Here is a 56,142-nt window from a genome sequence, read left to right on the forward strand (position 1 = left end):
TTGCCATAAATGGCACTGGCTTATCAAGCACCCTGTTGAGTTCTCAAAGAACAACCACACACCATCACACGACCCGCAACCGCGGCCCGCCCTCCGGGGCACTCGCTCTACTTTACCCGCCGAATCCGATTCGTCAAATCCGGCCTCACAACCGAAATTGCCGATCCACAATCGAATGGGCACCCCACGAAACCGCACGATCGACGACCGCGCGATCAACATTAGGATTTCCGTCAGGACGGCCGACCCGAGCCCCTCACGGGTCCCGCTCGCTCGCCCGTCTCCCTGGCGGCTCGGAAAACATTACAGGCTCGTGTCCCGGACGCCAAATCGGCCCGCCGCGACGTGGGTCACAGCGGGCCGATCAGAGTGAAAGTGCAGGTCAGGGCATGATCTCGACGCCGGCGAAGGTCCGCTTCCCACGCCGCAGAACGAGGAACCGGCCGTGCAGCAGCGCCGACTCGGGCACCACGGCCTCGCCGTCGGTGATGCGCTCGTTGTTCAGGTAGGCGCCGCCCTCGGTGATGGTGCGACGGGCCTCGTTGGCGCTCGCCACGAGACCGGAGTCCTTCAGCAGGGCGCCCACGGTGGGCAGTTCACCGCGTACCTCGTGCAGACCGGCCTCGGCCAGCGCGGCGCGCAAGGTGTCCGCGGAGAGCTCGTCCAGCGATCCCCGCCCGAAGAGCGCCTGGCTCGCGGCGATGGCCTGCCTCGCCTCCTCCGGGCCGTGCACCAGCGCGGTGATCTCTTCGGCGAGGGCCCGCTGGGCGAGCCGGGCCTGCGGCCGCTCCGCGGTCGCCTTCTCCAGCTCCTCCAGTTCCTCGCGGGACTTGAAGCTGAAGTACCGCAGGTACTGATTGACGTCGCGGTCGTCGCTGTTGACCCAGAACTGGTAGAAGGAGTACGGCGTGGTCATGGCCGGGTCCAGCCACACCGCCCCGCCGGCGGTCTTGCCGAACTTGGTGCCGTCGGCCTTGAGCACCAGCGGGGTGACGAAGGCGTGCACCGGGCCTGCGCCGCGGCGGCGCACGAAGTCGACGCCGGCAGTGATGTTGCCCCACTGGTCCGAGCCGCCGAACTGGAGCATGCAGCCGTTGCGGACGTGCAACTGGTAGAAGTCGTTGGCCTGCAGCAGCTGGTAACTGAACTCGGTGAAACTGATGCCGCTCTCCAGGCGGTTGCGGACCACGTCGCGGGCCAGCATCTTGTTCACCGGGAAGTGCTTGCCGACATCGCGCAGGAACTCGATGACCGAGGTCGGTCCGGTCCAGTCCAGGTTGTTCACCAGGGTCGCGGCGTTCGCCCCGTCGTAGCTCACGAACGGCGCCAGCTGCGCGCGGATCCGCTGGACGTAACCCTCCACCACCTCGGGCGGGTTGAGGCTGCGCTCGCTGGACTCGCGCGGATCGCCGATCTGGCCGGTGGCGCCGCCGACCAGCAGCAGCGGCCGGTGCCCGGCCTGCTGGAGCCGGCGGGCGGTCAGGACCTGCATGAGGTGACCGACGTGCAGCGAGGCGGCGGTCGGGTCGAAGCCCACATAGAACGGAATCGAGCCGCCGTCGAGTGCCTTGCGCAGCTCGTCGGGATCGGTCGAGTCCTGGATCAGTCCGCGCCACTGCAGGTCGTCTACGAAAGTCACGCCCGGAATTGTCCCGCACTCCCCGCTGCGGATCACAGCGGGTTTCGACATGCTGGACGGATGGGTCACCTGGGTAGCGCGGAACCGCCGCACGAGATCTCGAAGAAGAAGGCCGAGGCCCGGCTGGAGGCCGCGCAGCAGCGACTGCTCCGGCTGCGGCTGATTCTCGGCGGGCAGATCGGCCGCAAGAAGCTCGGGCCGCCGTTGTGCGTGGTCTTCGAGGGCTGGGACGCGTCCGGCAAGGGCGGTGCGATCAAGCGGCTGGTCTCCCCGCTGGACCCGCGGCACGTCCGGGTGTCGCAGTTCGCCGCCCCGACGTACGACGAGAAGCGGCACCACTTCCTGCAGCGGTTCTGGAACGTGTTGCCGGGCTGGGGCGGCATGGCCGTGCTGGACCGGTCCTGGTACGGGCGGGTGCTGGTGGAGCGGGTCGAGGGTTTCGCCACCAAGGACCAGTGGAAGCGGGCGTACGACGAGATCGCCGAGTTCGAACGCACGCTGACCGCCGAGGGCATGCTGCTGATCAAGTTCTGGATGCACGTCTCCGACGCCGAGCAGCTGCGCCGGTTCGAGAGCCGGGCGAACGATCCCCTGCGCACCTGGAAGCTGACCGACGAGGACTGGCGCAACCGGGAGAAGCGCGCCGATTACGAGGCGGCCATCGAGGAGATGATCGAGCGGACCGACCGCCCGAAGGCCCGGTGGCACGTCATCCCCGGCGACGACAAGCCGTGGGCGCGGCTCGCCGTGGTGGAGCGGGTGTGCAACGCGGTGGAGACCCGGCTGACCAAGCTCGGGTTCGACGTGGACGCGGCGGACACGCCTGTCACCTGAACGGGCATGGGCGATTGGCGTGATCAGCGGGTATTGCGGCGCTATGGTGCGCTAAATGACGAAGAACACGCTACTCTCCGCCGCCGCCGCCCTCACCTGCCTGCTCGCGACGGCGGCCCCGGCCCAGGCCGCGCCGGTCGCCCAGTCGGTCTCGGTGCAGCGCACCGGTGGGATCGGCAACTCGCAGGCGTCGTTCCAGATCTCCGGCGGTGGCGGCAAGCACGCCGCCGAGGTGCTGCGGCTGGCGTCCAGCCCGGCGTTCCGGGCGCTCCGCCCGCGGTACGTGCCGCGCGACACCTGCTGCGACCGGTACCTCTACCGCGTCGAGGTGCGCTACCGGAACGGACAGGTCAAGGACGTCACGGCGCTGCAGGGGGCGCCCGCGCCGAAGGTGCTGTGGACAGTGATCGACAAGGTGGAGAACACCCGGGTGGATCTCCCCTTCAAGCTCGACTGGCCGATGTTCCCGTTCTGAGCGCACGGCACGGCCTCCGCCGGATCGGCTGGCGGAGGCCGTGGGCTCAGCCGGCCAGCTTGCGGGCGTGCGCGGAGTCCGGCGCCGCCACGACCTCCGCGGCGAGCCGCCGGCAGTCCGCCTCGGTGTACCCGGCCAGCGAGGCCCGGACCGCCGGGATCGCCCGCGGTGACATGGAGAGGCTGGTGACGCCCAGCCCGACCAGCACCGGCGCGAGCGCCGGGTCGGCCGCCGCCTCCCCGCACACCCCGACCGGTTTGCCGGCCGCCCGGCCCGCGGCCCCGCACACCCCGATGAGCTGCAACAGAGCCGGCTGCCAGGGATCCAGCAGATCAGCGAGATCACCGCACATTCGGTCGGCGGCGAACGTGTACTGACTCAGGTCGTTCGTCCCGATGCTCAGGAAGTCGACCACCTTCAGCAGGTCGGCGGCCCGCAGCGCGGCGGCCGGCACCTCGATCATCACGCCGGCCTTCGGCAGCCCGGCCGCGCGGACGGCCTCGGCGAACCCGGTGGCCTCGGCGAGCGTGGAGACCATCGGCGCCATCACCCAGACGTCCGCGCCGGTGTCGGCCCGGGCCTCGGCGATCGCCGCGAGCTGGGTGCTGAGCACCTCGGGGCGCTGCCGGGCCACCCGCAGGCCGCGGACGCCCAGAGCCGGGTTCGGCTCGCCCTCCTGGTTCAGGAACGGCAGCGGCTTGTCGGCGCCGGCGTCGAGCGTCCGGATCACCACGCGGCGCCCGGCCATCGCGGCGAACACCTCCCGGTACGCCGCCGCCTGCTCGGCCCGGGACGGCTCCTGGGTGCGGTCCAGGAACAGCAGCTCGGTGCGGAACAGGCCGACGCCCTCGGCGTGCACCTCGTCCGCGGCCGGCACGTTCTTCGCGGAGCCGACGTTGGCGAGCAGCTTGACGTCGTACCCGTCCGAAGTCTGTCCCGGACCGGTCAGAGCCGACGCCGCGGCAGTCTGCCGGGCCGCGACGGAGAGAGCGGCCGTCGCCGTGGCCTCGTCGACGCCGACCTCCACCCGCCCGGTGGCGCCGTCCACCAGCACCGGAGTGCCGTCCGCGATCGCCAGCACGCCCGGGCAGGCGACCACCGCCGGCAGACCCAGCGCGCGGGCCAGGATCGCGGTGTGGCTGGTCGGGCCGCCCACCTCGGTGACCAGCGCGACCACCTGCTCCGGGTCGAGGTCCGCGGTGTCCGCCGGCGCCAGGTCACGGGCCGCCAGGACGTAGGGGTGACCGGGCTGCGGCACACCCGGCATGGGCAGGCCGAGCAGCACCGCGACCGCCCGGTCCCGCAGATCGTCGAGGTCCGCGACCCGTTCGGCGAGATAGCCGCCGGCCGCGGCGAACGCCTCCCGGAACGTCGCGAACGCGCCGTCGATCGCGTGCGGCGCGTCGCGGCCGTCCTCGACGAGCTCGCGGACGCCGTCGCGCAGCGTCTCGTCGTCGGCCATCATCGCCTCGGCGCGCAGCACCTCGGCCACCGTGGGGTCGGCGGCCCGGTCGGCCCGCCGCTCCAGGTCGGCGACCACCTCGGCGAGCGCCGCGGACGCCCGGGCCACCTCCGCCTCGACGTCGGCGACCGGACCGGGCGCGGGCAGCGCGGGCACCGCGGCGATCCGCAGCAGCGGACCGGCGGCGACCCCCGCGCTGACCCCGATGCCGGCCTTCGTCTCAGGCATCCGCGTCCAGATCCTTCGCGAGCAGCGCGGCGAGGCTGTCCAGGGCCGCGTCAGCGCCGTCGCCGTCGGCCTCGAGAGTGACCTCGGTGCCCTGCTTGGCGCCGAGCGCGAGCACCGACAGCATGCTCTTCGCCGGCACCGGCTTCTTGTCGCCGACCCGGATGGTCACCTTGACCGGCGCCGCGGCGGCGGCCTCGACGAAGAGCTTGGCCGGCCGGGCGTGCAGGCCGCTGGCGGAGCCGACCGCCACCGTGCGCGTGGGCATGGAGTCTCCTTAAGGCTCGATCGTTACCTTGATGGCCTCACCGCGCGCCACGATGCCGAAGGCGTCGATCGCGCCCTCCAGCGGCAGGCGGTGGGTGATCAGGTCGGCGACCGGCACCGCGCCGGTGGCGACCAGGTTGAGCGCCTCGGCGTTGTGCGCCGGGCTGGAGCCGTTCGCGCCGACGATCAGCAGCTCCCGGTAGTGCACCAGGTTGGAGTCGAGGGTGATGGTCGGCTTGTCCTTGGGCAGGCCACCGAAGAAGCTGATCCGGCCCTGCCGCGCGGCCATCTCGACGGCCTGCTCCTGGGCCTTGCCCGAGGCGGCGGCGGTGATGATCACGTCGGCGCCGCGACCGCCGGTCAGCTCGAGCACCTCCTTGATCGGATCGGTCTCCTCGGCGCAGATCGCGGCGTCCGGCTTCACCAGGGCGGCGGCCATGTCCAGGCGCTGCCGGCTCAGCTCGACCAGGAACACCCGGGCGGCGCCGCGGGCCCGGGCCAGCCGCACGTGCAGGCAGCCGATCGGCCCCGAGCCGATGACCACCACGTCGTCGCCCTCGCCGACCCGGGCCAGGTTCTGCGCATTCAAGGCACACGCCAGCGGCTCCGCCACCGACGCCTCGGCGAACGACACACCCTCCGGGATCCGGTTCAGGCCGTCGACCTTCAGAACCTCCTTGGGTACGACCATGTACTGCGCGAAGCCGCCCTCGAAGTGGTAACCCATCGACACCTGGTTCGGGCAGATGGTCATCCGGCCACGCGTGCACTCGCCGCACACACCGCACGGGATGGCCGCGATGACCTGCACCCGGTCCCCGTCGGCCCAGCCCTCGACGCCCTCGCCCACCTCGACGATCTCGCCGGCGATCTCGTGGCCCATCACCCGCGGCGGGTGGATGTGGTGGTGCCCGAACTTGGAGATCTTGACGTCGGTGCCGCAGGTGGAACAGTTCCGGACGCGGATCTTCACCTCGCCCGGGCCGGCGGCCGGCTCCGGCATGTCCTCGAAACGGACGTCGCCGGGAGCGTGGAAACGTACGACCTTCATGAGTTGCTGTCCTCCTGGATCGCCCCTAGCAGGCGAATCACGGTTTCTGTCTCGGTGGCCTCGCGAAGCTCGCGGGCCTGGTCCTCGTCGAGCAGGATCTCGGCGAGAGCGGCGAGCAGCTCGACGTGCCCGTCACCGGCGGCGGCGATGGCGACGCAGACCGCCACCTGCTCGCCGCCCCAGTCGACGCCGTCCGGGAAGCGCAGCACCGCGAGGGCGTCGCGCTTGACCAGCTCCTTGCCGCCGAGGGTGCCGTGCGGGATGGCGACACCCTCGCCGACGTAGGTGGAGATCGACTGTTCGCGGGCCAGCATCGTGTCGACGTAACCCGCCTCGGCGGCGCCGATGTCCACCAGCGCCGCGCCGCAGAGACGGATCGCCTCGTCGCGGTCGGCGGCCTTCTCGGCCAGCCGGATGGCCCGGCGGTCCAGCAGCTCAGACATTGAGGTCGCTGCCCTGCTGGATCGCCTTGACCACCTTCGTCACCGCCGGGTCGCCCAGGAAGATCTGGAACGGCACGATCGGCTTGCCGGGCGCCACCGAGCGGGCCCGGGCGGCCAGCCCACTGTGGCAGACCACCAGGTCGGCGTCGGCGGGGATCGAGTTCACCGGGGTGTGCTCCACGGTGACGCCGCTCTTGCCGAGCTGCTTGCGCAGGGTGCTGGCGAGCATCACGCTGCTGCCCATCCCGGCGTCGCAGGCGACGACGAGCTTGTGGATGTCCTTGCCGTTGATGGTGGCCATGCCGGGCTCCGTTCCTCTTCGTGGAGATGGGGTTACGCGTTTTCCTTGCGGCTGCCGTCAGCCGTGACGGTGGCGTCGTCCGCGGCGGCACGCTGCTCGTGGATCTCGGCCGCCGGCGGCGTGTCCGACTCGTCCGCCACGCTCTCGTCGACCTCCTGGTCGGACTTGAGCTTGCCGAACCCGAGCAGCAGCGACGCGACACCGAAGGTGACCGCGGCGGCGATGACCACGCCGAGGATCATGCCGAAGTAGCCGTCCTTGGCGGTGACCGCGGCGAAGGCGAAGATGCTGCCCGGCGCCGGGGACGCCACGGTGCCGGTGCCGGTGACCATGAAGGTGGCGACGCCGGCCATGCCACCGGCGATCATCGCGAGGATCAGGCGGGGCTTCATCAGCACGTACGGGAAGTAGATCTCGTGGATGCCGCCGAAGAAGTGGATGATCATCGCGGCCGGGGTGGTCGGGCGCAGCGACTTCGGGCCGAAGAAGAGGAACGCGGCGAGCAGGCCGAGACCCGGGCCGGGGTTCGACTCGATCATGAACAGGATCGACTTGCCGTCCTCCGCCACCTGCTGCACGCCGAGCGGGCTGAACACGCCGTGGTTGATGGCGTTGTTCAGGAAGAGCACCTTGGCCGGTTCGACCAGCACCGAGACCAGCGGCATCAGGCTGTGGTCCAGCAGCCAGTCCACGCCGTTGCCGGCGGCCTTGGTCAGCGCGTTGACGACCGGGCCGATCGCGAGCTTGCCCAGGATGGCGAAGCCGGCGCCGATGATGCCCGCCGAGAAGTTGTCCACCAGCATCTCGAAGCCGGGCTTGATCTTGCCGTCGACCGCGTTGTCGAACAGCTTCAGGATGTACGCGGTGAGCGGTCCGATGATCATCGCGCCGAGGAACATCGGGACGTCCGCGCCGACGACGACACCCATGGTCGCCGTGGCACCGACGACGGCGCCGCGCTGCCCGTGCACCATGCGGCCACCGGTGTAACCGATCAGGACCGGCAGCAGGTACTTGATCATCGGGTCGACGAGCTGGGCGAGGTTCTCGTTCGGCACCCAGCCGACCGGGATGAACATGGCGGTGATCAGACCCCAGGCGATGATCGCGCCGATGTTCGGCATGACCATGCCGGCGAGGTGACCGCCGATTCGCTGGACGCGGGCACGGAACCCGCCCCCGGTGACCTCGGGGGTGTATGAAGAGGCCATGGAGGACTCCATTCGGTGAATGGCTGGATATGTCGGGTATTAGGTGGAGCAGTGGTGTCCGGCGTCTCCGCCCGGCTGGTTCCTCCGGCTTCGGCGCCTGGCTTTGGGTCGTCCGGTCGCGAACCCCGTGTGTGAAGTTGGGGTCCGATCCGTACCCGAACTTCACACGCATGCTGTGCCCGGTCGCGGCGGCTGGTCGCCTGGCCAGAACCGGCGGCCGGCCGCCTCGGTCAGTCGCGGCTCAGTGGTTGATCCGGGTCGGGATGATGGTCGATGCGGATACGGGTACGGTCGAGGTCGTCAGGGCCCGGCATCCGGCTGCCCGGCAGGCTGACCGCCGCCGCGCCCCACGCCAGCCCCTCGACCAGCGCGGCCTCGCCGTGCGCCCCGGCCGCCAGGAAACCGGCCAGCAGCGCGTCGCCCGCGCCCACGGTGCTGCGCGGCACGCTCACCGGGGAGGTCCCGGTCAGCACTCCCGCGTCGTCGACCAGCACCGCGCCGTCCGCCCCCAGGCTGGCCAGCACGGCGCCCGCGCCGGCCTTGCGGAGCCGCTCGCAGGCGTCGGTCACGTCGCCGAGCGTGGTGAGCTCGCCGCCGACCGCCTCGGCCAGCTCCTCCCGGTTCGGCTTGACCAGCGCCGCGCCGGCCGCGACGCCGGCCAGCAGTGCCGGTCCGCTGCTGTCCACCGCGAGCCGGGCGCCGGCCGCGACCAGCCGCCGGCAGAGGCCGGTGAAGGCTGCCACCGAGGGGCCGGGTGGCAGGCTGCCGCAGATGACGACCCAGCTGGCGGGGCCCGCCGCAGCCAGCACCGCGTCGCTGACCTCGGCGAACTCGGCCTCGGAGAGCTGCGGGCCGACCTCGTTGATCTTCGTGACCGTGCCGTCCGGCTCGGCAAGAGTGATGTTGGAACGGGTCCGGCCGGCGATCGGGACGGCCAGCATGTCGACCCCCTCGGCCTTGAGCAGGTCGACGAGCTGCTCACCCTCGGCGCCGCCGGTCGGCACCACCGCGGTGGACCGGACGCCGTTGGCCAGCAGGGCCCGGGTGACGTTGACGCCCTTGCCGCCCGGGTCGATGTGCGAGTCGCCGGCCCGCAGCACCTCCCCACGGACCAGCGCGTCCACCTCGAGGGCCCGGTCGACGCTGGGGTTGAGAGTGACAGTGAGAATCATGCTCGGGATCCGGGCGGCATCGGTGGGGGCCGGGGCCGACATCCGGCCGGCCTCGGTCGGGGTCGGGCCTTCGGGCCGGCCGGCCTCGGTCGGGGTCGGGCCTTCGGGCCGGCCGGCCTCGGTGGGGGTCATGCGCGCACCAGCCGGACGCCGGTGGCCTCGACCTCGCCGGCGAGCTCGCCGTCGAGGCCGTTGTCGGTGATCAGCAGGTCCAGCTCGGCCAGACCGCCGAACCTCGCCAGGTAGTCGTTGCCGATCTTGGTGTGGTCGGCGAGCAGGACCACCCGGCGGGCCGCGGCGATCATCGCCCGTTTGACCGCCGCCTCGGCCGGATCGGGGGTGGTCATCCCGCGCTCGACGCTGCAACCGTTCGTTCCCATGAAGGCGACGTCCACATACATCTCCGCGAGCGGCCGCAGCGCCCAGTCGTCGACGGTGGCCAGGGTCTTGCCGCGGACCCGGCCGCCGAGCAGCAGAACGGTGAGGTTGGGCTTGAGGCCGAGCGTGGCGGCCAGCACCGGCGAATTCACCACCACGGTGAGCTCGCGGTCGGCGGGCAGCAGCTGAGCGAGCCGGGCGGTGGTGGTCCCGGCATCCAGGATGATCGCCCCGTCCTCCGGCACCTCGGCCAGCGCGGCCTTCGCGATCCGCTCCTTCTCGCTGATCAGCACGGCGTCCCGGGTGGCGAGGGCCGGCTCGAACCCGAGCCGCTCCACCGGGATCGCGCCGCCGTGCACCCGTCGCAGCACGCCGGCCCGCTCCAGCACGGTCAGGTCCCGGCGGATCGTCTCGGCGGTCACCCCGAAGGTCTCGGCCAGCGCGACGACGTCCACCCGCCCCTCGGCGCGGGCCCGCCGCACTATCTCTTGCTGGCGTTCCTCCGCGTACATCCGTGCTCACCGCCCGACTTCGTTTTGGCTTTGTCTTTGTTTACGCCCGCTTCTGCCCGAACGCAATATGTCAAAGAGATTTCGATCTCCTTACCCGAGGTTTCTTCGACCAGTCAGAGGCCGCAATGCCGCACGCTCGGCCATATCGCGCCCACAGTGCGTGAGAGCATAGATGATCTCAAATGTGGGAAATTCGGACGCCCATGCCCGGTTGTGTTGGTTTGCCACATCGTCGCCCACGCCCGGCCAGCCGCACGGAGACGGGAGCGCCCGAGATCACCACGCTGCGCGGACCCATGCTGCGCGGGTCGGCACGCTGAGCCGGCCCACGCTGAGCCGGGCCACGCTGAGCGGGTCGGCACGCTGAGCGGGACGGGTGTGGGGACTTCGGGTGTGCAGCGCGCCCTGAATCACCACGCTGGAGTGGGCAGCCGGCCCGGCGGTCGCGCTGCGGCCCGGGGTGGCAGGGGGTCGCGTGTGGCCCCGGGCCGCGGTGCGGCGGGAGCAGCGCGAGGTGGTACGCGTGGGCGTACTAAAGCGGGGTTTTATCCTTTATGGGGTGGCAGGCCCAGGGTTTTGCGGATCGCGGCCTGGACCTCGTCCAGCGGTGGGCGACCGTCCACGTCGTGCACCACCTCTTTGCGCCGGAACAGCTCCAGCACCGGGCGGGTCTTCTCGTGGTAGTCGCGGAGCCGGGCCTCGAGCGCCTCGGGCGTGTCGTCGGCGCGGGTGACCAGCTCGTGGCCGCAGATGTCGCAGCGGCCCTCCTGCTCGGGGCGGTCGGCGATCAGGTTGTAGTCCATCCCGCAGTTCGGGCAGAGCCGGCGGCTCAGCACCCGGCGGCGCACCTCGTCGTCGGGCAGCTCCAGGTGGATGACGGCGTCGATGTCGTAGCTCTCCATGAAGAACTCGGCCTGCCGCCCGTTGCGCGGGAACCCGTCGATGATGAAGCCGAAGTTCCAGTCGTGCTCGTCCAGCCGGCGGCGGACCACCGACTCCACCAGGTCGTCGCCGACCAGGTCGCCGGCCGCCATGATCCGGCGGACCTGCGCACCGAGCTTGGTGTGGTTGCGGACGTGCCAGCGGAAGATGTCGCCGACGCTGATGTGCGTCAGGCCCAGGTCGTCCCGCAGCATCTGGCTCTGGGTGCCCTTGCCACTGCCCTGCACACCCATGATCACGTATTTGCGCATCGGGCCTCCTACCGGGTCGCGCCCATCCGCAGTGGGCCGGGGGGTAGTCCGGTCAACGTGGTCGGGTCGACGCTCCAGGCGCCGGCCACCCGGAACACGTCCCGCTCGGCGACCAGCACGGTCGCCTCGTCGTCGAGCTCACCGGGCAGGCCGGCATCGCGTTCGGCCGGGTCCGGGTCGCCGAACCACGATGTCACCTCGCCGGTCTGACCGACATACCCGAAAGCGCGGATCAGGTCACCTCGCGCCGCGCGCTGCCATCGATGCAGCTCGGTGACCCGGTGCGTGGCGAAGTACTGCACCTCGGTGTCCAGCGTCGCGGAGAGCGCGACCAGATCCGGGGGGCTCTGCATCAACTGCCGTCCGACCGCCAGCACCCATCGGGTGTCACGGGCGCCGGGCAGCGGCGGGGTGATCGCGACCCGGTCGTCGGTCAGGTGCGCCAGATCCAGGCCGTCGCGCCAGGACACCGGGCCGAGATCGCGCAGGCCCAGCGCCTCGAGGACGCTCTCCGGCTCGGAGCCGGCGACGGCGAGCCAGGCCTGCTTGCCGCCGAAGCCGGCCATCACGTCCATATCCATGTCCGCAACGCTATCCGGAATACGCCCGTTCCTGTCCGGTTACGTCCACCCGGGGTGGAGGGTTACGTCCGTCGGGCGTGGTCGGGCACGGCCGTCGGCGTGGCGGTTGCGGCTCTCGGCGTGGCGGTTGCGGCTCTCGGTGTGGCCTCACGGCCATCCGTAGTCACGGCGCAGGAGCGCGGCCACCCGGTCGAACCGGGTCCGGTCGAGGATCGCGCCCTCCCGCCGGATGCCGTCCTCGTCAACCTCCAGGACCCGGTCGAGGCGGACCCAGCTGGGCCTCGAGTCCCGGTCCCACTCCCCCGGGCCGAGCGCCAGCCAGTGCCGCTGACCGTTCCGCTCGCTCTGGCTGGACAGCATCAGGCCGAGCAGCGTGCGCCCGTCACGCCCGACGACCAGCACCGGGCGGTCCTTGCCCTGGGCCGGATCATCCTCGTACGGCACCCAGGTCCAGACGATCTCACCGGGATCGGCGTCACCGTCGAGACTCGGCGCGTACGCCAGATGCCGGCCGCCACGGGGTTTCGGGATCTGCCGGGGAGCACGTTTGGCCGGGGCGGCCGGGCGCGACGGGGCGGGACGCGCGGCGGGTGGCCCGGGGCGGGCCGGGGCAGGCCGTTCCGGTGCCTTCTGCCGGGGCGCGGAGGTCTTGGGGGGCGGCGCCGGCTGCCGGGCCGGGGCACCCGCCAGACGCCGGAGGAACGCCTTCACGATTTCGAGCACCGGTGCACCCTACGACGAAGATCTCAGCCGGCGAAGTCCTGAGCCGTCCGGATGATGCCGGCACCGGCTCGGCCGGCTCCGTGGCCCTCGCCGAGGTGGTGGCCGTGGGTGACGGCGACACCACCTCGGGCGGGAATCGCCGCCGGGGGACGATGCGGCGGCGAGCGGGGCGTTCACCGAGCCGGGGGACGCCAGGCCCGGTGCAGCCCTGCGCCGGGCCGGTCACCAGGAGGCTGTGCCCACCACCGCTTGCGGGACCTGCCGCCGGGGTGCAGCGGAGACGGGCACGGGGGAATCCTCGGTGAACTCGGCCGGGGAACGGCGCACGATCACTATGCGCGACGAGCCGGCGGGGGTGGGTTCGGCAAAGCAAGCCTTAAGGATCGGCACACCGAGTCATAAGGAGCGGCTCCCGGGCCGCTAGCGCTCGACCCTTTTGCGCAGGGCTCGGTAGAGCTGGTCGTCGTCCACGACGGTGTAGAGCTCACGATCATCGCCGGTCACCGCCACCCACGGGCAACGGCGATCCTTACCGGTCAACTTGGTCTCGGCGACCCTCTTGCGGGTGGCCACCTCGTAGACCGCCAGCCGATATCGCCCCTCCCGCAGCGGCAACGTCTCGGCCGCCGGGTCGTCCACTGTGCAGTCCCGCAGCTTCGGCCCGACGGAGACCAGGTCGAGGCAGGCCACGAGCTGGACCTCAGCCGGTTTCGGCGCCCACGCCCGCCGTTGGGCGGCGGTGCCCGCGAACGCTGTCAGGGTGAGCGTCCGGGTGGCCCTGGCGGTCCGGTCCAGCCGGTTCCGAGCGCTGATCACTATCGGATGCGGACCCTCACCGCGGAACTTCGGGGCGGCCGGAAAATACCAGCTGTCGCAGACCAGCTCCAGGTCGTCCTCGGTGCGCACCGGGTCCGCCGCCGCCCGGGGCCCGTCCGCCGCCGCGCCCTCGACCACCGGGAACGAGGGCGGCGGCCCGAGCGGGGGCCGCGTGTCCCGGGTGGGATCGATGGTGGTCAGCCGGACGAACAGGAAGGCCGCCGCGCCGAGGAAGCCGACCAGCAACGACGCGAGCACCGCCGACCAGACCAGCGTGCGCTTCGACTCCATCGGCACCCTCCTCGTGGCAGGGACTATATCGACGGGAGCCGTTGCGCGCACTGCCCGTGTCAGGGCGGGTACGCACCGAAGCGCCCCGGTCACGAAGGCCGGCGGCAGGGCGGCGGCCCAGGTCGCCTGCTTGTCTCTCGGCGCGGCCGGGCGGACGGCCGCGGGCGGGGCGGGCGGGGCGGGCGGCGGCGGGCGCGGGCGGTTGGCGGCGGGCGCGGGCGGTTGGCGGCCGTGATGGCGGTAGGTGGCAGCCGCGACACCGGGGGGGGTGAAAGGACGTCGGGGCGGGCGGTGTGGGGTATGAGGGACGGGGAGGGGGAGACGCCTGGCTCGCAGGCGTGCGTCGGCCGAGGAGGGTGATCGATCGTGAGCTGGCTGGAGCTGCCCGCGGCGAAGGTGGACGAGGCGGCCCGGCTGCTGCTCGGGTGGCGGCTCAGCGCCAACGGGGTGACCGTGCGGCTCAGTGAGGTGGAGGCCTACAGCGGGCTCGGCGCCGACCCGGCGAGCCACGCGCACCGCGGGCCCACCAACCGCAACGCGGTGATGTTCGGTCCGGCCGGGCGGTTGTACGTCTATCAGATCTACGGGATGCACTTCTGCGCGAACGTGGTCTGCGGTGAGGACGGCCGGGCGGCCGCGGTGCTGTTGCGGGCCGGCGAGGTCGTGGACGGGTTGGAGGTCGCCCGGCAGCGGCGGCCGGCGGCTCGCCGGGACAGCGACCTGGCGGCCGGGCCGGCGAAGTTGATGCAGGTGCTCGCGCTGGACAAGGGCGCCAACGACACGTCGGTGATCGACGGCACCGGGCCGGCGACGCTGGCGCCGCCGGACGGGCCGGTGGGGACGATCGAGGCGGGGCCGCGGGTGGGGGTGACGTCGGCGCACGACGTGCCGTGGCGGTTCTGGATCGCCGGCGATCCGACGGTCAGCGTCTATCGGCGGCACTCCCCGCGGGCCCGGCGCGGCGGCGGGTAGGCGCGCGGCAGGGTTTCGCCGGCCCGGCGGCGGGTAGGCGCGCCCCATGACACCGAACGCGAGCGTGACCTTCGTCGGTAACGCCACGACCGTGCTGCGGCTGGGTACGTTCACCCTGCTCACCGATCCGGCCTTCAGCCCGGCGGGCAGCCGGACGTACCTCGGTTACGGCGCGTGGACGCGCCGGTTGCGGGACCCCGCCATGGGGTACGCGGACCTGCCGCCCCTGGACGGCATCGTGCTGTCGCATCTGCACGGCGACCACTTCGACCGGGCCGCCCGCCGGGCCGTCCCGGCGGACCTGCCGATCGTCACCACCGTCGAGGCGCAGCGGCGCTTGCGTAAGCGCAACTATTCCGCGGTGAAGGGGCTGCCGACCTGGGACGCCGAGGAGTGGAGCCGCGACGGGCAGTCGTTGCGGATCACCTCCCTGCCCGGCACGCACGGCCCGGGCATCGTCGGCCGCCTGCTGCCCGACGTGATGGGCTCGCTGATCGACTGGTCGGTGGACGGCCAGCGGATGCTCCGGCTCTACATCACGGGGGACACGCTGTACCGGCCGCGTCTCGGTGAGATCCGGGAGCGCTGCGGCGAGCCGGACGTGATGCTGATCCACCTGGGCGGCACCAAGCTGCTGGGGCTGACGCTGACCATGGACGGCAGGCAGGGCGCCGAGTTGACCCGGCTGATCGGGCCCCGGCTGACCCTGCCCATCCACTTCGACGACTACCGGGTGATGAAGTCGCCGCTCAGCGAGTACGTCGAGGAGTGCGGCAGCCGGTCGCTGACCGGCGTCCGCACCATCGACCGCGGCGAGACCGTCACCCTGCTGCCGTGAGGACGCCGAGCCGGCGGGTCCGCCGCCTCGTCCAGCACGTACGGCGAGAGCAGGCTTCGCCTTCGCCGAGCGGGTCGTCACGGAACGGGTCGTGACCGATCCGCTCGGCGACCTGGGCGGCGAGCGCGTTTCGCCTGATGTCGACGCCCACTTCCCGTAACGTCCGGCGTGATGATCTCGCACCGTGGACTGTTGGGGCTCAGCCTGTTCTGCGGGACCGCCGTGCTGTGGTGCGGCGCCCTGATCGTGGCGCTCGCCGCCGGGATACGACCGGTCCACCCGACGGTCGCGGTCGGTGTCGCCGCGCTGCTCACCGTGCCCGGCTTCGCGGCCGGGATCCTGGCGAACCGGCGCGGTTACCGGACCCGGGCCCCGCGCCGCCTCTGGAGCCTGGCCTCCTGGGTGCCGCCGCACGTGCCGCACTGGGCGGCCCTGGCCGCCGGCGGGATCTTCTTCGGGTTCTGGCTGTCGATCGTGCTGGCCTTCGTGGCGCTCGACGGCAAACCGCAGACCCGTGACGGCCGCTACGTGCTCCAGGACAACGACCGGGTGGTCGAGGTCAGCCGCGCCACCTACGACCGGCAGATGGACCACGAGCAGCAGATCTCGCTCGGCGTGCTGGGCGCGTTCGCCGTGGGCGGTTCGTTTCTCTGCGCCGCCCGGGCGACCGACCGCGAGCACGAGCACCAGCACTGAGCGGGGTGCCGGTCGCGGCGGCCACCGGAAGCGTTTGGTCAGCCGATCGGGGACGACTCCCGCCGGATCCGGGACGAGCCGCGGCCGACCGACCAGCCCTGCACCCACCGGGCGGCAGTGTCCCGCCGGGTGCGGTCGGCCAGGTGGTACCAGTCCATCCGGCAGCGGGACCGGGTCACCTCCAGCACGCCGAACCCGTGGCCGTCGGTCTCCACCCATCGCACATGCGGGTTGGTCGCCCGGATCAGGGAGGCGGCCAGCACACTGAGCGGCCCGCCCGGCGGCGTGTTCAGGAAGTCGTCGATGTTGTCGCTGGTCACCGACGGGACCACGAACTCCGCGGCGGCCGGCCGGAAGGGGCCGGTGTCCCTGGTGGTCAGCTCGTTGGCCCAGGACGTGTGGATGTCGCCGGTCAGGAACACGACGTCCTCGGTGCCGCGCGCCCGCAGCGCGTCCACCAGGCGCTCCCGGTCGGCGTTGTAGCCGTCCCACTGGTCGACGTTGAGCACCAGCCCGTTCTGCGGGACGCCGACCAGCTCGGCGAGCGGCGGCACCAGCCAGGCGGGCAGCGTGCCGACGTCCAGGCGGGAGATCATCACCGGGTTGCCGACCAGCTTCCAGATCGCGGTCGACGTGGTCAGGCCCTGGGTGAGCCAGGACATCTGGTCGCCGCCGGCGACGGTCCGGCCCGGGTCGTCGGCCGCGGTGCCGCCCGCCTGCTCCGACCTGTAGGTCCGCAGGTCCAGCATGGACAGCTCGAAGAGGTCACCGTAGCGCAGCCGGCGGAAGATGCTGCCGTCCTCGGCGAGGCGCACCGGCATCCACTCCGCGTACGCCCGGCGCGACGCGGCCACCCGGTCCTGGAAATCGCCCTCGGCACCCGGGGTGTGGTTCTCCGCTCCCCCGCTCCACATGTCGTTGGCGACCTCGTGGTCGTCCCAGGTGATCACCCACGGCACCGACGCGTGCAGGGCGCGCAGATCGGGATCGGTCTTGTACTGGGCGTGGCGGATCCGGTAGTCGGCGAGGGTCACCGTCTCGTGCGCGGGTTCGGTGCGGCGCACCACGGTCCTGCCCGCGCCGAAATCGCCGGTGGCGTACTCGTACAGGTAGTCGCCGAGGTGCACCACCAGGTTGAGGTCACCACGGGCGGCCAGGTGACGGTAGGCCGCGAAGTGGCCGGCCTCCCAGTTCGAGCAGCTCACCACCCCGGCGCGGAGCCGGCTGACCGCGTCGTCGGCGGCCGGGGCGGTCATCGTACGGCCGGTGGGCGAGAGGTTGCCGGCGTAGCCGAAGCGGTACCAGTAGGTCGTCGCCGGGGCCAGCCCGGAGACGTCCACCTTCACGGTGTGGTCACGTTCCGGCCCGGTGACGAAGGCGCCCGAGGCGACCACCGAGCCGAACCCGGAGTCGGTGGCGATCTGCCAGTCGACGCTCACGCTCGGGCCGAGCCCGGACGCGGGCGTCGCCTCGGGCACCGGGGTGACCCGGGTCCAGAGCAGGATGCCGCCGGGCAGCGGGTCGCCGGAGGCGACACCGTGCTGGAAGACACCCTCGGCCGCAGCGGAGGCGGCCGTGCCGGGAAGCGCGGCGGAGGCGACGGCGCCCGCCCCGGCCAGACGGAGTACGGAACGCCGGTCGACGAAGACAGTCATGCCTATCCATGTATCAGCTCGGTGGCACGACCGGCCCTCGGCCAGACGGATGTTCGACCGCTCTTCACGAAGATTGTCACGGGCGCATCCGGGCGTTCACGGACGGCGGCCGGTTCATTATCTTGATCGGATGGGGGTGCGTCTGTGGTCCGTGGTCGCCGAGTCCGAGGCGGTGACACTGGCCGGTCCGGACGCGGAGATCCTGAAAAATCAGGACACGCTGCTGGCGGCGGGGCACGACACGGTCGTCGTCATCGCGGAGCGCGGAGTCCGTACCTCCGAAGACCTTGTGGTGTCCGGTCCTTTCCCGGCCCGCATCGCCGCCCGCCTCACCGCCGAGCCGCAACCCCACGTGCTGGCCCTGGCCCGCCTTCCGGAAGGCTGTCTCGCGCTCGGCGCGGCCCGGGTGACACGCGTCGGGCGGCGCCGCGGGGCGCTGCAGGACCTGCAACTGTTCCTGGAGGCGCCGCTCCCCTACGACCTGCTGGACCGGGTCCGCCCGACCACGCCGCCGCCGGAGCAACCGGACGTGGACTGGCTCGACCTGCTCCCCGACGACCCGGTCGGTGCGCTGGAGCGGTTCGTCGGCGGCTGGTACGCCGGCATCGCGCCGCACGAGGTCGCCGCCCGGGAGGGCCCGCTGCGGGACTTCCACCGCATCGCGGCCGGCCGCCAGGAGATCTACGACGGCGCGCTGCGGCTGTTCCGGGACCCGGTCGACACGGCCGGCACGATCACCTTCGGCCAGGAGCGCGACGGCGTGTTCACGCTGACCACGGAGGACACGCCGAACCCGCCGGTCTGGTACCACGGGCTCAGCGACCAGCCGCTGCGGGAACGGGAGCGGCTCCACCCGTACCTGCTGATCGCGGCCCTGACCCACGCGGCGATGGACTCCTCGCCCGGCGGCATGGCGTTCGTCGACCGGACCCAGGCGAAGCGCATGGTGGCGCCGCTGCGGCGGGTGCCGCTGCGCCCGGCGCGCTGGCCGTGCGCGCGCTCCCGGCTCTACGCCGGGCCGGGCATGGTGGTGCTGGTCGGTGACGACGACGCGGACTGGTTCGAGGTCTACGTGGGTGCCCGGCACCGCTCGCTGTTGCGCCGCTTCCGCAAGTTGGGGCTGGACTGGGAGCGGTTCGACGGCTGAGCGGGCCGGGCTTCGTCGTTATTCGCTGATCGCGTCGATCAGGTCGCCCACCGGGCGATCGGGCAGCGCGCGGGCCACATCGGCGACCGCGACGATGCCGACCAGCTGATGACCGTCGATGACCGGGAGGCGGCGCACCTTGTACTGGCTCATGGTGCGCAGGATCTCGGCCGCGTCGTCGTCGGCGCCGACCGTGATCGGCTTGCCCTCGGCCAGCTCGGAGGCGAGGGTCTCTTGCGGGTTGCGACCCTGGGCCAGCGCCTTCACGACGATGTCCCGGTCGGTCAGCATGCCGTGCAGGCGGTTGTCCTCACCGCAGATCGGTAGCGAGCCCACATTGAGCTGCGCCATCTTCCGGGCGGCCTCCGCGAGGGACTCCTTCTCGCCGACGCAGGTGACGTCCCGGGTCATGATCTCGCGGGCGGTCGTCATGACCGTCAACTCCTTCCATAGAGCGACATTGCTATAACGATGCGTACCCGGGTTCAGACCGTCGCAATCGTCGTGGCCACCTCGTCGACGATTTCCCGCGCCAGGAAGCCGACCCGGCCGTACCTGACGGCCAGCCGGCGGCCGCTCATCGCGTGCGCGTAAGCGGCCCAGCACGCGGCCTGGGCCGGGTCCGCGCCGCGGCCCAGCAAGCCGGCGACGATGCCGGCACGGGCGTCACCGCTGCCCGAGGTGCCCAGGCCCGCGTCGCCGCTCTCCTCCCGCCAGGCGGCACCACCGGGCGCGGCGATGTGGCCGTAGACCGAGACCACCGCGGAGTACCGGTCAGCCAGCTCGCGGGCCACGGCCGCCAGGTCGTCACCGGGATCGCGGCCGAGCAGGTGCTCCGCCTCGATCACGTTCGGGGTCAACACCGCGCGGTGCTGACGGAGCAGGGTCCGGTCCTTGCTCAGAGCGCCCAGGGCGTACGCGTCGAGCACCACCGCGGTGTCATCGCCGGCCGCGCCGAGCACCGACCGCATGAGCCGGGTGGTGTGGTCGATGTCGTCCAGGCCCGGTCCGAGCGCGACCACGTCGGCCTTCTCGGCCAGCGACAGCATCTCGTCGGGCTTGTCCAGCCCGATCACCTTCGCCTCGGGCACCGCGATGCTCAACGGCACCGCCGACTCCGCGGCGACCGCCAGCTGGAGCCGGCCCGCCCCGGCGCGCAGGGCAGCCACCCCGGCGAGCAGGACAGCGCCCGGGGTGCACCGGGCGCCGCCGACGACGAGCACCGTGCCGCGGGACTCCTTGTCACCGGCCGGGTCGGGCAGCGCCCACTCACTCAGCAGGCCGGACGTGATCACCCGTTCATCGGGTCGGCTTGTCATCGACGTCCTCCTGCCGGGTCGGCGGCGTCTCCTCGCGGTGCAGGTGATCCACCGCGTTGAACAGCTCCGGCGCGAGCCGGTGGCCGTCACGCCGCCACGAGCTGACCGAGCAGTTCGCGACCGCCGTCTCGTGGGCGATCGCCATCAGCTCCGCCTCACTGAGCCCCTCGGCCAGATATCGCACCATCAGTACGGTCGCCTCGTGGGCGAAGAGCACCACCCGCTCACCGGGATGGTCCTCGCGGATCTCCCGCAGCAGTGCCCGCAGCCTCAGCAGCACGTCGGCCCAGGACTCACCGCCCGGTGGCCGGTAGTAGAACTTGCCGAGCCGGGCCCGGCGCGCGGCCTCGTCCGGCAACCGGGCGTGCACGCCCCGTGCGGTCAGCAGATCGAGCACCCCGAGCTCACGGTCACGCAGCCGCTCGTCGACGATCATCTCGATGCCGGCGCCGTCCAGGGCGATCTCCGCGGTCTGCCGGGTCCGCAGATAGGGCGAGACCACGGCGAGGGTCGGCGACCGCTCCTTCAGGAAACGGCCCACCGCCGCCGCCTGCTCCCGCCCGAGGTCGGCGAGAGGCACGTCGGCGTCGCGCTCCGGGATGTCGATCGACTCGGCGCCGCCCGACTCGGCCTGTTCCGCGGTGACGTTGCCGGTGCTCAACCCGTGCCGGACCACCGCCAGCCACTCCAGTTGCTCCATGGTCCGGGGCTTTACCCGTTTTCACCGTCCGGATGCGCTGATCGCCCCCGCCTGAGCCAGCAGACGTTCCCGGGTGGCGGTCAACTCCTCGATGGCCACCCGCATCGACTCGGTGCCACACACGTCACCGGCGACCTCCCGGACCTTCACGAGCATCTCAGCGGTGGCAGCCATCGAGCCGGCGGCCGACGTCAGCCGACCGACCAGCTCCGCACGGACCATCAGCAGCAGCGGATCCACTTTCTCGCCTCCTCACGTTCGTGGCCACCTCATCGGCAATCGCGCCGTGGCCCTGAGGGTCGCCGCTCCCGGCCCCGGTCTGGTCCGCGCCGTCCTGGTGATCGTGATGCCCGTCAGCTCTCAGGTTTCGGCCTGCCCAATGGTGGTGGTGCGGTGACCGGCGTGGCGATCCTTGTCGCGGTCGAGCTCGGCGTGGCGGGCCGGGGCCGGCAGGACGCTCGAACCTGACGTCGGGCGGCTCGAGTGGCCCGATCGAGACCGCTGGTACCACACATCCCAACCTGTCGATTCTGTCCCTCGCGTTGCTGCTGTACAACTAAGGTCACGCACCGGACTCCTCCCAACCATCCCATCAGGCTGGAGGGACAGATGGCCGAGCCGATGTACCGGCAGATCGCCGATGAGTTGCGCCGCCGGATCGAGTCCGGAGCTATCGAGCCGGGATCCAGGTTGCCCACCGAGTTCGAGCTGCGGGACGAGTTCAACGCATCGCGAAACACGGTGCGCGACGCGGTCCGCGCCCTGACTAGCCAGGGGCTGGTGGTCACCAGGCCCGGCCTGGGTTCTTTCGCGGTGGACACGATCGTGCCTTTCGAGATCACGCTGTCCCAGGACAGCGACACCGGCCTGGGTGGCGGTGAGGGCATCGCCTATCGGGAAGCGGCCAAGGCCCAGGCCCGGACGCCCGAGGAGGGCAACCTCCGCGTGGAGATCCAGTCCGCAACCGGGCGGATCGCCGACGAACTCCGGCTTGCCGAGGGCGAGCAGGTGGTCTCCCGGCACCAGACGCTACGCATCGACGGCAAGCCGTGGGCGATGCAGACGTCGTTCTACCCGATGGAGTTCGTGACGAAAGGCGCCATCAAGCTGGTCCAGGCCGCCATCATCGAGTCCGGCACGGTGCGATACGTGGCCGAGACGCTTGGATTCGACCAGGTGGGATACCGCGACAAGATCACGGCGCGCCCCCCGAACCAGGGGGAGATCGCGTTCTTCAAGCTCCCGGAGATCGGTGTCGCCGTCCTCGAGACGTCACGGACGGCGTACGAGCGGGCCGGCCTGCCGATCCGCTACACGGTCACGGTCTGGCCCGCCGACCGCAATCACTTCGTCTACAACATCGGTGAGGTGCCTACGGAGATCCCGTCACACCGAATCCGCAATTCGCCGGGTTGACGATCCACGGACGAAAAGGTGGCCGGCACCGCCGAAGCGGCGCCGGCCCGCGGGGTCAGGAGTACGCGAGAGCGCGACTGTCCACGTGCAGCAGATCTTCCTCGAAGCCGTCGTGCATGTCGGTGTGGCGCCGATGCATCACGCGTCCGGTGAAGCGTTCTTCCAGCAGCGCGTCCACCAGGCCGGCAGCCGACGGCAGCACACCGCCTGCCAGCCAACGACAATCGGTCAAGACGGTTCGCACACCCTGACGGCCTGACACGAACATTCCGCTCCGCCAGCCGGTCTCTTCGTCCCAGACCAGTGCGCGGATGTCGCCCGCCAGGAGAACGGTGGCGTCCCGCGGCTCTCTCGGGTCCAGCCAACTGCGGCTCACCATGATGTCTCGGCTGGCCAGTTCGAGGACGACCGAGGTGATGTACCGCCGGGTCGCATCAACATGCGGGTCAGGATGAGGTGGCGGCAGGATTGCTTGGATCATCGTCTTCCACTTCTTCGATGGTGGACCGGACCTGCCGTGGTGCAGGTTCGGAAAGAGTGTGAGAGAAGGGATTTTTGCCGACAAAAACTCGGATTCTTGTCAGGTCGGGGTGGAACACACTGATGGTGAGTCGAATCGGTCGCTGCTCGGAGTCGAACGATCGTCTCCGGACTTCGATGACGGAGCGCTGCCGTCCACCGCGCAGCCCGAAGAAATTCTCCTCGTCGAGGGTGGCGGGTCGCACCAGGAGTTCGTCGCAATATCCAACCTGCTCGATGCCGAGAGACTGCCTGAGGTAGGGCATCACGCCCTGTGGCACATTCTCGGGCTTGCCCACCCGGTCAGCGCCCTGTTCGATCAACCACCCCGGGTAGAAGGTGGTCTGCAGGAAGCCAGGTCTCTCGTCGACGAAGTGCTCCTGAAATCGGCTGGCGACAGTGGCTTTCTCCGTCACGTCGAGGGCCTCTGCCACAAAGCGCTCCGCGCGGACAAAGCGCAGCTCGAGCGCCGAGACTGAGGGACTGCGATGCTGCTCCTCGATCTCACGCTCGAACGAGCGACCCTCACCTCCACCGAAGCCCGTCTCGGGATCCATGCTGAGCGTGATGAAGAAGGGGCGCGTGGAGTTCCGGACGAAGGTCCCCCGCCTCGGGAACCGCTCGACGAGGCCGAGGGACACGAGCGCCCGAATAGCGTTGCCGACCGTGACCCGCGAAACGCCGTATGTGTTCCGAAGGGCTTCCTCGGTGGGCAGCCGGGCGCCGGGCGGCAGCTCGTTGCGCTCGATCTGTTTCCGGATCTCCTCGGTGATGGCCTGAGCACTCCATGATTCAGACACGATGCCTCCGAACTACGGGAGTTGGCACACACTCGCCGCGCTCATCCTACTCAGGTGGTGGCTAGAATGAATCTAATTGTTAGAACAATATGATCGTTTAAGCGATCGGTCCTCTGAGCGCCAAGCTGGGGAGCCCCCATGAAGTTGGGTGGACGCCGCACCAACCACTCCCTCCGTGACCTGTCACGAGGCCGGCGTCTCAGTGGCGTCCTCCTGGTCCTTCTTCTCACCGGGACACTCGCCGCCGTGGCGGCCGGCCTCACCGATTACTGGCCCACACTCTGGCTCAACATCGCCGCCGATCTGGCCGGCGGGGTGATCATCTTGGCTCTGATCAAGCCGGAGCTCGATCAGCGGGGGCGGCTTCGCATCTGGGAGCACCCGTCACTGGATCGCCGCAAGTTCCTCACCGCGGCTGATCACGCCACCACCGTGATCAATGTGCTGGAGGCCGAGCCCCGCCTCCTGCAACGGCCTTTTCGACAACACTTCAGCCGGGTTGTGCTCGACGCCCTCACCCGCGGTGCATCCGTTCAGATCCTGCTTCCTGATCTCAGCCACCCATCACCGCTCCGCGACGACTTGGGCACGAAGAGGGCTGCACGGCTCACGAAGGAATACGTCGCACTGGCCGGGCGATTCAGCGAGTTCGACTCGTTCGAGCTGCGAACCTATCGAGAGCCGCCGCTGCTCGTGCTCTATCACGCCGACCGGTGGAACCGCTATGCGGACGTCGAACCCGGCTCGACTCCGGAGACGTACCTCGAGACACCTATCCATTCGAGGTCGTACGAGAGGATGATGCGCCGTTTCTCCGTTACGTGGCGGACGGCAGAGCCTCTCGATCCGATGGCGCCCCTCGCGCCGGTGAGTCACTTGGAACTCAGTCAGGTACCTGATCAGTCAGCCGAGTAGGAACCCACGGCAGCACGTTCAGAAGGGTGCGGCCGGGTACATCCTCGGCTCCACCGTCACCGACACTGTCGGCCGGCAGTTCGACCACAATGCCGATGACGAGAGATCGACCGAACCGTCGACGACGGCCGGAGCGCGATACGTGGCCGAGACGCTCGGCTTCGAGCAGGTGGGATACCGCGACAGATCACGGCACGGCCCTCGAACCAGGGAGAGAACGCAATCACCTCGTCCACAACATCGGTGAGGCGCCTGCGGAGATCCAGTCACCCGCCACCGCGGCCTTCCGCTGATCTGCTGTCTGCCCCGGCGACGGCTACGATTGCCTGAACAGATTCGGAGCCCTGTCCTTGAACATGAACAGGCGCCATCAGGCGACGCCGGACAAACAGCAGCTGATCATCGACCTGATCGATGACGCGTCCCGCTGGCTCGCCGAGCGGGACACCGACCAGTGGGCGAGACCGTGGCCGTCCGCGGCGGACCGCGACGAGCGGATCCTCCGGGCCCTGTCGGCCAAGGAGACCTGGCTGGTCGAGGACGGGCCCAACGTCGTCGCGACAGTCACGCTGCGGCGCACCGGCCTGCCGTTCCTCTGGAACGAGACGGAGCTGCGGGAGCCGGCCGCCTATGTGCACCGGCTCGTCGTCGCCCGGTCGCACGCCGGGATGGAGATCGGCGCCCAGCTCCTCGACTGGGCCGGCGATCGTGCGGTACGCGAATGGGGCGCGACGTCGACCCGCGTCGACGTGTGGCGGACCAATCGGAAACTGCACGCCTACTACGAGCGCCTCGGTTTCCAGCTGGTCCGCACCGGCGACGACATCCCGGACTACCCGTCCAGCCGGTTGTTCCAGCGGCCGGTTCGCACGCCGGCCGACGCCTAGGGCGGAACGCCCGGGACCGCTGCCCCTGCCGACGCCGGCCTGCGGCGCGATGCTGATCGGGGGGACGGGGTCCAGGGGCGCAGGACCCGGCTGGCCGGTGTCGGATATCTCGGCACGGAGCTGCTGCCGGATCCGGGCGCGGTTCCTGTCCTCCGGACGTCCGGCGGCGAGCCGGCGCGCTATCGCGATCATCGTGATCTGCGGGACGGCCTGGACGACGCGCTGCGGGCCATCGGGGCCTGAGGTCGCGCCGGTGGGTGGGGCGGGGCGCGGGGCGTGCGGGCCGGGGTGGCGGTGACCACCGGGCTCAGCCCGGCGGTCGCGGCAAAGGCTCGCGTCGCGCGCAGGCCGCGGGGTGGCCACGGTGCTGTGTGCTGTCTCGTACTCCAGAAGTGGATCTGATCTGAGAAGACGGCCACCGCCCACCCGGGCTGATCGGGTGAGCGGTGGCCGCGTCAGTGGGTCTCAGCTCTGGACGAAGACCGAGACGGTGCGGGCGGGGACCGTGAACGTGCCGGTCGCGGAGGCGAACGACGCGGTCCGGGTCGAGGCGTCGGCCGACGCCTGCTGAACCGGGTGCAGGGTGACCTTCTTACCGGTCAGCGCGGACACCTTCTGGGTGACCGCCGACGGGGTGGCGTTGAAGACCACCGTCACCGATTTCCATCTCGGATCGAGACCCCGGCCGTCCAGGGTCATCGTAATCACCCCGGGCGTCTCGCCGCTGCCCGCGAGCGGGAACGACACGCGCTGTTGTACCTGGGCGAGGGTCGGCAGGCCGAAGACCGGCGAGGACTTACGGATCTTGAGGAATTCCTGGTGACGACTGTTCGACGCGGTGATCGCCGCACAGTCGGGGATCAGGGCGGGGTCGGCGAGCAGGGGCTTGGCGTACGGGTACTTGGGCTCGTTGTCGGCCTTGGGCGGCAGGCCGCGGCCGAAGCCGTTGCCTTTCGCGCAGTCCCAGAGGATCTCGTTGAACCAGTCGCCCGAGTTGTACGAGTTCCGGTCGAGGGATTTCGACCGGAGGCGTTCGCTGCCGGTGGTCACGAAGCCGGCGCCCTGGCCGAGCACCGTGGTGGCCAGCGCCACCGACTGGGCGCGGGAGCGGTCCGCCGCCGTGGTGGCCTGCGGCAGCTTGAAGGCGAGCGAGTCGTAGAGGATCTCGTTGTCGTGCGCGTCGACGTAGGTGATCGCCTCGCCGGGCGCCGCGTTGTACCCGGCCGGTGAGCCGTTGTAGTCGATCTCCGAGCCCTTCTTCACGGTGCCCGAGGAGGCGGTGAAGGTGTAGTCGGCGAGGTTGCCGGAGAGGCCCACCTTGATCAGGTCCTGGTAGTGCAGCAGGCGGGCCCGCTGCTCCGCCTCGGTGCCGTTCACCGGGTCGCCGTTGGGGGCGCCGGCCAGGCCGGACGCGAAGCCCTGGATCCGCGGGTTCTCGTCGAACGGGCCGCCACCGCGGACCGCGTCCCGGAGCCGGTCGTTGAACGTGCCGATCCCGGTGCCGGCCAGCTCGGTCTGGGACGCCTGGACGAAGCGTGCGTTGTTCGCCACCTCGCCGAAGTTCCAGCCCTCGCCGTACACGACGATGTTCTTGCCGTCGACGCCGTCCCTGGCGAGCGTGAGCTCGTCCAGCGCCTTGCGCACCGCCAGGATGTTCGCCTTCGGGTGGTGGCCCATCAGGTCGAACCGGAAACCGTCCACCTTGTACGCCCGGGCCCAGGTGACGATCGAGTCGACCACGAGTTTGCCCATCATCGCGTTCTCCGGCGCGGTGTTGGCGCAGCAGGTGGAGTTGGCGACCGAGCCGTCCTCGAGCAGCCGGTGGTAATAGCCGGGCACGATCTGGTCGAGCACCGACTTGGCGTCCGTGCCGGCAGCCGAGGTGTGGTTGTGGACGACGTCCATCACCACGCGCAGGCCGGCCTTGTTGACCCCGGCGACCATGGACCGGAACTCGGTGGTCCGCTTCTGCGGGTCGACGGCGTAACCGCCCTCGGGCACCGTGTAGTGCAGCGGGTCGTAGCCCCAGTTGTAGCCGTCGGTGGCGGCGACCTTCTCGACGCACTCCTGCTGCTGCTCGGAGTCCGGCGGGAACGAGGCCAGGTCGCAGGGCGGCTGCTGCTGGTCGGCGCGCTTCTCCGGGATGGTGGCGAAGTCGAACGCCGGCAGCAGGTGCAGGTGGGTGACGCCGGCGCCGGCCAGTTCCTGGAGATGTTTCATGCCGGCGCTGTTCTGCCGGGTGAAGGCGGTGAAGGTTCCGCGCGCCGCCGCCGGCACGGTGGAGTCGGCGATGGAGAAGTCCCGCACCGACAGCTCGGAGATCTGAATCTTCGCGGGGGCGGTGGCGGCCGGCTTGCGCAGCGCGCTCCACCCGGTGGGCTTCGACGACGCGTCGTCCAGGTCGGCGAACTGGCTGCGGGTCGAGTCGGCGGTCAGGGCCACCGAGTACGGGTCGGTGACCGACGCCGTGACGACCTTCTGCGTGGCGGGCTGCCAGGCGGTCACCCGGAACTTGTAGAAGTCACCCTTTTTCAGGTTCGTGGATGACCAGACGCCGGTGCGGTCGTCGCGGGTCATCGGTGTGACACCCGCGTCGGTCTCCAGCGCGACGCTGTGCGCGGTGGGCGCCCAGACCGCGACGCCGTTCCGCGACGGGCCGAGCGTCGCCCGGGTCGCTGCCGCATAGACGTCGTCGAGCACGCCGGAGAGCTGGACACCGGTGGCGGCGAGCAGCTTGCCGGCCGCGTCCCGCTCGGTCACCACGACTTGACCGCGCAGGATCTCGGCAACGTCGCGCGCATCGACGCGGAAGGCGTTGTGCTGCCACAGGTGCGGGAACTTCACGCGCTGAGCCTCGGAGAGCCCGTTGCGCCGGGCGGTCAGACCGATTTTCTGGTACGACCCGGTCAGCTCCCCGGCAGCCACCCCGATCCCGCCGCTCCGCGAGTAGACGAGTTCGTACACCTTCCCGTCCGTCCCCGCACCGACCGGCTCGAGGGTGCTGCCGGTGCTGGTCTTCCAGGCCACGGTGCCCCGGTCCAGCCAGACCGCCCGTGACTTCGCCACGTCGATCTCGCCGGCTCCGGCGGCGATCCGCACCAACGGCAGCAGCCGGGTCTCCTGACCGCCGAGCAACCACACCTCACGCCCGGCCTGGCTGAAGACCAGCGACTGATCGGTGGGCAGATCCTTGGCGTCGCCACTGTGGATGATGTAGCTGAGCGACGTCGCGCCCTCGGCGAGCGGCACCTCGAACACCGCGCCGTACGAGTCGATCCGCGCCGGCGCCAGCGGGGCGGCCCAGTCGGTCGGGTTCGCCGCGCCCTCCCAGACGTGCAGGCCCCAGCCGTCGTAGTTCCCGTCGGCCTTGCGCCAGTGGATGATCGCCTTGTTCGGGTCCTGCGCCGGGTCGGGCTCGCCGGTGGCGGCCTGGCGGGTCGGGTGGACCGCGGCGTCGCCCTGCTTGATCCAGATCTCCGGGTTCGCGGTGACGTCGATCGTCCGGTCGGCGTCGACGTCCTTGACGCCGTTCTTGTCCACCACCACGAATCCGACGCTCCTGGCGCCCGGCTTCAGCTTCACGTAGGCGAACCGGCCGTAGGCGTCCTGCCCGGTGAACGGCTGCCCGGCGGGCCACGTCGTCGTCATCGACTCATCGACGTCACCCCAGACGTAGAGGCCCCAGTCGTCGTAGTCGCCGGCCGGGCGCTGGTAGTGCACGACCGCGTACCCGGCGGTGGAGGTGGCCTCCGGCGTGCCGACGGTGATCTTCGTGGTGGACGAGGCCAGGCGGCCCCTGCTGTCACGCACCACTGCCTTGTACCGCACCTCGGTGCCGCCCGCCAGGCCGGTCAGGTCGTGGTGGATCCGGTAGGGGGCCTGGTCGGCGGTGCCGAGGAGCTTCCACCCGCCGCCCGCGACCTGCACCGCATAGGTGACGGTGGCGAGCGGGTCGCCGGTGGTCTCCGCGGTCAGCTCGGCGCGCGTGGCCGGGGCCTCCGGCGCCGTGATCGTGACGGTGGGCGCCGTGGCACTCGCCGGGACGGTCCCGCCCTGGTAGACGACGGCCGACAGCGCCGGCACGGTCACTGTGATCTTGCCGGCGGCCGTGGTGAGGGCACCCGTCGCGCCATAGATGCCGGCGAAGGCGCCGCTGGACGATGTCGGAAACGTCACGGTCTGCGGGGAAGTAGCGTTGTTGACCGCGACCACATACTCCGACCGTGTCCGCTTGTCGATCCGGGAAGCCGCGAAGACACCCTGGCCCTCGGCCCCGTAGCGGGTGACCTGCAGGCCGTCGACCAGCGCCGGGTGCGCTTTCCGCAACTTGGCGAGGTCGGCGATCGTACGATAAAGCGGGTGCCGGGTGTTGTAGTTGTCCACCGCGTGCGTGCGGTCCGTGCCGATCAGGTCGTCGTCCAGGTAATCCGCCGACTTGTTGGCGAACAGGTCCTGCCGCGCGTCCTTGTCGCCGCCCGGCCCGGTGAAGCCCTGCTCGTCACCGGAGTACACGACCGGCTGCCCGCGGGTCAGGAACATCAGCTCGTGCGCGAGCTGGTCCCGCTTGAGCTGGGTGTCGGCGGTCGCCGCGGCGGCGATGAACGAGCCGATGCGGCCCATGTCGTGGTTGCCGAGGAAGGTCGGCAGCCGGTCGGCGCCGGTGTCCCGGGCGGTGTAGAGGTCGTCCTTGGCGTACAGGTCGGTCAGCGCCGAGGCGGGGCTGTTGCCGGTGACGAAGCCGCGGGCCGTCTCCTGGAAGGAGAAGTCAAGCGTGGCCGGCAGGTTGCCCTCGCGCACGTACCTCGACTGGATCTCCTGATCGGCGCTGTAGACCTCGCCGAACATGAAGAAGTCGTCCTTGCCGGCGGCCTTCTCGACGCCGGGCGCCCACTGCTGCCAGAACTCCAGGTTGGAGTGCTTGACGGTGTCCAGGCGGTAGCCGTCGATGCCGGTGTCCCGGATCCAGTCGGCGTAGATCTTCGTCATGCCGCGGACCACTTCGGGACGCTCGGTCCAGAGGTCGTCGAGGCCGTAGAAGTCGCCGTACTCGCTGCTCTCACCGGCGAAGGTGGAGTCGCCCCGGTTGTGGTACATGCTCGGATCGTTGAGCCAGCCCGGCACCTTGACCGACTTGTCAGCCGGGTTGGCGAAAGCCGGTGTGTAGGGGCCCTTGGCGCCCGCAGGGAAGGTCTTGGAGGCCGCGTAGTTGCGGTCCTCGAACGGCTGGCCCTCGGCGTCGACATAGGGCGCAGAGGCCTTGTCGACGTAGGTGTACTCGTCCTCCGCGTACTTGATCACGTCCGCGGTGTGGTTGACGATGATGTCCAGGTAGATCTTCATGCCCCGCTGGTGCGCGAGCTTGACCAGCCGCTTCAGGTCCGCGTTGGTGCCGAAGTGCGGGTCCACCCGGGTGAAGTCGGTGATCCAGTACCCGTGGTAGCCGGCCGACACGTCGCTGCCGGTGCCCTGCACCGGACGGTTCTTGAAGACCGGGGCGAGCCAGATGGCCGTGGTGCCGAGACCCTGGATGTAGTCCAGGCGGTCCATCACGCCCTTCAGGTCGCCACCGTGGTAGAAGCCCTTGTCGGCCGGGTCGTATCCGGTGGACAGCCGGTCGCCGGCCAGGCCGCCCTTGTCGTTGCGGGTGTCGCCGTTGGCGAACCGGTCCGGCAGGACGAAGTAGAACTGCTCGTTCTTGGCAGGCTGATCGGAGCCCCATCGGGCGATGACTGCCGCGCCGGGTTCCACGGCGGCCGGCGCGGCAGCGGCCGGCACCGCGATCAGGGGGAGGAAAAGACTGAGCAGCGCTGCGCCCAGCCATCGGTGACGGCGTGCCACGATGTGCGCCTTCCGAATCGATTGTGGTGTATATATCTTCCGGCCGGGAACCTCGGGCAGCGGCAGAAATGCGGGCCATCGAAAGGCGCCGCCATCGAAGATCGGCTGTATCGTCCTTGTTGCCGGGACGTTAGCAAGGACTTCCAGACAATGGAAGACCTTTCAGCCCCATGCCGTGGATACAACCGACCAACTAGAGTGAGACCATGCGTGCGCGAATGGCCGACATCGCCAAACAGGCCCAAGTCAGTGAGGCGACGGTGTCGCGTGTCATCAACGACCGCCCCGGCGTCTCCGCCGAAACCAGACAGGCGGTTCTGACCGCACTCGACGTCCTGGGATATGAGCGGCCGGAACGCCTGCGCAAGCGCAGCGCCGGCCTGGTCGGCCTGGTGGTCCCCGAGCTGGACAACCCGATCTTCCCCGCGTTCGCGCAGGTCATCGAGTCGAGCCTGGCGCAGCACGGCTACACGCCGGTGCTCTGCACCCAGTCCCCCGGTGGCGTCACCGAGGACGAGTACGTCGAGATGCTGCTGGACCGCCAGGTCTCCGGGATCATCTTCATCTCGTCGCTCGCGGCCGACACCACCTCCGACCGCTCCCGCTATCAGCGCCTGCTCGACCGGCCGCTGCCGATCGTGCTGGTCAACGGTTATGCCGCGGGCCTCGAGGCGCCTTTCGTCTCGTGCGACGACCGGCTGGCCGGCGACCTGGCGGTCACCCACCTGGTCGCGCTCGGGCACCGCCGGATCGGCCTGATCTCCGGTCCCAACCGGTTCATCAACACGCAGCGCAAGCTGGAGGGTTACCGTGCCGCCATGCGCCGCGAGCTCGGCGCCGACGAGACCGACCTGGCCGACTGGACCTCGCTGACGCTGTTCGGCGTGGAGGGCGGCGAGGTGGCCGCGGAACGGCTGCTCGCCAAGGGCGTCACCGGCGTCATCTGCGCCTCCGACATGATGGCGCTGGGCGCGATCCGGGCGGCCCGGCGGCGCGGGCTGCGGGTGCCGGAGGACGTCTCGGTGATCGGTTTCGACGACTCCGCGCTGATCCCCTTCACCGACCCGCCGCTGACCACGCTGCGCCAGCCGGTGACCAGCATGGCGGTGGCCGCCGTGCGCTCGCTGGTCGACGAGATCAACGGGCACGGCGCCCCGCACTCGGAATACCTGTTCCACCCCGAGCTGGTGGTCCGCAACTCGACCGCGATCGCTCCGGCCCGCGCTGCCGTGCCGGTCGCCACACCCGCCGCCTGAACGTTCTTTCAGTTTGCGGCCGGCCTCCGGACCGGCCTCGTGAGAGCGTTCTCAGCGGTCGGGAAAAGGGCAGGGAAAAGCTCCGGAATCCGCGACGGATTCCGGAGCTTTCTTTTGTCGTCAGCCCTTGGTGCCCCCGGCGGTAAGACCGGACACGAGATGCTTCTGCGCAAAAAGGAAAACAATTCCGGCCGGGACCGTGACCAGCACGGCGGCCGCGGTGAGATATTCCCACTGCGGATTGAACTGCGGCACGAACTGTTGCAGGCCGTACGCCAGGGTGAACTTGTTGTCGGTCTGGATGAGCGCCGACGCGTACGCCACCTCGCCCCACGCGGTCAGGAACGTGTAGAAGGCGGTCACCGCGATGGCCGGCCGGGCCAGCGGCAGGATGACGCGGTAGAAGGTGCGGAACGGGCCGCAGCCGTCCAGCGACGCCGCCTCGTCCAGGGAGGTCGGGATCGAGTCGAAGTACCCCTTCAGCATCCAGGCGCAGAACGGCACGGCGATCGTCAGGTACGCGACGACCAGCGCCGGCAACGTGTTGATCAGTCCCAGGTTCGCCATGATCGTGTAGATCGGGACGATCAGGATGGCCACCGGGAACATCTGGGTGACCAGGAAGACCATCATCAGCGGGCGCCGGCCCGGGAAGTTGAACCGGGACAGCGCGTACCCCGTGGTGGCCGAGCAGAAGATGCCGATCAGCATGGTCAGCCCGGCGACGATCACCGAGTTGAGGAACCACGCCGGGAAGCTGGTCTCGAACAGCACGTATTCGTAGTTCGCCAGCGTCGGGTCCTTGACCAGCGCGATCTCGGTGCTCTGCACGGCGTACCCCGGCTTGAACGAGGAGAGCACCACCCACACGATCGGGCCGATCGCGATCAGCGACGCCAGGATCAGCGTGCCGTGCAGCAGCACCGACATGGCCCGCGAACGGTGGCCGCGCCGGGGTTTGTTCAGCGGCGCCGGCCGGCTCGGCGCCGTGACCGGGACCGGCTCCACCATCATCTGGGCCACGTCACCACACCTCACCTTGTTTGCGCAGCACGCGCCGGTAGAACACCGAGAAGACCAGCAGGATCGACAGGATCAGCACGCCGTACGTCGAGGCGAGCGAGTAGTTCCGGATGCCCTCGAAGGCGGCCCGGAAGGCGCCGGTCACCAGGATCTCGGTCTGCCCGGCCGGCTGCCCCTCGGTGACCAGGAAGATGATCGGGAACATGTTGAACGTCCAGATCGTGCCGAGCAGGATGACGGTCATGCTGACCGGCCGCAGGCCCGGCAGCGTGATGGCGCGGAAGCGCTGCCACGGCGTCGCGCCGTCGATCTCCGCCGACTCGTAGAGCTCGTCCGGGATGGACTGCAGGCCGCCGAGGATGGCCACCATCATGAACGGCACGCCGAGCCAGATGTTGGTGACGACGGCGACGAACAGCGCGGACCACCGGTCGGAGAACCAGGCGACCGGTTCCAGCCCGACCGTGGTGAGCACCGAGTTGACCAGGCCGAGTCGTTCGTTGAAGAGGAACTTCCAGGCGAAGGCGCTGATGAACGCCGGAACCGCCCAGGGCAGCACGAGCAGCACCCGGTAGAGGCCGCGGAACCGGACCTGCCGGTGCAGCATCACGGCCAGGCCGAGGCCCAGGCCGTAGTGGAAGGCGACGCCGGTGACGGTCCAGATCATCGTGTTGCCGGCCCACAGCCAGAACTCGCCCACCTTGCCGGTGAGCACGTTGAGGTAGTTGTCCAGGCCGACGAACGACCAGGCGTTCGGGTTCTCCTTGCAGGCCTCGCCGCCGGTGATCGATCTGGCGCAGATCTCGGTCAGCTGGTTGGCCTCGTTCTGATCGGTGAACGACAGCCAGACCCCGTTGATCAGGGGATAGAAGATCAGAACCGCCATCACGGCGACGACGGGAACGACCATCGCCCAGGCGGACCAGTGCTTGTCCCAGCTGCGCCGCAGCCTGGGCAAGGTCGGTGTCACAGTGGTCATCTCAAGCGCTCCAGTCAAGGGTGCGGGCGCCGGCCGGAGCCGGCGCCCGCGAGTGCGTCAAGAGGCGGAGTACGCCGGGACGACCTCGGCCTTGTACTTCTCGGCGACCGCGTCGAGCGAGGCCTTCGGGTCCTTGTTCTGGATCAGGACCTCGGTGGCCATCTGGTCGAGCGGGCCGAAGAACTGGCCGCCCTCCGGGATCCACGGGCGGCTCGCGGCGGCCTCGGCCACCGGCTTGAACGCGGAGACCACCGGGTTGTTCTTGACCGACTCCACCTCGTACGCCGACTTACGGGTGGGCAGCAGGCCCAACTCGTCGGCGAGGAAGGCCTGCGACTCGGCCGAGTTGAGGTACTTCACGAACGCGACGGCGGCGGGCGCCTTCTCCTGCGGGACGCCGGACCAGATCACGTAGTTGTGACCGCCGATCGGGGCGGCCGCCTTCGCGGAGCCGGCCGGCACCGGGGCGATGCCGAGGTTCTCGACGCCACCGAACGCGGGCGCCGACTTGATGTTGTTGACCTCCCACGGGCCGTTGATGATGAACGCGACCTTCTTCTCCTTGAAGAGGGTCATCATCGTGCCGTACGAGTCGGTGGCCGACGGCTTCACCGAGGCACCGCTGTCGATCAGGTCCTTGGCGATCTTCAGACCGGCGACGTTCTGCTCGGAGTTGACGGTGATCTTCTTGCTCGCCGTGTCGACGACGTCACCGCCCTCGCCGTAGAGGAACGGCAGGGTGAAGTAACCGGCGGCGTTGACGTAGAGGCCGTCGGCGCCGGTCTTCGACTTGACGGTCTGCGCGGCGGTCTTCAGCTCGGCCCAGGTCTTCGGGACCTCGACGCCGGCCTTCTCGACGAGCTCCTTGTTGTAGAGCAGTGCCAGGCTGTCGGTCACCTGGGGCACGCCGTACGTCTTGCCGTCGAACTTGTTCGAGGCCAGCGGGGCCGTCAGGTAATCGGACTCGTCGGCGAGCAGCTCCGAGCCGTCAAGCGCGTAGAGGTGGCCGAGGGAGGCGAACTCCGGCACCCAGGCGACCTCGGCGCGCAGGATGTCCGGCGCACCGGTCTTGGCCTGCGCGGCCGTCTTGAACTTGTTCTGCGCGTCACCGAACGGGACCGACTGATAGTTGATCTTGACATTCGGATAGGCCTGGTTGAACTTGGTGATCAGTTCCTTGAACGCCGGGCCCTCGTTCTTGGCGTCCGAGGTGTCCCACCACGTGAGCTCGGCGGAGAGGGCGGCCGGGTCGACGGCCGCCGGGGTGGCCGACTCCTTCTCGTCGCCACCACACGCGGCGACGGAGAAGGCGAGGGTCACGGAGGCCAGGGCGGCGAGGCCCTTGGTTATGCGACGCATGGTGCGCTCCTTGAATACCTGCTGGCGTATCGGCCGGACATTAGCAAGAAGTTTCTAACCTCGAAACCCCTTGCGCACCGTCTTGCAACACGCCCGACGCACTCTGCCTCGCTTTTCAGGACAAAACGGCCTCCTTTGTTAAACGAGCAGCGTTTACGGTCATCGTTGCCCTATTCTTGCTGCAACTTCTTCCAGAAAGAGTCGTCAGCGGAGCAGGTAATCGATGTCACGCAGCAGCTCAGAGGTCACCACAGGGTCCAGCTCGCCGAAGGACCGGGCCCGGCCGTGCAGGCTCACCACGCCCAGCCGCTGTTCCGGGTAGGCGTCGAGCGCGCCGACCACGATGCCCGGATCCAGATCGAGGGTGATCTCCACGCCGTCGACCGGGCACACCGAGATGCCCGGCTGCACACCACCGTGCTGCGGGGCCTGCCGCCGCCAGCCACGCCTCTCCAGGCCGAGCACGGCGCCGGCCGGCACTGTCCGCCCCTGCGCGCGGGTGAGCCACCGGCTCCCCGCCTCGGCCGAGGTCAGCGTGCCGGTCTCCCGGCTCAGCTGCGGGAACGGCTGCACGATCTGGTAGTCGGCGAAGGACTCCGCCCAGGTGTCGAGGTGGTCCACGTGCACCGGATGCGCCACCCCGACCAGCTCGTCGCCGGTGAGCGTGACGGTCTCGTCGTGCACGTCGGCGAGCGTGCCGTCCTCAGCGATCCGCACCGCGCCGACCGGGTCACCCGCCGCCGAGAACCGCCCCCAGAGCAGGCGCCGCGCCAGATGGCCGACCAGCGGATGCGTCACGAAGAAGCGGGTGAACTCGGCCGGCGTCCAGCGGCGCCCGGTCACCATCGCCTGCTCCAGCCGGCGGATTTGGTCGGTGGCGACCGGCCGCAGATCCTTCTTCAGCGTCGTGAACCACTGATGGGCCGCGGTCGCCCGTGCCGCGTCGTCGCTCGCACCCGGCCGCGGCAGCGATTTCAGGCGCTTGCCCGCCGCGTCCGTCACGCACGGCGCCAGCTCCTCGTCGAACGTCACAGTGAACTGCCGCGGTCCGTAGTCGAGGGTCAGCCGCCCGTCCCCGGACAGCCCGAAATCGGGCACCAGGCGGTCGGCGAGCTGGTCGGCGGAGAGACCCCGCGCGGCCGCCACCTCGGTGATCGTCGACTGTGCCGTCGCCTTCAGCGTCCGGTATTTCGAGCGCTCGGCCATCCGGCTCAGATGCAGCAGGGCCACATCGGACCCGATCGCGGCGAGCGCCCGGACCCCGGCCTCGGCGCGGGCGTGCCCGCTCTGACCGGGCCAAGCCATGATCATCGGGGTGAGGCGCCGGACCGTGTCGTCGTCGCCCACCGAGCCGAGCATGTCCAGCACCCAGGAGTGCGCGCTCGGAGCGCCGGCGACCAGCCAGCCCTCGAAGATCTGCCAGGCGAACCCGGCCAGGTCGGACGGCTCGAACGCCGCCCGCACGACGTCCACCCCGGGATAGGGCTTCCCGGGCTGACCGAGCGCGAACACCATCACGAGGTCGCGCGCCATCGCGGGCGGCAGCACCGCTTCGCTCCCCCGCAACCGCACCGGCGGCAACGACGCCGGGCTCAGCCAGCGCGGCATCGCCGGCAGCGTCGGGGGCAGGGCGTCCAGCGGATTCGTCACCGTCAGCGCCCCGATCGCCGCCGACGCCTCCGGCCCGTAACGCTGCGCCGCGGCGGACACGAGTGCCCCGTGCCCGTCCGCGACCAGCGTCAGCAGCACACTCTCCGCCTGCTTGCGGGCCACACCGGCCGGACCCAGAGCCAGCGGCACCAGCACGTGCGCCGCCGCCTCCGGGTGCGCCGCCAGCCAGGCCAGCCCCACCGCCCGGGCCCGCTGCATCCGTGCCATCGCGTCGGCCGTCTGCACCGGGAGCTCCGGCGGGACGGCGACGGACAGCGCGTCGAGCTCGAGCACCACCGGTGCGACGGCCCCGGCCTTGCGGCGCCACGGCGGATCGGTGAGCAGCTGGGGCAGATCGATCGACATGGCGGGCACGCTATCGCCCGGGTACGACCTTTTCGACCGCCCACTGCCGCCAGTTGTCCAGCTTGTGCTGCACCGTCGCCAGCTGGTCCCGCACCGGTCCCGGCCCGGTCGACCCGGGCGTGGTCCGGGCCGCGAGCGCGGACGACACCGACAGCACCGCACGCACCGACGGGTCCAGGTGCTCGCTGATCGTCTTCAGGTCGTCGTCGGTGACGTCCTCCAGCTCGCACTCCCGGGCCGAGCACAACGCCACCAGCTTGCCGGTGATCTCGTGCGCGTCGCGGAACGGCACACCCTTGCGGACCAGCCAGTCGGCGACCTCGGTGGCGAGCGAGAAGCCCACCGGCGCGGCGGCGGCGAGCCGGTCCACCCGCACCGTCATCGTGGAGATCATGCCGGCCAGCGCCGGCAACAGGAGCTCCAGCGTGTCCACCGCGTCGAAGGCCGGCTCCTTGTCCTCCTGCATGTCCCGGTCGTACGTCAGCGGCAGTCCCTTGAGCATGGTCAGCACCGCGACCAGCCCGCCGACCAGGCGCCCGCTCTTGCCCCGGGCCAGCTCCGCGATGTCCGCGTTCTTCTTCTGCGGCATGATCGACGAGCCGGTGGCGAACGCGTCGTCCAGCTCCACCCAGCCGAACTCGGTGGAGGTCCAGAGCACCACCTCCTCGCCGAGGCGGGACAGGTGCACGCCGATCAACGCGGTGACGAAGAGGAACTCGGCGACGAAATCACGGTCCGCGACCGCGTCCATCGAGTTCGGCGCGGGCGCGGTGAAGCCCAGCTCCTTGGCGACCGCCGCCGGGTCCAGCGGCAGCGACGAGCCGGCCAGCGCGCCACTGCCCAGCGGGCTGATCGCGGTCCGCGCGTCCCAATCCCGCAGCCGCTCCAGGTCGCGCAGCAGCGGCTGCACGTGGGCGAGCAGCCAGTGACCGAAACTGACCGGCTGCGCGTGCTGCACGTGAGTCATGCCGGGCGCCGGGGTGTCCACGTTCCGCGCGGCCTGCTCGGTCAGCGCATCGGCCAGCTCGACCAGCGCCACCGCTACCCCACGCGCGTGATCCCGCAGGTAGAGCCGCAGATCGGTGGCCACCTGATCATTGCGGGAGCGGCCGGCACGCAGCTTGCCGCCGAGCGCGCCGAGCCGCTCCAGCAGCCCGCGCTCGAGCGCGGTGTGCACGTCCTCGTCCTCGATCGTCGGCCGGAACTCACCAGCCGCGCAGGCCGACGCGAGATCGTCCAGAGCGGCCAGGATGCGGCCCAGTTCGTCCGCGTCGAGCAGCCCCGCGTTCGCCAGCACCCGGGCGTGCGCCCGCGACGCGAGCAGGTCGTACGGCGCGAGACGCCAGTCGAACTGCACGCTGACGCTCAGCCTGGCCAGCGCCTCGGCGGGTCCACCGGCAAACCGCCCACCCCAGAGACGGGTCGGCTCGTCATTAACGTCACTCACGGTTGCACCCTATCTTCCCTCTTTTCAGTACGACCTACGCGGAGTTCCGTGCCTGTGCCGCGGCCTCGCTGCCGCTCCGGCCTGTGCAGCGACCGCCGGGCTGAGATCGGTGGCCGATAAGGTCGACCCATGAGCAACCTCGACCTCGGCGGCGACGTCGTCGACCTGACCCGTGCCATCTGTGACATCCCCTCGGTCAGCGGGGACGAGAAACAACTCGCCGATGCCGTCGAGGCAGCTCTGCGCGCGTTCCCGCACATCGAGGTGCTCCGCGACGGTGACGCCGTGGTGGCCCGCACCGGCCTCGGCCGCGGCACCCGGGTGGTGCTCGCCGGCCACCTCGACACCGTGCCGATCGCGGACAACCTGCCGGTCGTGGTGACCGACGAGATCATGTACGGGCGCGGCACCGTGGACATGAAGGCCGGCGTCGCCGTCATGCTGCACCTCGCCGCCACGCTCGTCTCCCCCCGTTACGACGTCACCTATGTCTTCTACGACCACGAGGAGGTGGCCGCGCGCCTCAACGGTCTCGGCCGTCTCGTGCGCAACCACCCCGAGTGGCTGGCCGGGGACTTCGCGATCCTCGGCGAGCCGTCCGACGGCACCGTCGAGGGCGGCTGCCAGGGCACCATGCGCGTGAAGATCACCGTCTCCGGTGTCGCCGCGCACGCCGCCCGCTCGTGGCGGGGCAGCAACGCGATCCACAGCGCCGGGGCGGTGCTCGACGTGCTGCGCGCCTACGTCCCCCGCGAGCCGGTGGTCGACGGCCTGCAGTACCACGAAGGCCTCAACGCCGTGAAGATCGAGGGCGGCATCGCCGGGAACGTGATCCCCGACCTCTGCACCGTCCACGTCAACCACCGCTTCGCCCCGGACCGGGACGTCGCCGAGGCCGAGGCCCACCTGCGCGAGGTGTTCGCCGGTTTCGACCTCGAGGTCACCGACGCCGCCCCCGGCGCCCGCCCCGGCCTGGACCGTCCCGCCGCCAAGGAGTTCGTCGACCTGGTCGGCCGCACCCCGCAGGCGAAGCTCGGCTGGACCGACGTCTCCCGGTTCGCCGGCCTGGGCATCCCGGCGATCAACTACGGCCCCGGCGATCCGCTGCAGGCCCACACCGACGGCGAGCACGTCCCGGTGCCCGAGATCCGCCAGGCCCTCCGCGTCCTGCAGTCCTGGCTCCAACCCCGCGTGTGAAGTTGCGGCTCGATCCGCACCCCAACTTCACACACTCGGGCGGCTGTCTTGTTGCGTGTGAAGTTGCGGCTCGATTCGAGCCGCAACTTCACACGCAATGGTTCATTCGGTGGGGGTGGCGGCGGCGCGGGCGATGGTGCCGGGAGTGGCGTACATGTGCGCGAACGCGCGGGCCTGCTCACCCGTCCACAGCGACGACCCGTGGCCGTACACCACGCCCGCCCGGGTGGCCGCGTCCAGCAGGCTGTACGGGCTCTTGCTGCCCAGCGGCACGATGTTGCCCTTGTGCAGCAGTACCCGCACGGTCCCGGTGACCCGGGTCTGGCTGGAGTCCAGGAACGCCCGGAAGTCGTCCATGATCGGGTCGAAGTACACGGCCTCGTGCAGCAGGTCGCCGTACGTGTTCCCGAGCGTCGCCTTGGTCGCCTGCTGCCGGTTGGAGAGCACCAGCTTCTCCAGCTCCCGGTGCGCGGCGATGAGGATCAGCATGCCGGGCGCCTCGAAGCCGACCCGGGCCAGGTTGCCGACCATGGTCGAGCCCATGTGGATGCCCCGGCCGATGCCGTGCTCGCCGCCGAGCACGTTGAGCGCCCGCAGGATCGCGTAGTTCGGCGCGCCCGGCCCGGTCCCGTCGATCGCGTCGCCGCCCGCGTACGCGGCCGAGACGACCTGGCCCCGCTCGAAGGTGAGCAGCACCTCGACGCCCTTCTCCGGCGCCGCGTCGATCGACTTCGTGTAGGTCCAGGCGCTCTCCGGCAGGTACTCCCAGGAACCGTAGGTCTCCTCGCCGCCGATCGAGGTGCCGATCAGGCCCTCGTTGATCGAGTATTTCTTGACCTTGTCGCTCACCTGGTAGCCCCGGCCGCGCAGGAAGTCGGTCTCCTCCTCGCGGGTGAGCCGCTCGTCCCGGATCGGCGTGACGATCTCCAGCTGCGGGGCGAGGGCGCGGATCACCGCGTCGTACCGGACGTGGTCGGCGCCGGCGCCGGTCGAGCCGTGCGCGACCGCGTCCGCGCCGACCTGGAGCGCCACCTCGACGACCTTCTCCGCCTGGATCAGCCGCTCCGCTCCCACACACGACGGGTACGCCCCGTTGCGCAGGTAGTTCGCCTTGATCGCATAGGTGATGACCCGGTCGTAGAGCTCCGCGCGCGCGTCCACGACGTGGTGCTCGACAGCGCCCAGCTCCTCGGCGCGTGCCTTGACCGCCTCCCCCTCGCCGCTGTGCAGGCCACCGGTGTCGATGTTGGCGGTCACCACGTCCCACCCCTGCTCGCGGAACGCGACGAGGGCGTACGAGGTGTCGAGGCCACCGGAGAAGGCGAGGACGATCTTGCGCTTGGTCATTGCAGGGATTCCCATCAAACGTCAGCGTGGAGTCTCGAGGATCGGCACGTACGTCTTGCCGTTCTTGACGTGGCCGGGCGGCAGGACATGGAACTCGCAGCGACCTGCCTCGATGTCCTTCTGCATCGCCTGCTGGCGACCGTAGTCGAAGGGATCGAGCAGGAAGGTCGGCTCGGGCAGCCGGCCGCCGGCCGGGAGCGTGAGGTCGCTCTGATAGACGAACGACCCCGGCGAGGTGTGGAACGGGACGGTGGCCACCAGGATCTTCAGCGCGCCGAACTCGGTGTGCACCTTGAGGGCGCTGTTGTCGTACTGGGTGACGCCGTCCAGCTTCTGCGCGCGGTAGGCGGACAGCGCCAGCGCCTTGGCCGCCTTGCCCAGGCCCACGGCCGGCATCAGCGACCACAGTGACCAGCCGACCCAGCGGCCCGGCTCGGCCGACGGCGCCGCGCAGTACCCGCCGACCGGCACCGGCCCGCGGTAACCGCTGGCCCGCATGTCCGCCTGCACCTTGCGCAGCAGCTGCTTCACGTCGGTGTCGAAGCGGAAGGTGGACCGCTCCACCATGGCCGCGAACTCGTCCTGCGGCAGGCCGGCGATCAGCGCCGCGGCCGGCATCAGGATCAGGTCGACCATCACCCACTGCGGCATCGGGATGCCCCGGTCGCCGAACGCGATGCCGTTGATCACGTTGAACAGGTTGAGGAACTCGCGGATCGACCAGTCCTTCTCCGCGGTGTCGGTGAAGTCCAGCCAGCTGAGCTTGTGCCCGTACGGCTCCTCGTTGAGATGCGGCCGCAGCGTCTCGTTGGAGGCGAGGAAGAACTCCACCCCGTGTCCGACGAGCGTGTCGGTGTGGTCGGCGAAGTCCGGGAAGCGGGACTCCACCGCCGGTGTGAAGGTCATGAGCGGCTCTCCTCACGATGGTCGTGTTCCGACCTGCTCCAGTTGCCAAGTTTGTCGGCCAGCGCGGCGCCCGAGCCGGGGCCGGAGTCCCGCGCCACCACGAAGATCGTGTCGTCGCCGGCGATGGTCCCCACCACGTCTGCCAGGCCGGACCGGTCCAGGGCGCTGGCCAGGAACTGCGCCGCCCCGGGCGGAGTGCGCAACACGGCGATGTTGCCGCTGGAGTCCACCCCGGTGAGCAGTTCCCGCAGCAGCCGGATCAGCCGGGCCGGACCCTGGCCGGTGGTCTCCCGCAACGGGCGGTGCCCGTCCTCGGGAATGTAGTAGATACCGCTCACCTTGACGGCGTTCAGCTCCTCCAGGTCACGCGACAGCGTGGCCTGGGTGACCTGGACCCCCTCGTGGGCGAGGATGTCGGCCAGCTCGGTCTGCGACCGGATCCGGCGGCTGCGGATCAGGTCGACGAGCCGGGCGTGCCGCCCGGCGCGAGTGACCGGGGCGCTCATTGCTCGTTCGCCGCCAGGAGCCAGGCGAGCAGCGCCTTCTGGGCGTGCAGCCGGTTCTCGGCCTGGTCGAAGACGGCGCTCTGGGCGCCGTCGATGACGTCGTCGGTGATCTCCTCGTTGCGGTGCGCCGGCAGGCAGTGCAGCACGATCGCGTCCGGCGCCGCGGCGGCGAGCAGCTCCTTGTTCACCTGGTACGGCCAGAACGGTGTGCGGCGGTCCTTGCCGTCGTCCTCCTGACCCATCGAGGTCCAGGTGTCGGTGGCCACCACGTGCGCGCCGTCCACCGCCTCCCGCGGGTCGCGCAGCACCTCGACCGAACCACCGGTCCACGCGGCGATCTCGGCGGCCCGGCTCACCACGGCCGCCGCCGGGTCGAATCCGGAGGGCCCGGCCACCCGCACGTGCATGCCCGCGGTCGCACCGGCGATCAGATAGGAGTGGGCCATGTTGTTCGCCGCGTCCCCCACGTACGCCAGGGTCCGCCCGCTCGTACCGCCGAACCGCTCGCGCACGGTCAGCAGGTCGGCCAGCAGCTGGCAGGGGTGGTACCCGTCGCTCAGCGCGTTGATCACCGGGACGCCGACGCCGGTGGCCAGCTCGGCCAGCCGCTCGTCGCCATGGGTCCGGTAGACCATCGCGGCCACGTACCGCGAGACCACCCGGCCGGCGTCGGCCAGGCTCTCGCCCCGGCCGAAGTGCGTGTTCTGCGAGTCCACGATGATCGGCTGCCCGCCCAGCTCGGCGATGCCGGCCTCGAACGAGAGCCGGGTGCGCAGGCTGGCCTTGTCGAAGAAGACGGCGACCGAGCGCGGGCCGGCGAGCGGCGTGTGCCCGAACCGGTTCGCCTTCATCTCGGCGGCCAGGTCGAGCACGTCCGACTGCTCCTGCGGGGAGAGGTCGTCGTCGCGGAGGAAGTGGCGCAGGGTCACCGGATACCGTCCAGGGCAGCGATCAGGGCGTCCGCCTGATCGGAGGAGATGATCAGGGGTGGGGCCAGCCGGATCACGCCCGGTGCGGGCGCGTTGACCAGGAAACCGGCATCCCGCAGCCGGGCGGCCAGAACGGCGGAGACCGGCTGGGTGAGCACGATGCCGAGCAGCAGGCCGGCGCCGCGCACGTGGTCGACGAGGGGGTGGCCGAGCCCTTCGATGCCCCGGCGCAACTGCTCACCGACCCGCTTCACGTGGTCGAGCAGGCCCTCACCGGCGATCGTCCGGATCACCGCGAGGCCGGCCGCGCAGGACACCGGGTTGCCGCCGAACGTGGTGCCGTGCGACCCCGGCCCGAACAGGTCGGCGGCCGCGCCGAAGCCGATGCAGGCGCCCAGCGGCAGCCCGCCGCCGAGACCCTTGGCCAGCGTGACGACGTCCGGCTCGACACCCTCGCTCTGGTGGTGGAACCAGTGCCCGGTCCGCCCGATGCCGGTCTGCACCTCGTCGAGCGCGAGCAGGGCGCCGTGCCGGGTGCAGATCTCCCGGGCCGCGGCCAGGTAACCCGCGGGCGGCACGACCACGCCGTTCTCGCCCTGGATCGGCTCCAGGATCACCATCGCTGTCGCGTCGGTCACCGCCGCTTCCAGGGCCGCCACGTCCCCGTACGCGATGTGGGTGACCTCGGCCGGCAGCGGCCGGAACGGGTCCGCCTTGGCCGGCTGCCCGGTCAGCGCGAGCGCACCCATGGTCCGGCCGTGGAACGCGCCCTCGGTGGCCACCACATGGGTCCGGCCGGTCAGCCGGGAGAGCTTGAACGCCGCCTCGTTGGCCTCCGCGCCGGAGTTGGTGAACAGCACCCGCCCGGACCGGCCGGCCAGCGCCAGCAGCAGGTCGGCGAGGGCGACCGGCGGCTCGGAGATGTAGAGGTTGGAGACGTGCCCGAGCTGCTGGATCTGCTGGGTGACCGCGGCGACGACAGCGGGGTGGGCGTGCCCCAGCGCGTTGACCGCGATGCCGCCGAGGAAGTCGATGTATTGGGTGCCGTCCTCGGCGGTGAGCACCGCGCCCTCGCCCTTGACCAGGCCGATCTGGGGGGTGCCGTAGTTGTTCATCATGGACGCCTGCCAGCGCTCGACGAGGCTCATGAAGGGACCACCATGGTTCCGAATCCTTCTTCCGTGAAGACTTCCAGCAGGGTCGAATGGGCCACCCGGCCGTCGACGACGTGCGCGGCCGGCACGCCGCCGCGGACCGCGCGCAGGCAGGCCTCCATCTTGGGCACCATCCCGGACTCGAGCCGGGGCAGCAGCTTCTCCAGCGCGTCGGCGTCGATCTCCGAGGTCAGCGACTCAGGGTCCGGCCAGTTCAGATAAAGACCGGGCACGTCGGTCAGCACCACCAGCTTGCGAGCGCCGAGCGCCACCGCGAGAGCGGACGCCGCGGTGTCCGCGTTCACGTTGTGCAGCACGCCGTCGGCGTCCGGCGCCACCGTGGCGATCACCGGGATCCGGCCGGCCGCGATCAGGTCGTCCACCGCCGAGGTGTCCACCTTGTCCACGTCGCCGACCTGGCCGATGTCGACCTCCTCGCCGTCGACCAGCGCGCCCCTGCGGACCGCGGTGAACAGCCGGGCGTCCTCGCCGGACAGGCCCACCGCGTGCGGCCCGTGCTGGTTGATCAGGCCGACCAGCTCCCGGCCGACCTGCCCGGTCAGCACCATCCGGACCACCTCCATGGTCTCCGGCGTGGTGACCCGCAGGCCGCCGCGGAACTCCGAGGAGATGCCGAGCCGCTGCAGCATCCGGTTGATCTGCGGACCGCCGCCGTGCACCACGACCGGCTTGATGCCGACGTGCCGCAGGAAGACCATGTCGGCCGCGAACGCCTCCTGCAGCGCCGGGTCGATCATGGCGTTGCCGCCGTACTTGACCACGACGGTGGCGCCCGAGAACCGCTCCAGCCAGGGCAGCGCCTCGATCAGGATCGCCGCCTTCTCCCCCGGTGACGTCATGACGAGTACGCCGAGTTCTCGTGCACGTAGGCGTGCGACAGATCGGTGGTCCAGATCGTCGCGCTCATCTCGCCCTCGTGCAGGTGCACCGTGATCGTCACGTCCCGCCCGGACAGGTCCACCTTCGACCGGTCCTCGGCGGCCGCGCCACCCTTGCAAACCCACACCCCGTTGACCGCCACGTCCACCCGGTCCGGCTCGAAGGCGGCGCTCGTGGTGCCCACCGCGGCGAGGATGCGGCCCCAGTTCGGGTCGTTGCCGAACAGCGCGGTCTTCACCAGGTTGTTGCCCGCCACGGTGCGGCCGACCTGTACCGCGTCCGCCTCGCTGGCCGCGCCGGCCACCTCGATCGCGACGTGCTTGGTGGCGCCCTCGGCGTCGGAGATCAGCTGCTGGGCCAGGTCGTGACAGACCTCGGTGACCGCGGCGGTCAGCTCCTCGAGCGAGGGCTGCCGGTCGGAGGCGCCGCTGGCCAGCAACAGCACGGTGTCGTTGGTGGACATGCAGCCGTCCGCGTCGATCCGGTCGAACGTGAGCCGGGTGGCCTCGCGCAGCGCCGCGTCCAGCGTCTCGTTGTCGGCCGAGGCGTCGGTGGTGAGCACCACCAGCATGGTGGCGAGCGCCGGCGCCAGCATGCCCGCGCCCTTCGCCATCCCGCCGACCGACCAGCCCTCCCGCCGGGCGACCGCGTTCTTCGCCACCGTGTCGGTGGTCATGATCGCCTCGGCCGCCTTCTGCCCGCCGTCGGCGGTGAGCCCCTTGGCCGCGGCGTGCACCCCGGGGAGCAGCTTGTCCATCGGCAGCAGCTCGCCGATCAGCCCGGTCGAGCAGACCGCCACGTCGCCCGCGCCGACCATCATCGGCCGGGCGCCGGTGGTGCGCAGCACCGCCGCGGTGTGCTCGGCGGTGGCGTGCGTGTCACGGAAGCCCTGCGAGCCGGTGCAGGCGTTGGCGCCGCCGGAGTTGAGCACGACGGCCCGGACGATGCCGCCCTTGAGCACCTGCTGGCTCCAGAGCACCGGCGCCGCCTTGACCCGGTTGGCGGTGAAGACACCGGCCGCGGTGTAGTCGGGCCCGTCGCTGACGACGAGCGCGACATCGGGGTTGCCACTCGGCTTGAGCCCGGCGGCGACGCCGGCGGCCCGGAAGCCCTTGGGGTGGGTGACGCTCACTGGACTCCTCCAACTGTCGTGCGGGCACTCACGGTGCGACCCCGAACACCGACAGGCCCGCCGTCTCGGGCAGGCCGAACATGACGTTGGCGACCTGCACGGCCTGGCCGGCGGCGCCCTTGCCGAGGTTGTCGAGCGCGCTCACCACGATGATGCGGCCGGAGTCGATGTCGACGGTGGCCTGCAGGTGGCACGAGTTGGAACCGGCGGTGGCGGCCGTGTGCGGCCAGCTGCCCTCCGGGAGGACGTGCACGAACGGCTCGTCGGCGTAGGCCGCGAGCAGCGCCTCACGCGGATCCCCGCCGTTGAGTCGCTTGGCGGTCACGGTGGCCAGGATGCCGCGCGGCATCGGCACCAGGATCGGCGTCATCGACAGCGTCCGGGCGCCGGTCGCCTGCTTGATCTCCGCGACGTGCTGGTGCGCCCCCACCTTGTACGGCGAGAGGTCGCCCATGATCTCGCTGGCCAGCAGGTTCACCTTCGCGCTGCGGCCGGCGCCCGAGGTGCCGGAACCGGCGACCACCACCACGTCCTCCGGATCGGCGACACCGGCGGCGATCAGCGGCGCCAGGGCGAGGGTGATGGTGGCCGCATAACAACCCGTGTTCGCCACCCGCTCGGACGCCGCGATCGCCGGCCGTGCCCCGGGCAGCTCGGGCAGGCCGTAGGTCCAGGTGCCGGCGTGCCCGCCACCGTAGTAGCGGGTCCACTGCTCGGCACTCTCCAGCCGGAAGTCGGCGCCCAGGTCGACCACCCGGACGCCGGCCGGCAGCTGTGCCGCCACGGCCGCCGACTGCCCGTGCGGCAGGGCGAGGAAGACCAGGTCGGCGTTGCTCAGCGAGGCGGCGTCGGTGGTGCCGAAGGTGAGGTCGAGACCGGCGAGCTGCGGGTGCACCGCACTGACCGCCGAACCCGCCTGGCTGTGTGCCGTCGCCGCGACGAGATCGAACTCGGGATGCCCGGCGAGCAGTCGGAGCAGCTCACCCCCCGCATAACCACTGGCTCCCGCAACCGCGACCCGAATCCCCATGGCAACCTCCGCATGACTATGCAAAGGACCGTATCAACTCGTATGGCCGCCGAGCAACAACAAACCGTCACCGTCACACCGCTCACACCCGCCGGGCGGTGTAGAGCAGGTACTCCCAGTCCATCGCCCCGCCACCGAGATCGAACCGCCCGGCCAGGCCGGACAGCTCCGCGTCCAGCGCCGCGACCCGGTCCGGATCCCCGGCGATGTTCCTGTAGACCGCGATGGTCGGCCCGTACCGCGCCTTGAAGAAGTCCCGCAGCTCCGCTCCGCCGCCGAACCCGGCGACCCGCAGCATCCGCCGCTCGGCCCGCACGTCGCGGACCGCGTCGCCGAAGAGCGAGGCGAGATGCGCGGGGTCCCCCCACCGGGGCGGTGGCTGCACGCCGGGCGGCGGCGGTGGCGCATAAGGCTTCATGGTCGCGAACATCTGCCCGATGAACCCCTCGGGCGTCCAGTTGACCAGCCCGAGCACGCCACCCGGCCGGCACACCCGCAGCATCTCCCCGGCCGCGACCGCGTGATGCGGCGCGAACATCACCCCGATGCAGGAGAGCACCGCATCGAACTCGGCATCGGCGAACGGCAGGGCCTCGGCGTCCGCCTCCCGCCACACCAGCTTCGCGTCCTGGGCTGCCGCCAGCCGTTGCCCGACCGCCAGAAGCGACGGCGTCAGATCACTCGCTGTGACGGTCGCCCCGGTCAGCGCCGCCGGGATCGCCGCGTTGCCGGTCCCCGCGCCGACGTCCAGCACGTTCTGCCCGGGGCCGATTCCCGCCGCGTCCACCAGTACCGGTCCGAGCGGGGCGACGATCTCGGTGACCACGGACGGATAGTCGCCGGAGGCCCACATCGCACGGTGCTTGTCTTTCAAGGCATCAGTCATGTCACTGAACGTAGGAAAGGGGCGCACCGCGGCTCCAGTACAGGATCTGTACCGCGGGTGTCCGCAATCGGACCGCCGCGCGCCGACGATCAGGGCCTAAGGTCGCTGCATGGGCGCGTCTTACGGGCAGTTCTGCCCGGTCGCCAAGGCGATGGAGCTGCTGGACGAGCGCTGGACCATGCTGGTGATCCGCGAGCTGATCATCGGCAGCCGGCGCTTCACCGACCTGCGCCGGGGACTCCCTCGGATGTCGCCGACGCTGCTCTCCCGGCGCCTGCATCAGCTCACCACCGCCGGCCTGCTCGAACGCCGGCAGCTCGGCGCCGAGGTGGAATACTCACTGACCCCGGCCGGCAAGGAACTCGAGCCGATCGTGATGGCGCTCGGCGCCTGGGGCATCCGCTGGATCCCGGAGATCGGCGACGGCGACCTCGACCCCAAACTGCTGCTCTGGGACATGCACCGCGGGGTCGACCACACCGCGGTGCCGCGCCGCCGCACGGTCCTGCGGTTCTGTTTCCCGGACGCGCCGCACCGGGTCCGGGACTGGTGGCTGCTGATCACGCCGGACGAGGCGGACATCTGCGACGCCGACCCGGGTCACGAGGTCGACGTGCTGGTCGAGGCGGATCTGCGCAGCCTGATCGACGTGTGGCGCGGGGAGCGGACGTGGGCCTCCGCGCTGCGCTCCGGCGATCTGCGGCTGACCGGGCCGGAGGCTCTGCGGCGCGCCTTCCCGGGCTGGTTCCGGCAGTCACCGTTCGCGGCGGTCCCCCGGCCGTAGGCCGGGGGACCTGGCGTGTCAGCTGATCCGGAACTTGGCCGCCCGCAGGACCTCGGGGCGCGAGTTCGGCCCCACCAGCAGCTCGAAGTCACCGGCCTCGACGACCCGGCGCCCGTCCGCGTCGACGAGCGTGCACACGCTCGCCGGCAGCTCGATCTCGACCGTCACGCTCTCGCCCGGTGCCACGGTCACCTGCCGGTACGCCTTCAGCTCCCGCGACGCCCAGGTCACGCTGGTGACCAGGTCGCTCACATACACCTGCACGGTCTCCAGCGCCGGCCGCGTCCCGGTGTTGGAGAGGCGGACGCTGGCGCGCACCACGCCGTCGGCCGGCACGTCCGGCTCGTCGATGGTCAGCCCGTCGTAGACGATCGTGGTGTAGCTGAGCCCCTCACCGAACGCGAACAGCGGGTCCTGCGACAGGTCCGCGTACCGCGTGCCGTGCTGGCCGCGCAGCTGGTTGTAGTAGATCGGCTGCTGGCCGGCGTGCCGGGCGGCCGAGATGGGCAGCCGGCCGGTCGGCTCGATGACGCCCAGGAGCAGCTCGGCGATCGCCTGGCCACCGCGCATGCCCGGGTTGAACGCCTGGACGAGCGCGGACGCGTTCAGCGCCGACGGCGGGAGGACGTGCGGCTTCGAATTGATCAGCACGACGATCATCGGGGTGCCGGTGGCGGCGACCGCGTCGAGCAGCGCCACCTGGCCGCCGAGCAGGTCCAGGGTGGCGGTCGACTTGCCCTCACCGGTCAGGTGGACCGTGTCACCGACCACGACGACCGCGTAGTCGGCCTGCTCCGCGGCAGCCACCGCGGCGGCGAGGACGGCCGGGTCGGCGGGGACGGGCTCGGCGATCGGCGGCCGGGGCTGGCCGTCCGGGAAGGTCTCACCGTCCGGGTCGGGCACCAGCCGTACGATCTCGGCGCCCTGCTCGTGGGTGACCACCCACCCGGCCGGCACCGCCGCCCGCAGGCCGTCCAGCACGGTGGAGGTCAGCTCGCGCGGGTGGCCCTGCGGCATCCAGTCGACCTGCCCGGAGTCGCCGGCCCAGTCGCCGAGTTGGGCGGAGACGTCGTGGGCGTTGGGACCGAGCACCGCGATGCGCTTCGGCCCGGCGCCGGTGGCGGGCAGCGGCAGGGTGCCGTCGTTGCGGAGCAGGACGAGCGAGCGGCGGGCCACCTCCAGGTTCAGCGCGGTGTGCCCGGGGCTGCCGATCACCGCCCGCTGCCGCTCGGGGTCCGGGGTGCGCGGGTTCTCGAACAGGCCGAGTTCGAACTTCAGGCGCAGGATGCGTCGTACCCCCGCATCGATCTCGTCCTCCCGCAGGGCACCGCGCCGGACCGCCTCCTGGGCCCCCTCGAAGAAGCCCGGAGTGGTCATCACCAGGTCGTTGCCGGCCTTGACCGCCAGCGCGGCGGCTTCCGCGTAGTCGGCGCAGACCTTCTGCTCCCAGACCATGCGCCCGACGTTGTCCCAGTCGGTCACCAGCGTGCCGGTGAAGCCCCACTCGCCCTTGAGGACGTCGTTGAGCAGCCATTTGTTCGCGGTGATCGGCACGCCGTCCATCGACTGGTAGCCGAGCATGAAGACCCGGCAGCCCTCCTGCACGGCCCGCTCGAACGGCGGCAGGAACCAGGAACGCAGTTTGCGGCGGCTGATGTCCGCCTCGCTGGCGTCCCGGCCGCCCTGCGTCTCGGAGTAGCCGGCGAAGTGCTTGGCGGTGGCCAGGATGGCGGTCGGGTCGGTCAGGCCGCCGCCCTGGTAACCGCGGATCATCGCGGCGCCCATCTCGCTGATGAGGAACGGATCCTCACCGAAAGTTTCGTCGACCCGGCCCCAGCGGAGGTCCCGGGCGATGCAGAGCACCGGCGAGAAGGTCCAGTGGATGCCGGTCGATGCCGCCTCGACGGCAGTGACCCGGGCGACCCGCTCGACCAGCTCGGGGTCCCAGCTGGCTGCCATCGCGAGCTGGGTGGGGAAGACGGTGGCGCCGGGCCAGAAGCCGTGGCCGTGGATGCAGTCCTCGGCGGTGAGCAGCGGGATCCGCAGCCTGGTGCGGGCGACCAGCTCGGCCGCCTCGACGAGCTTGGCGGGCGAGGTGTGCAGGATGGAGCCGGCCAGCTTCTCCAGAACCATCTCGGAGAGGTCCAGGCGGGCGTCGAGCTGAAGCATCTGCCCGACCTTCTCGGGCAGCGTCATCCGGCCCAGCAGATCCTCCACCCGCTCCTCCACGGGGAGCGAAGAATCCTGATATGGGAAATCTGCGGGCATGCGTGCCTCCGGTCTGACGAACACGAACGGCTCGAAGTCTTCCAGCCCGGAACCGGTTCCGGGACCCCCTGTCGGTTCCGGAACTTGTCGATCTGGCGTCACTCGCACGGGGAGGCGGATTCACCCGAAGCCCGGTATGGTCCACGGGAGACCTTACCCATCGAGATCGAGAAATCACCTTGGGTCACCTGGTAAGGGGGAACATGGGTTCGGCCGACAGGATTCTCCGACGGACCACCGAGGCTATCGAGCACATCTCCGGCATCTGTTTCAAGACCGGCCCACCACATCTCATCGGCGCCGAACTGGAATGGACCACGCACCACGCCGCCGACCCGTCGGCACACCTACGGGCAGACCAGCTGGCCACCGCGCTGGGCGAGCACGCACCCGCCTCGCTCGGCAATCCGCACCCCGCACCGCTGCCGTCCGGCGGCACGGTCACCGTCGAGCCCGGCGGTCAGGTCGAGATCTCCTCGGCCCCGGCCCGCTCCCTGACCGAGCTGCACACCGACGTCACCGCGGACCACGCCACCCTCACCGAGCTGCTGGCACGCTCCGGGATCGTCCTGGGCGAGCGGGGCATCGACCCGCACCGGCCACCGCGGCGCATCCTGCACACCCCCCGTTACGCGGCGATGGAACGCGCCCTCCCGGCCGCCGGGCGCACCATGATGGCGAGCACCGCCGGTCTGCAGATCTGCCTCGACGGCGGCACGCCGGACCGCTGGGCCGCCCTGCACGAGTGGGGCCCGGCCCTGCTCGCGCTCTTCGCCACCTCCCGTTTCCACGCCGGGCAGGACACCGGCTGGGCGTCCGCCCGGATGGCCACCTGGTACGGCATCGACCGGCGCCGCTCCGGCCCGGTTCCCGCCGGCGGGGATCCCGCTGAAGCCTGGGCCCGGTACGCCCTGGCCGCCCCGCTGCTCTGCGTGCGCCGCCACGACGGGCGATGGGACGCGCCACCAGGCACCACCTTCGCCGATTGGATCACCGCCGGCGGCCTCGAACACCGGGGCACCGGACAGGGCCGGGTCAGTGGCCGCCGCATCGGCGGCCGCTTCCGCCGCACACCGCGCGCCGCCGGGCCGATCGACCGCCCGCCCACGCCGGCCGACCTCGACTATCACCTCGGCACGCTGTTCCCGCCGGTACGCCCGCGCGGCTATCTGGAGGTCCGCTATCTGGACACCCAGCCCGGCGGCGAGTGGATCGCCCCGGCCGCGGTGCTCTGCGCGCTGCTCGCCGACGACACGCTCACTGACCGGGCCCGGGACGCCGCGGCGCCCTCGGCCGGCCGCTGGCACGCCGCCGCCCGCCGCGGACTGGCCGACCACCCGGTGCGTGCCGCCGCGGCCGCCCTCGCCGACCTGGCGTGCCGGCACCTGGACCGCACCGGCCTGCCGGCCCCGGTCCGCGACACGGTGGCCGAGATCGTGTCCCGCCGGCTCTACCCGGCCGTCTCCGGCCGCCTGATGACGAACGCCTGACCACGGCGACGAAGGGACCTTCCCCGATGACCCAGGATCTGCGGCTCACCATCGCCGCCGAACTCGAGCGCGCCCGGGCCCGGACAGCGCTGCTCACCGACGCCGTCGACGACGCCGACCTGACCCGACAGCACTCCCCGATCATGTCGCCGCTGGTGTGGGACCTCGCGCACGTCGGAAACCAGGAAGAACTGTGGCTGGTCCGGGACGTCGGCGGCCGGGACCCGGTCCGCCGCGACATCGACGAGCTGTACGACGCCTTCAAACACGCCCGCCGCGACCGCCCCGCCCTGCCGCTGCTCGCACCGTCCGAGGCCCGCGCCTACGTCGCCCAGGTCCGGGACAAGGCCCTCGACGTCCTGGACCGGGCGCGCCTCGACGGGCCGGAGCGACTGGTCGACGGCGGCTTCGCGTTCGGCATGATCGTCCAGCACGAGCAGCAGCACGACGAGACCATGCTCGCCACCCACCAGCTGCGGACCGGGCCGGCGGTCCTCTCCGCGCCCCCGCCGCGGCGCGCCGCGACACCGGCCCGGGGCGAGGTCCGGATCCCCGGCGGCCGGTTCACCATGGGCACCGACACCGAGCCGTGGGCCCTGGACAACGAACGGCCCGCCCACCAGGTCGACGTGCCGGCCTTCTTCATCGACGCGGCCCCGGTCACCAACGGCGAGTACCTCGCGTTCATCGACGCCGGCGGCTACGACGACCCGCGCTGGTGGAGCGAACGCGGCTGGGCGCACCGGCAGGAGGCCGGCCTGGTCGCGCCGCTGCACTGGCTGCGGGCCGGAGACGCGTGGCTGACCAGGGCCTTCGGGCGGATCGAGCCGGTCCGCGCGGACGAGCCGGTGGTGCACGTCGGCTACTTCGAGGCCGAGGCGTACGCGGCCTGGGCCGGCAAGCGCCTGCCGTCGGAGGCGGAGTGGGAGAAGGCGGCCCGCTGGGATCCGGCGACCGGCCGGTCCCGGCGCTTCCCGTGGGGCGACGACCCGCCCGGCCCGGCCCACGCCAACCTCGGGCAACGGCACCTGGCCCCGGCACCGGCCGGCGCCTACCCGGCGGGCGCCTCGCCGCTCGGCGTGCACCAGCTGATCGGCGACGTCTGGGAGTGGGTGTCGTCCGGGTTCCACCCCTACCCGGGGTTCGCCGCGTTCCCCTACCGGGAGTACTCCGAGGTGTTCTTCGGCGGCGACTACCGGGTGCTGCGCGGCGGCTCGTTCGGCACCGACCCGGCCGCCTGCCGGGGCACCTTCCGCAACTGGGACCACCCGATCCGGCGGCAGATCTTCAGCGGCTTCCGCTGCGCCCGGGACGCCGAGTGACGCCGCCTTCCCGGCTGTGCCGCCACGGCGGGAACGGTGCGTGATGTGCCGGCATCTCGGATACCTCGGCCCACCCGTACCCCTGCGGGCCCTGCTCTTCGATCCGCCGCACTCGCTGGCGGCGCAGTCCTGGGCCCCGCGCGACATGCGTGGCGGAGGAACGATCAACGCGGACGGCTTCGGTGTCGGCTGGTGGCCGGCCGGAGCCCGGGCGCCGGTGCGCTACCGCAGCGCCATGCCGCTCTGGACCGACGCGTCGCTGCCCGCACTCGCCGCGGCGACATCGGCCGGTGCGATTCTCGCGGCGGTGCGCTCGGCGACCGTCGGCCTGCCGGTGGTGGAGACCGCGGCAGCGCCGTTCACCGACGGCCGGTGGCTCTTCAGCCACAACGGCGTGGTGCGTGGCTGGCCGGGCGTGATCGCCGGCCAGGCCCGGGAACTTCCGGTGGAAGACCTGCTCACCCTGGAGGCGCCGACCGATTCGGCAACCCTATTTGCTTTGGTACGGGCGAAGCTGCGCGCCGGCGAGCCCGCGGCGAAAGCAGTGGCGGCCGTGGCCGCGGAGGTCCTCGTCGCGGCACCCGGGTCCCGGCTGAACCTGCTGCTCAGCGACGGCACCCAGATGATCGGGACGACGGTCGGGCACGCGCTGTCGGTGCGCGTCCGGGGCGACTCGGTGCTGCTCGCCTCCGAACCGCTCGACGCGGATCCGGCCTGGGAGCCGATCCCCGACGGCCACCTGGTCGTCGCCCGTCCCGGCGATCTCGACATTTCTTCCCTGGGCCTTTAGGAGAGTTGTGCTCAAGTTGATCGACGACCAGGATCTCGCCCGGTCGCTTCGCACCGATGTGCGCGCCGGCCTGACCGCACCGGCGAAACAGCTGCCGCCGAAGTGGTTCTACGACTCCCGGGGCAGCGAACTCTTCGAGGAGATC

At 70.8% G+C, this 56,142-nt stretch carries 52 protein-coding genes (1 of these 52 only partly in view); 16 read left to right on the forward strand and 36 right to left on the reverse strand.

What is annotated here, in order from left to right:
- Window positions 1–382: 382 nt before the first annotated feature.
- On the reverse strand, window positions 383–1,639 hold the full coding sequence (tyrS, locus tag AC0NH5_RS14635; RefSeq protein WP_474403793.1) for a tyrosine--tRNA ligase: 1,257 nt from the start codon (window positions 1,637–1,639) through the stop codon (window positions 383–385).
- A 60-nt stretch (window positions 1,640–1,699) separates the two neighbouring features.
- Here tyrS and AC0NH5_RS14640 point away from each other — a divergent pair, with 60 nt between their 5' ends.
- Both AC0NH5_RS14640 and AC0NH5_RS14645 read left to right on the forward strand, forming a co-directional pair.
- On the forward strand, window positions 1,700–2,473 hold the full coding sequence (locus AC0NH5_RS14640) for a polyphosphate kinase 2 family protein (RefSeq protein WP_474403795.1): 774 nt from the start codon (window positions 1,700–1,702) through the stop codon (window positions 2,471–2,473).
- A 55-nt stretch (window positions 2,474–2,528) separates the two neighbouring features.
- Window positions 2,529–2,948, forward strand: a complete 420-nt coding sequence (locus AC0NH5_RS14645) for a hypothetical protein (protein WP_474403798.1) — start codon at window positions 2,529–2,531, stop codon at window positions 2,946–2,948.
- A gap of 46 nt (window positions 2,949–2,994) precedes the next feature.
- Here AC0NH5_RS14645 and ptsP read toward each other — a convergent pair whose 3' ends face one another.
- From ptsP to AC0NH5_RS14705, 12 genes are all read right to left on the reverse strand, one after another.
- Window positions 2,995–4,638: a phosphoenolpyruvate--protein phosphotransferase gene (gene ptsP, locus AC0NH5_RS14650; RefSeq protein ID WP_474403800.1), complete on the reverse strand. Its 1,644-nt coding sequence runs from the start codon at window positions 4,636–4,638 to the stop codon at window positions 2,995–2,997.
- Window positions 4,631–4,903, reverse strand: a complete 273-nt coding sequence (locus AC0NH5_RS14655; protein WP_474403802.1) for an HPr family phosphocarrier protein — start codon at window positions 4,901–4,903, stop codon at window positions 4,631–4,633. Before AC0NH5_RS14655 ends, ptsP begins: the two co-directional genes overlap by 8 nt.
- A 9-nt stretch (window positions 4,904–4,912) precedes the next feature.
- A complete protein-coding gene (locus AC0NH5_RS14660; RefSeq protein WP_474403804.1) occupies window positions 4,913–5,953 on the reverse strand; it encodes a zinc-dependent dehydrogenase in 1,041 nt (346 codons plus the stop codon).
- Window positions 5,950–6,396 carry a PTS mannitol transporter subunit IIA gene (locus tag AC0NH5_RS14665; RefSeq protein ID WP_474403807.1) on the reverse strand — a complete coding sequence of 149 codons (447 nt, stop codon included), beginning with the start codon at window positions 6,394–6,396 and terminating at the stop codon, window positions 5,950–5,952. Before AC0NH5_RS14665 ends, AC0NH5_RS14660 begins: the two co-directional genes overlap by 4 nt.
- Window positions 6,389–6,697 carry a PTS lactose transporter subunit IIB gene (locus AC0NH5_RS14670; RefSeq protein ID WP_474403809.1) on the reverse strand — a complete coding sequence of 103 codons (309 nt, stop codon included), beginning with the start codon at window positions 6,695–6,697 and terminating at the stop codon, window positions 6,389–6,391. The genes AC0NH5_RS14665 and AC0NH5_RS14670 overlap by 8 nt, the downstream gene beginning before the upstream one ends.
- Window positions 6,698–6,729: 32 nt before the next feature.
- Entirely contained in the window at window positions 6,730–7,908 is a 1,179-nt protein-coding gene (gene mtlA / locus AC0NH5_RS14675; RefSeq protein WP_474403811.1) for a mannitol-specific PTS transporter subunit IIC, read from the reverse strand.
- A gap of 230 nt (window positions 7,909–8,138) precedes the next feature.
- The gene (gene pfkB, locus AC0NH5_RS14680) at window positions 8,139–9,080 is read right to left on the reverse strand and encodes a 1-phosphofructokinase (protein WP_474404425.1); all 942 of its coding nucleotides are present in this window, start codon (window positions 9,078–9,080) and stop codon (window positions 8,139–8,141) included.
- 128 nt (window positions 9,081–9,208) lie between these two features.
- Window positions 9,209–9,970, reverse strand: coding sequence for a DeoR/GlpR family DNA-binding transcription regulator (locus AC0NH5_RS14685; protein WP_474403813.1), 762 nt, complete (start codon window positions 9,968–9,970; stop codon window positions 9,209–9,211).
- A gap of 545 nt (window positions 9,971–10,515) precedes the next feature.
- Window positions 10,516–11,163 carry an adenylate kinase family protein gene (locus AC0NH5_RS14690; RefSeq protein ID WP_474403815.1) on the reverse strand — a complete coding sequence of 216 codons (648 nt, stop codon included), beginning with the start codon at window positions 11,161–11,163 and terminating at the stop codon, window positions 10,516–10,518.
- An 8-nt stretch (window positions 11,164–11,171) separates the two neighbouring features.
- Window positions 11,172–11,744, reverse strand: a complete 573-nt coding sequence (locus AC0NH5_RS14695) for a hypothetical protein (protein WP_474403817.1) — start codon at window positions 11,742–11,744, stop codon at window positions 11,172–11,174.
- Window positions 11,745–11,891: 147 nt separating this feature from the next.
- The gene (locus AC0NH5_RS14700) at window positions 11,892–12,467 is read right to left on the reverse strand and encodes a type II toxin-antitoxin system PemK/MazF family toxin (RefSeq protein WP_474403819.1); all 576 of its coding nucleotides are present in this window, start codon (window positions 12,465–12,467) and stop codon (window positions 11,892–11,894) included.
- A 420-nt stretch (window positions 12,468–12,887) separates the two neighbouring features.
- A complete protein-coding gene (locus AC0NH5_RS14705; RefSeq protein ID WP_474403821.1) occupies window positions 12,888–13,574 on the reverse strand; it encodes a hypothetical protein in 687 nt (228 codons plus the stop codon).
- Window positions 13,575–13,937: 363 nt separating this feature from the next.
- Between AC0NH5_RS14705 and AC0NH5_RS14710 the strand changes: the two genes are divergently transcribed.
- The 3 genes from AC0NH5_RS14710 (at window position 13,938) to AC0NH5_RS14720 (ending at window position 16,080) form a co-directional block, all read left to right on the forward strand.
- Entirely contained in the window at window positions 13,938–14,546 is a 609-nt protein-coding gene (locus tag AC0NH5_RS14710; protein WP_474404427.1) for a DNA-3-methyladenine glycosylase, read from the forward strand.
- A gap of 46 nt (window positions 14,547–14,592) precedes the next feature.
- Window positions 14,593–15,384, forward strand: coding sequence for an MBL fold metallo-hydrolase (locus tag AC0NH5_RS14715; protein WP_474403823.1), 792 nt, complete (start codon window positions 14,593–14,595; stop codon window positions 15,382–15,384).
- A gap of 171 nt (window positions 15,385–15,555) precedes the next feature.
- On the forward strand, window positions 15,556–16,080 hold the full coding sequence (locus AC0NH5_RS14720; protein ID WP_474403825.1) for a hypothetical protein: 525 nt from the start codon (window positions 15,556–15,558) through the stop codon (window positions 16,078–16,080).
- A gap of 38 nt (window positions 16,081–16,118) precedes the next feature.
- On the opposite strand, the gene AC0NH5_RS14725 is transcribed toward AC0NH5_RS14720, so the two are convergent.
- Complete coding sequence (locus AC0NH5_RS14725) at window positions 16,119–17,735, reverse strand: alkaline phosphatase D family protein (RefSeq protein ID WP_474403827.1); 1,617 nt, start codon at window positions 17,733–17,735, stop codon at window positions 16,119–16,121.
- A 130-nt stretch (window positions 17,736–17,865) separates the two neighbouring features.
- Between AC0NH5_RS14725 and AC0NH5_RS14730 the strand changes: the two genes are divergently transcribed.
- A complete protein-coding gene (locus AC0NH5_RS14730; protein ID WP_474403829.1) occupies window positions 17,866–18,882 on the forward strand; it encodes a hypothetical protein in 1,017 nt (338 codons plus the stop codon).
- 18 nt (window positions 18,883–18,900) lie between these two features.
- On the opposite strand, the gene AC0NH5_RS14735 is transcribed toward AC0NH5_RS14730, so the two are convergent.
- Genes AC0NH5_RS14735 through AC0NH5_RS14750 form a run of 4 tightly spaced genes read right to left on the reverse strand, consistent with a single transcriptional unit; the run spans window position 18,901 to window position 21,141 of the window.
- Window positions 18,901–19,314, reverse strand: coding sequence for a CBS domain-containing protein (locus AC0NH5_RS14735; protein WP_474403831.1), 414 nt, complete (start codon window positions 19,312–19,314; stop codon window positions 18,901–18,903).
- Window positions 19,315–19,367: 53 nt separating this feature from the next.
- Window positions 19,368–20,201, reverse strand: a complete 834-nt coding sequence (locus AC0NH5_RS14740; protein ID WP_474403833.1) for an NAD(P)H-hydrate dehydratase — start codon at window positions 20,199–20,201, stop codon at window positions 19,368–19,370.
- Window positions 20,182–20,901 (reverse strand): histidine phosphatase family protein, encoded by a 720-nt coding sequence (locus tag AC0NH5_RS14745; RefSeq protein ID WP_474403835.1) that lies wholly within the window; start codon window positions 20,899–20,901, stop codon window positions 20,182–20,184. The genes AC0NH5_RS14740 and AC0NH5_RS14745 overlap by 20 nt, the downstream gene beginning before the upstream one ends.
- Window positions 20,902–20,922: 21 nt before the next feature.
- Window positions 20,923–21,141 carry a hypothetical protein gene (locus AC0NH5_RS14750; RefSeq protein WP_474403837.1) on the reverse strand — a complete coding sequence of 73 codons (219 nt, stop codon included), beginning with the start codon at window positions 21,139–21,141 and terminating at the stop codon, window positions 20,923–20,925.
- Between the two features lie 369 nt (window positions 21,142–21,510).
- Here AC0NH5_RS14750 and AC0NH5_RS14755 point away from each other — a divergent pair, with 369 nt between their 5' ends.
- A complete protein-coding gene (locus AC0NH5_RS14755; protein WP_474403839.1) occupies window positions 21,511–22,317 on the forward strand; it encodes a GntR family transcriptional regulator in 807 nt (268 codons plus the stop codon).
- Between the two features lie 55 nt (window positions 22,318–22,372).
- Here the strand turns inward: AC0NH5_RS14755 and AC0NH5_RS14760 are convergent, their stop codons facing one another.
- The gene (locus AC0NH5_RS14760; protein WP_474403841.1) at window positions 22,373–22,798 is read right to left on the reverse strand and encodes a DUF6292 family protein; all 426 of its coding nucleotides are present in this window, start codon (window positions 22,796–22,798) and stop codon (window positions 22,373–22,375) included.
- Entirely contained in the window at window positions 22,764–23,636 is an 873-nt protein-coding gene (locus AC0NH5_RS14765) for a GntR family transcriptional regulator (RefSeq protein ID WP_474403843.1), read from the reverse strand. Before AC0NH5_RS14765 ends, AC0NH5_RS14760 begins: the two co-directional genes overlap by 35 nt.
- A gap of 246 nt (window positions 23,637–23,882) precedes the next feature.
- Between AC0NH5_RS14765 and AC0NH5_RS14770 the strand changes: the two genes are divergently transcribed.
- Together AC0NH5_RS14770 and AC0NH5_RS14775 are read left to right on the forward strand one after the other, a co-directional pair.
- Window positions 23,883–24,551 carry a hypothetical protein gene (locus tag AC0NH5_RS14770; protein WP_474403845.1) on the forward strand — a complete coding sequence of 223 codons (669 nt, stop codon included), beginning with the start codon at window positions 23,883–23,885 and terminating at the stop codon, window positions 24,549–24,551.
- A 356-nt stretch (window positions 24,552–24,907) separates the two neighbouring features.
- Window positions 24,908–25,438: a GNAT family N-acetyltransferase gene (locus AC0NH5_RS14775; RefSeq protein WP_474403847.1), complete on the forward strand. Its 531-nt coding sequence runs from the start codon at window positions 24,908–24,910 to the stop codon at window positions 25,436–25,438.
- A 465-nt stretch (window positions 25,439–25,903) separates the two neighbouring features.
- On the opposite strand, the gene pulA is transcribed toward AC0NH5_RS14775, so the two are convergent.
- Window positions 25,904–31,279: a pullulanase-type alpha-1,6-glucosidase gene (gene pulA, locus AC0NH5_RS14780; RefSeq protein ID WP_474404429.1), complete on the reverse strand. Its 5,376-nt coding sequence runs from the start codon at window positions 31,277–31,279 to the stop codon at window positions 25,904–25,906.
- A 203-nt stretch (window positions 31,280–31,482) separates the two neighbouring features.
- Between pulA and AC0NH5_RS14785 the strand changes: the two genes are divergently transcribed.
- Entirely contained in the window at window positions 31,483–32,532 is a 1,050-nt protein-coding gene (locus AC0NH5_RS14785) for a LacI family DNA-binding transcriptional regulator (RefSeq protein WP_474403849.1), read from the forward strand.
- A 120-nt stretch (window positions 32,533–32,652) separates the two neighbouring features.
- On the opposite strand, the gene AC0NH5_RS14790 is transcribed toward AC0NH5_RS14785, so the two are convergent.
- The 5 genes from AC0NH5_RS14790 to argH all read right to left on the reverse strand — a co-directional run bounded on the left by AC0NH5_RS14790 (window position 32,653) and on the right by argH (window position 39,356).
- On the reverse strand, window positions 32,653–33,462 hold the full coding sequence (locus AC0NH5_RS14790; RefSeq protein ID WP_474404430.1) for a sugar ABC transporter permease: 810 nt from the start codon (window positions 33,460–33,462) through the stop codon (window positions 32,653–32,655).
- Window positions 33,463–33,556: 94 nt separating this feature from the next.
- Window positions 33,557–34,534, reverse strand: a complete 978-nt coding sequence (locus AC0NH5_RS14795) for a carbohydrate ABC transporter permease (protein ID WP_474403851.1) — start codon at window positions 34,532–34,534, stop codon at window positions 33,557–33,559.
- A 57-nt stretch (window positions 34,535–34,591) separates the two neighbouring features.
- Window positions 34,592–35,893: an extracellular solute-binding protein gene (locus AC0NH5_RS14800; RefSeq protein ID WP_474403853.1), complete on the reverse strand. Its 1,302-nt coding sequence runs from the start codon at window positions 35,891–35,893 to the stop codon at window positions 34,592–34,594.
- A 204-nt stretch (window positions 35,894–36,097) separates the two neighbouring features.
- Window positions 36,098–37,909, reverse strand: coding sequence for a DUF4132 domain-containing protein (locus tag AC0NH5_RS14805; protein ID WP_474403855.1), 1,812 nt, complete (start codon window positions 37,907–37,909; stop codon window positions 36,098–36,100).
- Between the two features lie 10 nt (window positions 37,910–37,919).
- Window positions 37,920–39,356: an argininosuccinate lyase gene (gene argH / locus AC0NH5_RS14810; protein ID WP_474403857.1), complete on the reverse strand. Its 1,437-nt coding sequence runs from the start codon at window positions 39,354–39,356 to the stop codon at window positions 37,920–37,922.
- 129 nt (window positions 39,357–39,485) lie between these two features.
- Here argH and dapE point away from each other — a divergent pair, with 129 nt between their 5' ends.
- Entirely contained in the window at window positions 39,486–40,553 is a 1,068-nt protein-coding gene (dapE, locus tag AC0NH5_RS14815) for a succinyl-diaminopimelate desuccinylase (protein ID WP_474403859.1), read from the forward strand.
- 102 nt (window positions 40,554–40,655) lie between these two features.
- Here dapE and argG read toward each other — a convergent pair whose 3' ends face one another.
- The 9 genes from argG to AC0NH5_RS14860 all read right to left on the reverse strand — a co-directional run bounded on the left by argG (window position 40,656) and on the right by AC0NH5_RS14860 (window position 49,343).
- Window positions 40,656–41,915, reverse strand: coding sequence for an argininosuccinate synthase (gene argG, locus AC0NH5_RS14820; RefSeq protein ID WP_474403861.1), 1,260 nt, complete (start codon window positions 41,913–41,915; stop codon window positions 40,656–40,658).
- A 6-nt stretch (window positions 41,916–41,921) separates the two neighbouring features.
- On the reverse strand, window positions 41,922–42,806 hold the full coding sequence (locus tag AC0NH5_RS14825) for a hypothetical protein (protein ID WP_474403863.1): 885 nt from the start codon (window positions 42,804–42,806) through the stop codon (window positions 41,922–41,924).
- Window positions 42,803–43,312 (reverse strand): arginine repressor, encoded by a 510-nt coding sequence (locus AC0NH5_RS14830; protein WP_474403865.1) that lies wholly within the window; start codon window positions 43,310–43,312, stop codon window positions 42,803–42,805. The genes AC0NH5_RS14825 and AC0NH5_RS14830 overlap by 4 nt, the downstream gene beginning before the upstream one ends.
- Entirely contained in the window at window positions 43,309–44,241 is a 933-nt protein-coding gene (gene argF / locus AC0NH5_RS14835) for an ornithine carbamoyltransferase (protein ID WP_474403867.1), read from the reverse strand. Before argF ends, AC0NH5_RS14830 begins: the two co-directional genes overlap by 4 nt.
- Window positions 44,238–45,389, reverse strand: a complete 1,152-nt coding sequence (locus AC0NH5_RS14840) for an acetylornithine transaminase (RefSeq protein WP_474403869.1) — start codon at window positions 45,387–45,389, stop codon at window positions 44,238–44,240. Before AC0NH5_RS14840 ends, argF begins: the two co-directional genes overlap by 4 nt.
- Window positions 45,386–46,255 carry an acetylglutamate kinase gene (argB, locus tag AC0NH5_RS14845; RefSeq protein ID WP_474403871.1) on the reverse strand — a complete coding sequence of 290 codons (870 nt, stop codon included), beginning with the start codon at window positions 46,253–46,255 and terminating at the stop codon, window positions 45,386–45,388. Before argB ends, AC0NH5_RS14840 begins: the two co-directional genes overlap by 4 nt.
- A complete protein-coding gene (gene argJ, locus AC0NH5_RS14850; RefSeq protein WP_474403872.1) occupies window positions 46,252–47,427 on the reverse strand; it encodes a bifunctional glutamate N-acetyltransferase/amino-acid acetyltransferase ArgJ in 1,176 nt (391 codons plus the stop codon). The genes argB and argJ overlap by 4 nt, the downstream gene beginning before the upstream one ends.
- 28 nt (window positions 47,428–47,455) lie before the next feature.
- Window positions 47,456–48,457, reverse strand: a complete 1,002-nt coding sequence (argC, locus tag AC0NH5_RS14855) for an N-acetyl-gamma-glutamyl-phosphate reductase (protein ID WP_474403873.1) — start codon at window positions 48,455–48,457, stop codon at window positions 47,456–47,458.
- A gap of 82 nt (window positions 48,458–48,539) precedes the next feature.
- Window positions 48,540–49,343 (reverse strand): class I SAM-dependent methyltransferase, encoded by an 804-nt coding sequence (locus tag AC0NH5_RS14860; protein WP_474403875.1) that lies wholly within the window; start codon window positions 49,341–49,343, stop codon window positions 48,540–48,542.
- Between the two features lie 109 nt (window positions 49,344–49,452).
- On the opposite strand from AC0NH5_RS14860, the gene AC0NH5_RS14865 reads away from it, so the two are divergent.
- A complete protein-coding gene (locus tag AC0NH5_RS14865) occupies window positions 49,453–50,127 on the forward strand; it encodes a winged helix-turn-helix transcriptional regulator (protein WP_474403877.1) in 675 nt (224 codons plus the stop codon).
- 18 nt (window positions 50,128–50,145) lie between these two features.
- Here AC0NH5_RS14865 and AC0NH5_RS14870 read toward each other — a convergent pair whose 3' ends face one another.
- Window positions 50,146–52,395 (reverse strand): exo-beta-d-1,3/1,6-glucosidase, encoded by a 2,250-nt coding sequence (locus AC0NH5_RS14870; RefSeq protein ID WP_474403879.1) that lies wholly within the window; start codon window positions 52,393–52,395, stop codon window positions 50,146–50,148.
- Window positions 52,396–52,598: 203 nt separating this feature from the next.
- Here AC0NH5_RS14870 and AC0NH5_RS14875 point away from each other — a divergent pair, with 203 nt between their 5' ends.
- The 4 genes in view from AC0NH5_RS14875 to egtD are tightly spaced (at most 43 nt apart) and all read left to right on the forward strand, a layout consistent with a single transcriptional unit that may run on beyond the window.
- Window positions 52,599–53,885: a glutamate-cysteine ligase family protein gene (locus AC0NH5_RS14875; RefSeq protein ID WP_474403881.1), complete on the forward strand. Its 1,287-nt coding sequence runs from the start codon at window positions 52,599–52,601 to the stop codon at window positions 53,883–53,885.
- Window positions 53,886–53,911: 26 nt separating this feature from the next.
- Entirely contained in the window at window positions 53,912–55,207 is a 1,296-nt protein-coding gene (gene egtB, locus AC0NH5_RS14880; RefSeq protein WP_474403883.1) for an ergothioneine biosynthesis protein EgtB, read from the forward strand.
- A 43-nt stretch (window positions 55,208–55,250) separates the two neighbouring features.
- Window positions 55,251–55,997, forward strand: a complete 747-nt coding sequence (gene egtC, locus AC0NH5_RS14885) for an ergothioneine biosynthesis protein EgtC (RefSeq protein WP_474403885.1) — start codon at window positions 55,251–55,253, stop codon at window positions 55,995–55,997.
- 7 nt (window positions 55,998–56,004) lie between these two features.
- Window positions 56,005–56,142, forward strand: partial view of an L-histidine N(alpha)-methyltransferase gene (egtD, locus tag AC0NH5_RS14890; protein ID WP_474403888.1) — the start only. Its footprint extends 825 nt past the window's final position; only the first 138 of its 963 coding nucleotides appear in the window; its start codon is at window positions 56,005–56,007; its stop codon lies beyond the right edge, outside the window.

This window comes from Actinoplanes sp. 13, assembly GCF_056134165.1.

Excerpts from the sequence above, each read along its gene's own strand:
- AC0NH5_RS14660 (WP_474403804.1), bottom strand. The coding sequence starts at position 5,953 with ATGAAGGTCGTACGTTTCCACGCTCCCGGCGACGTCCGTTTCGAGGAC.
- AC0NH5_RS14860 (WP_474403875.1), bottom strand. The coding sequence starts at position 49,343 with ATGACTGATGCCTTGAAAGACAAGCACCGTGCGATGTGGGCCTCCGGC.
- AC0NH5_RS14685 (WP_474403813.1), bottom strand. The coding sequence starts at position 9,970 with ATGTACGCGGAGGAACGCCAGCAAGAGATAGTGCGGCGGGCCCGCGCC.
- AC0NH5_RS14655 (WP_474403802.1), bottom strand. The coding sequence starts at position 4,903 with ATGCCCACGCGCACGGTGGCGGTCGGCTCCGCCAGCGGCCTGCACGCC.
- AC0NH5_RS14705 (WP_474403821.1), bottom strand. The coding sequence starts at position 13,574 with ATGGAGTCGAAGCGCACGCTGGTCTGGTCGGCGGTGCTCGCGTCGTTG.
- AC0NH5_RS14725 (WP_474403827.1), bottom strand. The coding sequence starts at position 17,735 with ATGACTGTCTTCGTCGACCGGCGTTCCGTACTCCGTCTGGCCGGGGCG.
- AC0NH5_RS14695 (WP_474403817.1), bottom strand. The coding sequence starts at position 11,744 with ATGGATATGGACGTGATGGCCGGCTTCGGCGGCAAGCAGGCCTGGCTC.
- AC0NH5_RS14825 (WP_474403863.1), bottom strand. The coding sequence starts at position 42,806 with ATGACCTTCACACCGGCGGTGGAGTCCCGCTTCCCGGACTTCGCCGAC.
- AC0NH5_RS14870 (WP_474403879.1), bottom strand. The coding sequence starts at position 52,395 with ATGCCCGCAGATTTCCCATATCAGGATTCTTCGCTCCCCGTGGAGGAG.
- AC0NH5_RS14840 (WP_474403869.1), bottom strand. The coding sequence starts at position 45,389 with ATGAGCCTCGTCGAGCGCTGGCAGGCGTCCATGATGAACAACTACGGC.
- argG (WP_474403861.1), bottom strand. The coding sequence starts at position 41,915 with ATGGGAATCCCTGCAATGACCAAGCGCAAGATCGTCCTCGCCTTCTCC.
- AC0NH5_RS14730 (WP_474403829.1), top strand. The coding sequence starts at position 17,866 with ATGGGGGTGCGTCTGTGGTCCGTGGTCGCCGAGTCCGAGGCGGTGACA.
- AC0NH5_RS14875 (WP_474403881.1), top strand. The coding sequence starts at position 52,599 with ATGGGTTCGGCCGACAGGATTCTCCGACGGACCACCGAGGCTATCGAG.
- pfkB (WP_474404425.1), bottom strand. The coding sequence starts at position 9,080 with ATGATTCTCACTGTCACTCTCAACCCCAGCGTCGACCGGGCCCTCGAG.
- AC0NH5_RS14800 (WP_474403853.1), bottom strand. The coding sequence starts at position 35,893 with ATGCGTCGCATAACCAAGGGCCTCGCCGCCCTGGCCTCCGTGACCCTC.
- AC0NH5_RS14735 (WP_474403831.1), bottom strand. The coding sequence starts at position 19,314 with ATGACGACCGCCCGCGAGATCATGACCCGGGACGTCACCTGCGTCGGC.
- dapE (WP_474403859.1), top strand. The coding sequence starts at position 39,486 with ATGAGCAACCTCGACCTCGGCGGCGACGTCGTCGACCTGACCCGTGCC.
- AC0NH5_RS14790 (WP_474404430.1), bottom strand. The coding sequence starts at position 33,462 with ATGTCGGTGCTGCTGCACGGCACGCTGATCCTGGCGTCGCTGATCGCG.
- AC0NH5_RS14740 (WP_474403833.1), bottom strand. The coding sequence starts at position 20,201 with ATGACAAGCCGACCCGATGAACGGGTGATCACGTCCGGCCTGCTGAGT.
- AC0NH5_RS14670 (WP_474403809.1), bottom strand. The coding sequence starts at position 6,697 with ATGGCCACCATCAACGGCAAGGACATCCACAAGCTCGTCGTCGCCTGC.
- AC0NH5_RS14795 (WP_474403851.1), bottom strand. The coding sequence starts at position 34,534 with ATGACCACTGTGACACCGACCTTGCCCAGGCTGCGGCGCAGCTGGGAC.
- egtC (WP_474403885.1), top strand. The coding sequence starts at position 55,251 with ATGTGCCGGCATCTCGGATACCTCGGCCCACCCGTACCCCTGCGGGCC.
- argC (WP_474403873.1), bottom strand. The coding sequence starts at position 48,457 with ATGGGGATTCGGGTCGCGGTTGCGGGAGCCAGTGGTTATGCGGGGGGT.
- AC0NH5_RS14755 (WP_474403839.1), top strand. The coding sequence starts at position 21,511 with ATGGCCGAGCCGATGTACCGGCAGATCGCCGATGAGTTGCGCCGCCGG.
- AC0NH5_RS14745 (WP_474403835.1), bottom strand. The coding sequence starts at position 20,901 with ATGGAGCAACTGGAGTGGCTGGCGGTGGTCCGGCACGGGTTGAGCACC.
- egtB (WP_474403883.1), top strand. The coding sequence starts at position 53,912 with ATGACCCAGGATCTGCGGCTCACCATCGCCGCCGAACTCGAGCGCGCC.
- AC0NH5_RS14785 (WP_474403849.1), top strand. The coding sequence starts at position 31,483 with ATGCGTGCGCGAATGGCCGACATCGCCAAACAGGCCCAAGTCAGTGAG.
- argB (WP_474403871.1), bottom strand. The coding sequence starts at position 46,255 with ATGACGTCACCGGGGGAGAAGGCGGCGATCCTGATCGAGGCGCTGCCC.
- AC0NH5_RS14720 (WP_474403825.1), top strand. The coding sequence starts at position 15,556 with ATGATCTCGCACCGTGGACTGTTGGGGCTCAGCCTGTTCTGCGGGACC.
- AC0NH5_RS14690 (WP_474403815.1), bottom strand. The coding sequence starts at position 11,163 with ATGCGCAAATACGTGATCATGGGTGTGCAGGGCAGTGGCAAGGGCACC.
- AC0NH5_RS14760 (WP_474403841.1), bottom strand. The coding sequence starts at position 22,798 with ATGATCCAAGCAATCCTGCCGCCACCTCATCCTGACCCGCATGTTGAT.
- AC0NH5_RS14805 (WP_474403855.1), bottom strand. The coding sequence starts at position 37,909 with ATGTCGATCGATCTGCCCCAGCTGCTCACCGATCCGCCGTGGCGCCGC.
- AC0NH5_RS14715 (WP_474403823.1), top strand. The coding sequence starts at position 14,593 with ATGACACCGAACGCGAGCGTGACCTTCGTCGGTAACGCCACGACCGTG.
- AC0NH5_RS14645 (WP_474403798.1), top strand. The coding sequence starts at position 2,529 with ATGACGAAGAACACGCTACTCTCCGCCGCCGCCGCCCTCACCTGCCTG.
- AC0NH5_RS14665 (WP_474403807.1), bottom strand. The coding sequence starts at position 6,396 with ATGTCTGAGCTGCTGGACCGCCGGGCCATCCGGCTGGCCGAGAAGGCC.
- AC0NH5_RS14830 (WP_474403865.1), bottom strand. The coding sequence starts at position 43,312 with ATGAGCGCCCCGGTCACTCGCGCCGGGCGGCACGCCCGGCTCGTCGAC.
- mtlA (WP_474403811.1), bottom strand. The coding sequence starts at position 7,908 with ATGGCCTCTTCATACACCCCCGAGGTCACCGGGGGCGGGTTCCGTGCC.
- AC0NH5_RS14640 (WP_474403795.1), top strand. The coding sequence starts at position 1,700 with ATGGGTCACCTGGGTAGCGCGGAACCGCCGCACGAGATCTCGAAGAAG.
- AC0NH5_RS14865 (WP_474403877.1), top strand. The coding sequence starts at position 49,453 with ATGGGCGCGTCTTACGGGCAGTTCTGCCCGGTCGCCAAGGCGATGGAG.
- ptsP (WP_474403800.1), bottom strand. The coding sequence starts at position 4,638 with ATGCCTGAGACGAAGGCCGGCATCGGGGTCAGCGCGGGGGTCGCCGCC.
- AC0NH5_RS14775 (WP_474403847.1), top strand. The coding sequence starts at position 24,908 with ATGAACAGGCGCCATCAGGCGACGCCGGACAAACAGCAGCTGATCATC.